The organism is Paenibacillus sp. JJ-223 (assembly GCF_927798175.1).
GTDB classification, from domain to species: domain Bacteria; phylum Bacillota; class Bacilli; order Paenibacillales; family Paenibacillaceae; genus Paenibacillus; species Paenibacillus hubeiensis.
In genome coordinates this window covers 346,028-403,698 of the sequence record NZ_CAKMMP010000003.1, presented here as the reverse complement: position 1 = coordinate 403,698, position 57,671 = coordinate 346,028, and the positions used below count along the sequence as shown (strand labels likewise).

48 protein-coding genes and 1 riboswitch (1 of these 49 cut by a window edge) are annotated in these 57,671 nt (G+C 49.3%); of the genes, 17 read left to right on the top strand and 31 right to left on the bottom strand.

Features of this window, described 5'->3' with window-relative positions; genetic code table 11:
- Positions 1–35: 35 nt before the first annotated feature.
- The 5 genes from L6H98_RS08085 to L6H98_RS08065 form a co-directional block, all read right to left on the bottom strand.
- Positions 36–1,721, bottom strand: coding sequence for a hypothetical protein (locus L6H98_RS08085; protein WP_236414197.1), 1,686 nt, complete (start codon positions 1,719–1,721; stop codon positions 36–38).
- A gap of 205 nt (positions 1,722–1,926) precedes the next feature.
- On the bottom strand, positions 1,927–2,676 hold the full coding sequence (locus tag L6H98_RS08080; protein ID WP_236414195.1) for a glucose 1-dehydrogenase: 750 nt from the start codon (positions 2,674–2,676) through the stop codon (positions 1,927–1,929).
- A 155-nt stretch (positions 2,677–2,831) separates the two neighbouring features.
- A complete protein-coding gene (locus tag L6H98_RS08075; RefSeq protein WP_236414193.1) occupies positions 2,832–3,224 on the bottom strand; it encodes a DUF2500 domain-containing protein in 393 nt (130 codons plus the stop codon).
- A 161-nt stretch (positions 3,225–3,385) separates the two neighbouring features.
- A complete protein-coding gene (locus L6H98_RS08070; RefSeq protein ID WP_236414191.1) occupies positions 3,386–3,601 on the bottom strand; it encodes a hypothetical protein in 216 nt (71 codons plus the stop codon).
- 119 nt (positions 3,602–3,720) lie between these two features.
- A complete protein-coding gene (locus L6H98_RS08065; protein ID WP_236414190.1) occupies positions 3,721–5,010 on the bottom strand; it encodes a hypothetical protein in 1,290 nt (429 codons plus the stop codon).
- A gap of 340 nt (positions 5,011–5,350) precedes the next feature.
- Here L6H98_RS08065 and L6H98_RS08060 point away from each other — a divergent pair, with 340 nt between their 5' ends.
- Entirely contained in the window at positions 5,351–6,280 is a 930-nt protein-coding gene (locus L6H98_RS08060) for an L-lactate dehydrogenase (RefSeq protein ID WP_236414188.1), read from the top strand.
- A gap of 304 nt (positions 6,281–6,584) precedes the next feature.
- Here L6H98_RS08060 and L6H98_RS08055 read toward each other — a convergent pair whose 3' ends face one another.
- The 4 genes from L6H98_RS08055 to L6H98_RS08040 form a co-directional block, all read right to left on the bottom strand.
- The gene (locus L6H98_RS08055; protein ID WP_236414186.1) at positions 6,585–7,514 is read right to left on the bottom strand and encodes a tyrosine-type recombinase/integrase; all 930 of its coding nucleotides are present in this window, start codon (positions 7,512–7,514) and stop codon (positions 6,585–6,587) included.
- Between the two features lie 299 nt (positions 7,515–7,813).
- On the bottom strand, positions 7,814–9,253 hold the full coding sequence (locus L6H98_RS08050; RefSeq protein ID WP_236414184.1) for an amino acid permease: 1,440 nt from the start codon (positions 9,251–9,253) through the stop codon (positions 7,814–7,816).
- A 463-nt stretch (positions 9,254–9,716) separates the two neighbouring features.
- Complete coding sequence (locus L6H98_RS08045) at positions 9,717–11,093, bottom strand: amidohydrolase family protein (RefSeq protein WP_236414182.1); 1,377 nt, start codon at positions 11,091–11,093, stop codon at positions 9,717–9,719.
- Between the two features lie 193 nt (positions 11,094–11,286).
- On the bottom strand, positions 11,287–11,925 hold the full coding sequence (locus L6H98_RS08040) for a hypothetical protein (RefSeq protein WP_236414180.1): 639 nt from the start codon (positions 11,923–11,925) through the stop codon (positions 11,287–11,289).
- A 220-nt stretch (positions 11,926–12,145) separates the two neighbouring features.
- Positions 12,146–12,293, top strand: a riboswitch (FMN riboswitch).
- 147 nt (positions 12,294–12,440) lie between these two features.
- Between L6H98_RS08040 and L6H98_RS08035 the strand changes: the two genes are divergently transcribed.
- Positions 12,441–13,427, top strand: a complete 987-nt coding sequence (locus L6H98_RS08035; RefSeq protein ID WP_236414178.1) for a DMT family transporter — start codon at positions 12,441–12,443, stop codon at positions 13,425–13,427.
- A gap of 192 nt (positions 13,428–13,619) precedes the next feature.
- Positions 13,620–15,116, top strand: a complete 1,497-nt coding sequence (locus L6H98_RS08030; protein WP_236414176.1) for an amidase — start codon at positions 13,620–13,622, stop codon at positions 15,114–15,116.
- Positions 15,117–15,478: 362 nt separating this feature from the next.
- Here the strand turns inward: L6H98_RS08030 and L6H98_RS08025 are convergent, their stop codons facing one another.
- From L6H98_RS08025 to L6H98_RS08015, 3 genes are all read right to left on the bottom strand, one after another.
- The gene (locus L6H98_RS08025) at positions 15,479–15,976 is read right to left on the bottom strand and encodes a DinB family protein (protein WP_236414174.1); all 498 of its coding nucleotides are present in this window, start codon (positions 15,974–15,976) and stop codon (positions 15,479–15,481) included.
- Positions 15,977–16,190: 214 nt separating this feature from the next.
- The gene (locus tag L6H98_RS08020) at positions 16,191–17,390 is read right to left on the bottom strand and encodes a PQQ-binding-like beta-propeller repeat protein (RefSeq protein ID WP_236414173.1); all 1,200 of its coding nucleotides are present in this window, start codon (positions 17,388–17,390) and stop codon (positions 16,191–16,193) included.
- Between the two features lie 110 nt (positions 17,391–17,500).
- Positions 17,501–18,295 (bottom strand): tyrosine-protein phosphatase, encoded by a 795-nt coding sequence (locus L6H98_RS08015; RefSeq protein ID WP_236414172.1) that lies wholly within the window; start codon positions 18,293–18,295, stop codon positions 17,501–17,503.
- 301 nt (positions 18,296–18,596) lie between these two features.
- On the opposite strand from L6H98_RS08015, the gene L6H98_RS08010 reads away from it, so the two are divergent.
- The 3 genes from L6H98_RS08010 to L6H98_RS08000 all read left to right on the top strand — a co-directional run bounded on the left by L6H98_RS08010 (position 18,597) and on the right by L6H98_RS08000 (position 21,363).
- The gene (locus L6H98_RS08010) at positions 18,597–20,096 is read left to right on the top strand and encodes an MDR family MFS transporter (protein WP_236414171.1); all 1,500 of its coding nucleotides are present in this window, start codon (positions 18,597–18,599) and stop codon (positions 20,094–20,096) included.
- Entirely contained in the window at positions 20,077–20,352 is a 276-nt protein-coding gene (locus L6H98_RS08005) for a DUF1648 domain-containing protein (protein ID WP_236414170.1), read from the top strand. The genes L6H98_RS08010 and L6H98_RS08005 overlap by 20 nt, the downstream gene beginning before the upstream one ends.
- Positions 20,353–20,463: 111 nt before the next feature.
- Positions 20,464–21,363, top strand: a complete 900-nt coding sequence (locus tag L6H98_RS08000) for a TetR/AcrR family transcriptional regulator (RefSeq protein ID WP_236414169.1) — start codon at positions 20,464–20,466, stop codon at positions 21,361–21,363.
- 124 nt (positions 21,364–21,487) lie between these two features.
- On the opposite strand, the gene L6H98_RS07995 is transcribed toward L6H98_RS08000, so the two are convergent.
- Complete coding sequence (locus L6H98_RS07995; RefSeq protein ID WP_236414168.1) at positions 21,488–21,964, bottom strand: MarR family transcriptional regulator; 477 nt, start codon at positions 21,962–21,964, stop codon at positions 21,488–21,490.
- Between the two features lie 267 nt (positions 21,965–22,231).
- Here L6H98_RS07995 and L6H98_RS07990 point away from each other — a divergent pair, with 267 nt between their 5' ends.
- Together L6H98_RS07990 and L6H98_RS07985 are read left to right on the top strand one after the other, a co-directional pair.
- The gene (locus tag L6H98_RS07990) at positions 22,232–22,801 is read left to right on the top strand and encodes a nitroreductase family protein (protein ID WP_236414167.1); all 570 of its coding nucleotides are present in this window, start codon (positions 22,232–22,234) and stop codon (positions 22,799–22,801) included.
- Positions 22,802–22,925: 124 nt separating this feature from the next.
- Positions 22,926–23,411: a nitroreductase family protein gene (locus tag L6H98_RS07985; RefSeq protein WP_236414166.1), complete on the top strand. Its 486-nt coding sequence runs from the start codon at positions 22,926–22,928 to the stop codon at positions 23,409–23,411.
- A gap of 145 nt (positions 23,412–23,556) precedes the next feature.
- Here L6H98_RS07985 and L6H98_RS07980 read toward each other — a convergent pair whose 3' ends face one another.
- From L6H98_RS07980 to L6H98_RS07970, 3 genes are all read right to left on the bottom strand, one after another.
- The gene (locus L6H98_RS07980) at positions 23,557–24,309 is read right to left on the bottom strand and encodes a class I SAM-dependent methyltransferase (RefSeq protein ID WP_236414164.1); all 753 of its coding nucleotides are present in this window, start codon (positions 24,307–24,309) and stop codon (positions 23,557–23,559) included.
- 62 nt (positions 24,310–24,371) lie between these two features.
- Positions 24,372–24,686, bottom strand: coding sequence for a hypothetical protein (locus L6H98_RS07975; protein ID WP_236414162.1), 315 nt, complete (start codon positions 24,684–24,686; stop codon positions 24,372–24,374).
- Complete coding sequence (locus L6H98_RS07970) at positions 24,676–24,888, bottom strand: helix-turn-helix transcriptional regulator (RefSeq protein ID WP_236414160.1); 213 nt, start codon at positions 24,886–24,888, stop codon at positions 24,676–24,678. Before L6H98_RS07970 ends, L6H98_RS07975 begins: the two co-directional genes overlap by 11 nt.
- Before the next feature lie 224 nt (positions 24,889–25,112).
- On the opposite strand from L6H98_RS07970, the gene L6H98_RS07965 reads away from it, so the two are divergent.
- The 4 genes from L6H98_RS07965 (at position 25,113) to L6H98_RS07950 (ending at position 27,229) form a co-directional block, all read left to right on the top strand.
- Positions 25,113–25,565: a CBO0543 family protein gene (locus L6H98_RS07965; protein WP_236414158.1), complete on the top strand. Its 453-nt coding sequence runs from the start codon at positions 25,113–25,115 to the stop codon at positions 25,563–25,565.
- Between the two features lie 149 nt (positions 25,566–25,714).
- A complete protein-coding gene (locus L6H98_RS07960) occupies positions 25,715–26,122 on the top strand; it encodes a MerR family transcriptional regulator (RefSeq protein WP_236414156.1) in 408 nt (135 codons plus the stop codon).
- A 3-nt stretch (positions 26,123–26,125) separates the two neighbouring features.
- Positions 26,126–26,503 carry a carboxymuconolactone decarboxylase family protein gene (locus tag L6H98_RS07955; RefSeq protein ID WP_236414154.1) on the top strand — a complete coding sequence of 126 codons (378 nt, stop codon included), beginning with the start codon at positions 26,126–26,128 and terminating at the stop codon, positions 26,501–26,503.
- A 15-nt stretch (positions 26,504–26,518) separates the two neighbouring features.
- Positions 26,519–27,229: a metal-dependent hydrolase gene (locus L6H98_RS07950; RefSeq protein ID WP_236414152.1), complete on the top strand. Its 711-nt coding sequence runs from the start codon at positions 26,519–26,521 to the stop codon at positions 27,227–27,229.
- A 314-nt stretch (positions 27,230–27,543) separates the two neighbouring features.
- On the opposite strand, the gene L6H98_RS07945 is transcribed toward L6H98_RS07950, so the two are convergent.
- Complete coding sequence (locus L6H98_RS07945; protein ID WP_236414149.1) at positions 27,544–27,852, bottom strand: hypothetical protein; 309 nt, start codon at positions 27,850–27,852, stop codon at positions 27,544–27,546.
- A 41-nt stretch (positions 27,853–27,893) separates the two neighbouring features.
- Here L6H98_RS07945 and L6H98_RS07940 point away from each other — a divergent pair, with 41 nt between their 5' ends.
- Positions 27,894–29,036, top strand: a complete 1,143-nt coding sequence (locus L6H98_RS07940; protein ID WP_236414148.1) for a glycosyl hydrolase family 8 — start codon at positions 27,894–27,896, stop codon at positions 29,034–29,036.
- A gap of 140 nt (positions 29,037–29,176) precedes the next feature.
- Here L6H98_RS07940 and L6H98_RS07935 read toward each other — a convergent pair whose 3' ends face one another.
- The 10 genes from L6H98_RS07935 to L6H98_RS07890 all read right to left on the bottom strand — a co-directional run bounded on the left by L6H98_RS07935 (position 29,177) and on the right by L6H98_RS07890 (position 43,845).
- The gene (locus L6H98_RS07935; protein WP_236414366.1) at positions 29,177–30,874 is read right to left on the bottom strand and encodes an RICIN domain-containing protein; all 1,698 of its coding nucleotides are present in this window, start codon (positions 30,872–30,874) and stop codon (positions 29,177–29,179) included.
- Between the two features lie 199 nt (positions 30,875–31,073).
- Positions 31,074–32,018, bottom strand: coding sequence for a carbohydrate ABC transporter permease (locus tag L6H98_RS07930; protein WP_236414146.1), 945 nt, complete (start codon positions 32,016–32,018; stop codon positions 31,074–31,076).
- 17 nt (positions 32,019–32,035) lie between these two features.
- Positions 32,036–32,881 carry a sugar ABC transporter permease gene (locus L6H98_RS07925; RefSeq protein WP_236414144.1) on the bottom strand — a complete coding sequence of 282 codons (846 nt, stop codon included), beginning with the start codon at positions 32,879–32,881 and terminating at the stop codon, positions 32,036–32,038.
- A 53-nt stretch (positions 32,882–32,934) separates the two neighbouring features.
- Positions 32,935–35,514 (bottom strand): DUF5696 domain-containing protein, encoded by a 2,580-nt coding sequence (locus L6H98_RS07920; protein WP_236414142.1) that lies wholly within the window; start codon positions 35,512–35,514, stop codon positions 32,935–32,937.
- 16 nt (positions 35,515–35,530) lie between these two features.
- A complete protein-coding gene (locus L6H98_RS07915; protein WP_236414140.1) occupies positions 35,531–36,166 on the bottom strand; it encodes a Yip1 family protein in 636 nt (211 codons plus the stop codon).
- Positions 36,150–37,613, bottom strand: a complete 1,464-nt coding sequence (locus L6H98_RS07910) for an NHL repeat-containing protein (RefSeq protein ID WP_236414138.1) — start codon at positions 37,611–37,613, stop codon at positions 36,150–36,152. The genes L6H98_RS07915 and L6H98_RS07910 overlap by 17 nt, the downstream gene beginning before the upstream one ends.
- A gap of 15 nt (positions 37,614–37,628) precedes the next feature.
- Positions 37,629–38,504 (bottom strand): carbohydrate ABC transporter permease, encoded by an 876-nt coding sequence (locus L6H98_RS07905; protein WP_236414136.1) that lies wholly within the window; start codon positions 38,502–38,504, stop codon positions 37,629–37,631.
- Between the two features lie 2 nt (positions 38,505–38,506).
- Positions 38,507–39,463, bottom strand: a complete 957-nt coding sequence (locus L6H98_RS07900) for a sugar ABC transporter permease (protein WP_236414134.1) — start codon at positions 39,461–39,463, stop codon at positions 38,507–38,509.
- 19 nt (positions 39,464–39,482) lie between these two features.
- Entirely contained in the window at positions 39,483–42,380 is a 2,898-nt protein-coding gene (locus L6H98_RS07895; RefSeq protein ID WP_236414132.1) for an extracellular solute-binding protein, read from the bottom strand.
- A 109-nt stretch (positions 42,381–42,489) separates the two neighbouring features.
- Positions 42,490–43,845, bottom strand: a complete 1,356-nt coding sequence (locus L6H98_RS07890) for an extracellular solute-binding protein (RefSeq protein ID WP_236414130.1) — start codon at positions 43,843–43,845, stop codon at positions 42,490–42,492.
- 272 nt (positions 43,846–44,117) lie between these two features.
- Here L6H98_RS07890 and L6H98_RS07885 point away from each other — a divergent pair, with 272 nt between their 5' ends.
- Positions 44,118–44,882: a helix-turn-helix domain-containing protein gene (locus tag L6H98_RS07885; protein ID WP_236414128.1), complete on the top strand. Its 765-nt coding sequence runs from the start codon at positions 44,118–44,120 to the stop codon at positions 44,880–44,882.
- Positions 44,883–45,018: 136 nt separating this feature from the next.
- Here the strand turns inward: L6H98_RS07885 and L6H98_RS07880 are convergent, their stop codons facing one another.
- From L6H98_RS07880 to L6H98_RS07870, 3 genes are read right to left on the bottom strand one after another with little or no spacing between them, the layout of a single operon-like run.
- Positions 45,019–46,644, bottom strand: coding sequence for a response regulator (locus L6H98_RS07880; protein WP_236414126.1), 1,626 nt, complete (start codon positions 46,642–46,644; stop codon positions 45,019–45,021).
- Positions 46,629–48,395 (bottom strand): histidine kinase, encoded by a 1,767-nt coding sequence (locus L6H98_RS07875; protein WP_356722657.1) that lies wholly within the window; start codon positions 48,393–48,395, stop codon positions 46,629–46,631. The genes L6H98_RS07880 and L6H98_RS07875 overlap by 16 nt, the downstream gene beginning before the upstream one ends.
- A 34-nt stretch (positions 48,396–48,429) precedes the next feature.
- On the bottom strand, positions 48,430–50,130 hold the full coding sequence (locus L6H98_RS07870) for an extracellular solute-binding protein (protein ID WP_236414122.1): 1,701 nt from the start codon (positions 50,128–50,130) through the stop codon (positions 48,430–48,432).
- Between the two features lie 211 nt (positions 50,131–50,341).
- Here L6H98_RS07870 and L6H98_RS07865 point away from each other — a divergent pair, with 211 nt between their 5' ends.
- The 3 genes from L6H98_RS07865 to L6H98_RS07855 all read left to right on the top strand — a co-directional run bounded on the left by L6H98_RS07865 (position 50,342) and on the right by L6H98_RS07855 (position 53,811).
- On the top strand, positions 50,342–51,199 hold the full coding sequence (locus L6H98_RS07865) for an AraC family transcriptional regulator (protein ID WP_236414120.1): 858 nt from the start codon (positions 50,342–50,344) through the stop codon (positions 51,197–51,199).
- 123 nt (positions 51,200–51,322) lie between these two features.
- Positions 51,323–52,432, top strand: a complete 1,110-nt coding sequence (locus L6H98_RS07860; RefSeq protein ID WP_236414118.1) for a glycosyltransferase family 4 protein — start codon at positions 51,323–51,325, stop codon at positions 52,430–52,432.
- A gap of 38 nt (positions 52,433–52,470) precedes the next feature.
- Positions 52,471–53,811 (top strand): sugar phosphate nucleotidyltransferase, encoded by a 1,341-nt coding sequence (locus tag L6H98_RS07855; RefSeq protein ID WP_236414115.1) that lies wholly within the window; start codon positions 52,471–52,473, stop codon positions 53,809–53,811.
- A 308-nt stretch (positions 53,812–54,119) separates the two neighbouring features.
- Here L6H98_RS07855 and L6H98_RS07850 read toward each other — a convergent pair whose 3' ends face one another.
- Positions 54,120–57,671: the 3' portion of a carbohydrate binding domain-containing protein gene (locus tag L6H98_RS07850; RefSeq protein WP_236414114.1), read on the bottom strand. The gene runs 912 nt beyond the window's last position; only the last 3,552 of its 4,464 coding nucleotides appear in the window; its start codon lies off the right edge, out of view; the stop codon is at positions 54,120–54,122.

Sequence of the window (57,671 nt, the reverse complement as noted above, 5' to 3'; positions counted from 1 at the left end):
CCCGAGATTTCGCGTTTCCTATATAAGCTTTTCATTCAGGGCTTGGCTCCGACCCAATAGTCGTATGCATGGACCACATTGCCGTAATAGGCAGCATGCTCGCCAATCAGATCAGGAAGCAAAGCCAATTGACGTTCCATTTCGACCGCGCCAACGTCATGGAACGAGATGTGCGCTCCTTCATGATTTTCTTTCATTTCCACGGAGACAAGCAGCTTTTTGCCCAGACGATCCGCGATTTCCATTTCCTGCTTCACCACTGCCGCAATTCCGTTCGAGCCCTCTGCCTTATTGCGGAATGCCATTAACGATACATGGTCGAGGGTACGAATCATGAACTCCGATACCGACATATCTTTGCCCGGCAACTCATAGATATCCAGCCAAACCGCCAAGTCCACGCTTGTTTCCAAATGGCTGTCCTTCTTTGTCTCCTCCTGAAAATAAGCAACATTGCTCGCCCATTCGGTCAAAAGTCGATCCCGGTTCGCTTCCCACTCGGGAAGTGTATACGGTTCGATATCCAGATGGATGCCCTCAAATCGCTCCTCTGGTTGCGCTTCGGCGTTATAGTTTTTGACGTAATCGACTAAACGTTGAATGCGGGGCCTGTTTTCTTCCTTTGCCCAGATGGGATGGCCACCCATGGCATGAACCTGAATCCCCTGAGCGTGAGCCCGTTTCACAAACGAACGGTAGCTGGAATACGGCTGCTCCAGATCTAGGCGAACGTACAACCAGTTTATTCGCTGCGCTTTGGCAAACTCGAGGATATGCTCACCGCCGTCATCCGTCACCTCCGAAGCCTCCCAAATATAGGTCCCTCGAATGCCTGTTTCGTTGCCTGGCGTTTCCGGTTTGCTTGGTTCGCTTGAATCAAGCTGCCCCCAATATACAATGTCATGGACCGCCGTTCCGGCGTAGGAGGCATGATTCGCAAACGAATTCGCGACTTCCGACAGCACTTGCTCCAATCGGGCCGTTCCCTTTCCTGCAAAACTGGTGAATTCTTCGCCAGGCATCGGTTTGGTATTTACGCCGACCGTAATTGACACATTCCTGTCTTGCGCCCAATTCATTTCCTGCTCAATCAGTCGAATAATTCCATTGCTGCCCTCTGCATTATCGCGGTAAACTAATAAAGTGATTTGGTCGAAACGATCCATGAACCAACGCGATAACGGTTCGTTATCCGTATCCTCCGATGTTTTATGACCTGCAACGGTGTACGAATCCAGCCAAAACGGCAAGTCTACGTTCACCTGAAGCGAACCTTCTTGTTCCACTCGTTCATGGAGCAATTCCATATTGTTCATCCAAGATTCGATCAACGGGACAGGATTGTCCTTCCATGCCGGCAGTACATAGGGCTTAACGTCCAGATGAAGGGCTGCAAACCGTTCTTCCGGTCCAACCGAGGCGTTATATTCGCTTACCCAGGAAGCTAGCGCAAGCATGGGACCCTCGCGGCCTTTGACCCCCCAAGACGGATCGCCGCCGAGTGCTTCTACCGCAATACCCGCATTGCTTGCTTTCGCAATGAAAGATTGATAGACCTCATGCTTCAAATTCATATCCACGCTGACATACAGTCGATTCACGTTATGTTTGGCCGACTGGGCAAGCAAGGCCTCACCTCCGTCGTATATGGATGAAGCCTGCCATACCCACGCGGCCCTTATATTGGCGTCATCTTCCTCAGATGAATCAAAACCCGTCATGATGATCCCTCCAATCAACAAAAGAAGCCACAGCCCTCTTCGGGATGGATTCCCGAGCATATTCTCCCTCCATTTCTCTGTATTGTTCTGAAATCACACCTATTATAGCAACGGGAGTACCAAAAACAAATAAGCCCAAGTGCTTAACTTGGGCTTGGCCGCTTCATTTCATAGCAAAACGCATCAGCGGGAGAACATCCCGGTTCTAGTCCTCATATATCATTTTCCGGGTCATTCCTCCATCCACCGTCAGGTTGGTACCCGTGACAAAGGTATTGTCCGGATCAGTCAGATATAAACAAGCGCGGGCAATATCCGAAGGGACTCCAACCCGACCTGAAGGGTGCTGCTCATGGTCTTCCGGCTTCAACTCGTCTATATTTCCTGTTTCGACCCATCCCGGACTGATACAATTGACCCGAATTCGATCCTTGCCAAGCGATATGGCGAGCGCATGAGTGAGAGCCACGATGGCACCTTTGGATGCTGCATACGCTTCCGTGTCAGGCTCGGACATCAAAGCACGCGTGGATGCCATGTTGACGATGGACCCGCCCCGTTCATTGTTTCTCATATATTTGGCCGCCTCACGGCTCGCAAGAAAACAGCTTCTAGCATTGGTGTTAAGCACATCGTCCCATTCGTCTACCGTAAGATCATAAGGGGATTTCCAGCGTGCCACGCCGGCATTGTTGATGAGAATGTCCACGCGCCCGAATTCCTTCACCGCCGTACCCACCAGCCGAATGATATCTTCTTCCTTTCGGACGTCGCAGTGAACAAAAACAGCTTCTCCGCCTTCATGGCGGATCGAAGCTGCGGCGGCAGCTCCCTCGGCTTCCTGATGGTCGGCAAGCACCACCTTGGCACCCGCCAGCGCATAGGCCTCCGCCACGTTTCTTCCGATTCCTTGCGCGGCTCCCGTAACGATGACAACTTGATCTGTAAATGACATGCCTCTGTCCTCCCTGAATTGCAATGATTCATTTATCATAAACGTTATTACTCATTTATACACCATCAAGAAACGCATTCCGATCTAAATCATGAAATACTTTCTTACAGGAGAACGCAAAAAAAACTTGCACCTTTAAGGCACAAGCTGAACGATTACCCGCGCACGCGCTCCGTATACAGTCGGTTGTTCCGTTCAAATCCCACATAACGGGTTCCCTTGAAAGAGAGACGCCCTTCGTCTCCTTCAGAGCAAAGGCCGTATTCTTCGCCGCTAACCCTGAACTCCATTCGGTCCCCGCTCTCGACTTCAAACGTGACATAGTATAATGTACGGGCAGAGCTTCCGGGTTCGGCGTGCGATTGCTGGACTTGCATTCTTCTTCCGGTAATTCGCGAGGAAACCGTAAGCAGCGGTTCGGCGTTGTTTTTCCCCCACCTCCATATCTCTTTTCCCATCGACAGAAGAACGATACCGATAATCAGGACAAATACGACCGGAAAGACGGTTCCAAAAAAATCAAACATCCAGGATGATTCAATTCCCAAGTCTCCCCCTCCGTTCTGGGACAGCCGTAGTCTTGGCCCTTCTTTCAGTAATGTATATGCACTTCGGCGCAGAACTTGTTAGCCGGATTCAAATTCAGGCCGGGTTCTCCAACATCAAAAAGCCCCTGAAAGGGGCCATGAGATTACTATTACTTTATAGTCTATGCATACATCTCATCCATGAATCCGCGAGTGATTCCCGCGCCGTCAGCTTGTTCGGGATCAGCCTGTTGCGCATGTTTGGCCATGCATTCCCTCACTTCTTCCTCCGTTGTACAGAAGCATGCATCCTCACAGGTGTAGCATAATTGAAGCATGTATCGAGTTAAATCGTCCGCCTGTGTGAGTTGAACTTGTTCGTTGGTTCTCATCATCATCACTCCCATCTCTTCTTGATCTCAATATAACATCATTTCAGAATTGTTTTTGTGATTATTTTCACAAAGTAAGCGAAAGAAAAAGAACCCAACGGTTCTTCTCTTTAACGTTTTGCTGGCTATAACACTTTCCAGTGCACGCCTCCATCCACGGTTTGCAGCAGCAGCGAACGTTTATTATCCGTATTCTCCACCAGGACCCAGCCCAATTTTCGGGAGATCATCTGCAGTTTATTGATTTCGGGATATTCATCCAATATTTTCTGCAATACCCTGCTTTCGGGAAGCGGTTCCCACGTTTTCCCTGCATTCTTCGTATGATACGTCACATCTCCTTGGATGGCCCAACCTTCCTTTTCATTCAAGAAAGCTGGGGCCAGGTTCCGGTTCAGGCCAGCTTGCTGATTCAAACCAAATGTGGACAATGTCCAGCTCTTTCCGCCATCGGCTGTGAAAAAACCGCTGAATTTTGTCGTTTCCCCGGACGAACAAGCTAACGACATCCAAGCGCTCTTTGCTTCCCGTCCGAAAAACTGCGGAGAACCGAGATTAAAGTTGCCGCATGCGTTGAATTTGCTGCGGTCGAAGAAGGAAGGTCCGGATTTCCATTCCTTTCCTCCGTTAGTGGTTACATACAGCTTCGGCAAGCCAAACTCCACGGCAGTCAGAAATCCGTGATGCGAATCCGAAAAAGTCATGCCTGTCGCATAACCGCGCTTCGAAATCTCTCCAGCGGACGTATTTTCGGCTTCATCACCGGATTCCATGAGCTTCCAGCTGATGCCTCCGTCTTCGGTGATGTACAGCTTTTTCTCCTGTTTTCCGATGGTCGAGTCCACCGTGGTCAAAATCCAGCCCTTTTCGGGAGAGACAAAAGAAACCGCGGCGACTTTATCCGTTTTGGATAACGAAGACAAGCTCCAACTGGCCCCCCCGTTATTCGTGCGCAGCACGATCGTATCCGTTCCGCCCATTCCTTCCCGGACGATCCAGCCATGCATGCTATCCACAAAATAAATGTTCTGTCCATATACTGGGTTGGACGGAAACTGCACATTCTCCGATGGAGAAATGTTGCTCCAGGTTGCCCCCTGATCCTGCGTATAGTACAAACGCAATGCGTTGCGCGTCACGCCCCATGCCAAGCCACCGTTTTCGTTGAGCATTTGAAAATCGGTCAGCCGGGTTTGAATTTGATATTTGGTTGTTTCCGCAGCCGGTGTATTCGTGCTTACTGGGGGAACGACAGTTAAAGTCTGTCCGGCATTGCCGCCATCCAGATCCTCATCCTGTGCCTGCGGCGGCTGTGCTGCAGGAGTCTGACCCGAGTCCGTGCAAGCAGCAAGCAACGTTGCGATCCCCAGAGACAGAAGCGCTGCCTGGGTTAGCTTGATCCATCGCGAACGCAAGTGGTCTCCACCTTTCTTGTCCAATCGACAGGCAAACAAGCCTGTTCTACCTGGTGTTTTCATAATTTGCATTCATCGTTAACTATAAAGCCAAACCGTTCATGCAAATCCATCTCTCCCATTCTACCATAAACCTCTTGGAAAGGCCCATCGACAAACCTGGACAGAAAGGGAGACTGAAGTTGAATGCCATGAAACGTTTGATTCGGCCGGATCAGGACGTTAGACACTAATTCCGGTTTTGCGACCTAAAATATGACAAATAACATAGACAGTCTCGCTTTTTGGTTAAATATCCCTTAATATGGATGAAGGCACACCCAAAAGGAGAGGATCTGATATGGTAGATCATGCAATGCTTAAGCCAAGCCGTGTCGTTATTGTAGGCATGGGTGCGGTAGGAACAACGACCGGGTACACGCTCATGTTGCGGCAGCGTTCTTCCGAGCTGGTGTTCGTGGACGTAAATCATGACAAAGCAGTCGGTGAAATGCTGGATATGAACCACGGCCTACCGTTTACAGGAGGCGTCAAGGTATGGGCAGGCGATTATTCGGATTGCAAGGATGCAGATATCATCATTATTACGGCGGGGGCATCCCAGAAGCCGGGCGAAACCCGGATTGATCTGTTGAAAAGAAATGCGAGCATTTTCAAAGACATTATCGAGCGCATTACGGCAGTCAATTCCCATGGAATTCTGCTCATTGCGACGAATCCTGTAGATATTTTATCCTATACGTCCTGGAAGCAAAGCGGTTGGCCGGCTTCGCGGGTCATCGGTTCCGGCACACTGCTTGACAGTGCGCGTTTCCGCTACCTTATCGGCAAAAACAAAGGCATCGATCCGCGCAGCATCCATGCCCATATTATCGGCGAGCACGGTGATTCCGAAGTCCCGGTATGGAGCCTGGCCAACGTGGCCGGCACGGATCTTGAGCTAAGCGATGAAGAACAACAAGACATTTTTGACCGCACCAAAAACGCGGCTTATGAGATTATTAATGCCAAAGGAGCCACATCCTATGCTATTGCGCTTGCTCTCGATCGCATCGTCGCCGCCATTCTGGGCAACGAAGGCTCCGTGCTGAACGTATCCACCTTGCTTGAGGATTACAATGGTGTATCGGATGTATATCTTGGCGTACCTTGCATCGTTGACCGAAACGGCGTTCGCGAAATTTTGCCTCTGCCGTTGAACGAAACGGAAAAGCTTGCTTTCCAGGCTTCGGCCAACAAACTAAAGGAGCAAATTTCCGGGCTGGAATAGCCAGCAGGCTATCCACTGACGTCATAGCTCACCAAAACGGATAAAAATAGACCAGCCAGTCTGCCGTTAGGCTAAAATGGTTGGTCTATTGCCTCTTGTGCAGCATCACCGACTAAACCGGCAGTGCCCATGGAGTCAAATACAAATAATTAAGTTTACATAATAATAATTTCGTCGACCTAGTTCTTGTGGTTTCAGCTTTTTTCCAAAAATAAACCAAAAAAACAAGTTCCATCCGTTCAGATAGAACTTGTTTTAATGATTCATTTTGAACAAAGGCCGGATCTTATCCCATTTCGCCCGGCTACTCGCCGACAAATGAAGGAAGCTTGACGTCAAGCAGCGCCATCGCTTCCTCCTTCTCGCGACTGGTGACGTGGGTATATACCGTCGTCGTCTGGATCGAGGCATGACCCAACAACTCCTGAACTGTTCGCAGATCGGCTCCACGCCGCAGCATCATCGTTGCAAACGAATGCCGCAGCTTATGGCTGGAGTAATGCAGACGCTGATTCGATGGGGATTCCTGCTGGAAACGGTCGAACGTTTCGGTTGAAATCAACTGAATGCTCCGAATGGATAATCTTTTCCCTTTTTGCGAAACAAACATCGCCTCTTCCTTTTCACGCCAAGGAGCCAATCGTTCCTTCACCGCTTGGGACAGTATATCCGCGACCATTTCGGGCACGGGTAACGTCCGCCACTTCCTTCCCTTCCCGAATACGTCGAGCGTCCGCCGCTCGGCATTGTAATCTTGGCAGTTCAATGCATGAACTTCGCCTACACGCAGCCCCATATATCCCATCAGCAGGAAAATGGCCAGATTGCGCGTCCGGTATTTACCTGCGACGGATTGCAAAAAACGTTCCAAACCATGCTCGTCCAGAAAAACGGGGGCACGGTTTTTTTCAGTCTTCGACTTTTTGATGCCAGACGCCGGGTTGTTGGTCAGCACTTCCAGTTCGATCAGAGACTTGAAGAAACAGTTCACCGCCGCATGCTTGCGATTACGCGTGGCGTCACTGACCCCGCGTTCGCGGGCACGGGACAGAAAGGATAGCACATGCAGCTTTTTAACCTGCTCCAACGATTTTCCTTGGATGGACATGAGAAATTCAGCAACGTCGCCTGTGTAAGATTTTACCGTGTACCGAGTATATCCGGCATCCTTCATCCAGATGTGAAAAGCCTCCAACTCGTCGGCATATTGCTCCTGAATCTCCTCGCTGATCATTCGTTTCGTTCACCACACATCCGTTAGTTTTGCGAATTTATGCGTTCTCTCGCTCCCTTGATGGCGCATCGCCTGTTCTCCCAAATATATGTCATATTTCTTAAGGGTGCAACCCCGGAAGCTTTGGCCGGGTCCCATCTTATTTCATTTTATCGCCTGTTTTCTCAGCTTCGGCGGATCACATTTTATGATTTGCGCATGAAAAAAAGCCCATAACCAACACGAACTCGCGTCAGATATGAACTTTGCTTCGCATGTCGATCATGGTTCAGCTGCAGCTAATAGATGGAATGGATGCCTCATCGTCTGCCCTTGTTTTCGCTCTGCTTCGAAACGAGGCGCAGTGGATTCAAGTGGCTGTAATGCCTGCCATACGTGAAGTAGATCAACAATCCGATGAACAGCCATACAAAAAACACGATCCAGGTCAACATTTCCAGCCGAGTCATCAAATATACGCAGCCTATGGCACTAAGAATCGGAATGTACGGCACCAATGGCACTTTAAATCCTCGTTTCAAGTCCGGATGGTTTTTGCGCAATACGATGATCCCGAGACTCACTACGGCAAAAGCAAACAACGTGCCGATGTTCGTCAGTTCCGCCAAGCGCCCCAGGGAAATGAATCCGGAGAACAGCGCAATGATGATGCCTGCGAGCCAAGTGCCCGCAGCCGGAGTCTGGCTTTTGCCGCTGATTTTGGAAAAGACGGGAGACAACAGGCCATCGCGCGACATCGAATAAAGCAAACGTGTCTGTCCGTACATCATGACAAGCAGCACCGTCGTTATTCCCGTAATGGCACCCAGAGCGACAATCCAGGATAATCCGTTCAAATGAACGAACTCAAACGCAAAGGCTACGGGATCCGCAACGTTTAACATATGGAAAGGAACGATGCCGGTCAGAATCAGCGACACGACAATATAAAGGAGCGTACAAATGGCTAACGATGCAATGATGCCGATCGGCAGGTCGCGCTGCGGTCGTTTGACCTCTTCGGCTGCCGTGGACACCGCATCGAATCCGATATAGGCGAAAAACACGGTAGCCGCACCGGCGGTTACGCCCGAAAGGCCAAACGGCAGAAACGGCTGCCAATTCGCCGGCTGCACATAAAATACCCCAACGCCGATGAAGATCAGCACCACGATGATTTTGATCCCGACCATAATGCCATTGGCGCGTGCCGCTTCCTTGACGCCGCGCGTAAGCAGAAACGTAATGATTAACGTAATCACAGCGGCCGTAACGTCAAAGTAGGTTCCTTTTTCCGGATCAAAGGCGCTTGTCCATGCGTGCGGCAATTGAATGCCGAAACCCGAAAGCAATGTCTGAAAATACCCCGACCAACCACTCGCGACCGCCGCGCTGGCAAATCCATATTCCAGAATAAGGTCCCATCCCAAAACCCAGGCGATGACCTCGCCAAAAGCCGTGTAGCTGTAAGTATATGCACTGCCCGAAGCAGGCACGGTTGAAGCGAATTCGGAATAACATAACGCGGCAAAGGAACAAATAATGCCTGCCAACAAAAAGGACAGCACCAGTCCAGGTCCGGCATGTTCGGCAGCGGCTACACCGGTGAGGACAAAAATTCCTGTTCCAATGATGGCCCCTACTCCAAGGGTCGTCAGATCCAAAGCTCCAAGCGCCCGTTTCAAACCACTGCCTGAATCACCTTCAACCGAGATTTGCTTTTTTCTGAATAATGCAGCTCTTGCTTCGTTTTTGCTCATGGACATATTCCTCTCGTAACAAGGTGTGGTCGTTGGTACATCTGTTCTATGAAAAATCCGTTTGTTCTATCTTAACCAGCATCTATAAAAAACTACCGTTTTCTACACTTTGCCGCTTTGCTCTAATAAAATATTTTTTTGCAAAGCACTCAAGCGGCTTATTTTGTGTTTTTCACCCGAAATTTATCATTTCATATCACGAACTGTTGGACACCAACGAAAGAAAAAATCGTTTTAAAACAAAACTGCGTATAATTTATATTATGCGCAGTTTTTAATCTCCATTTTCCGCGTGGAGATGCAGCATTATGCTGTTGTTATCTGTAGTTTGATGAAACAAACGAAAAATGCGTCAAAAAAGCCGCATGTTCCCATGCGGCCTCCTTCACAATATAGATTTGAATAAACCTGTCCTATATGGATATATGGATCCTTCCACCAAAACCAGGCGGTTGCTCCCTCATCAGGAATATACGATTCGTTCTGCGTCGCTAAACCGATATTGCTGAAGCAAGTACACTTTGCTTTCCATGGCCTGGCGTCGAATCTTGTCCAAATCCACGCCGATGAGTTTGCCCCCCTGCTTCACAAGCCGTCCTGCGACAAATACGGTATCCACGTTGGAAGGATTCGCAAATTGCACGACGGCGCCTATCGGATCATGCACCGGGAACAGATTGAGATCCGTGGTGCGGATCATGATCAGGTCAGCTTCCTTGCCTGGGGCAAGCGTACCCACTTTGCTTCCAAGTCCCAGCGCCTGCGCACCTGCCGATGTTGCAAACCGCAACACTTGCCTGGACTGCAAATTCAGCTCGCCGGGCATCTCTCCGTTTTCCAGCGCGAGCTCGTTCATTTTGGCCCGTTCGGCTTGCAACGCAAATTTCATCTGGGAGAACATGTCTCCACCCGTTGATGTCACGACATCGACGCCAAGCGTCGGCGTGCCTCCTTGCTCCAGAAAAGCACCCGTTGCAGGATAGCCATGTCCCATCATCATTTCCACTTCCGGCGTCACCGATAACGAAGCACCGCTATCGGCGAGCAGCTTATATTCGTCGATGCCCATGGTATTGCCGTGCACCAAATTGACGTCCGGGCCGAGCAAACCGTGTTCAGCCATCCTGGCCACCGAGCGGTCCACCGAGCCCCAGCTGCCAAACCCTGCATGCATGGAGCAGATCGCATCCAGCTCGCGGGCAAGACGAATTTCGTCCACCGCTGTATCCCAGTGACTGAATTCGGGTCCCCGTATAGCGAGTCCAAACGTTAATAATTGGTCGTTCGAAGAAAAATGCTGCAGCTTTACCCTTCTCACATCGGCTGAATATGTCAAACGGCTTTCCCGATTCCAATATTCGGTCTCCCCGGGAACACCATACGCAAACACAGCCCGAATGCCGGCATCGCGCAACCCCCGAACAAGCTCATCCGTATGGTCCGGCGTATAGGGCATGCTCCAATCGAGGATCGTGGTCACGCCTGCATTAAGCGCTTCCAATGAACCGAGCAAATTGGCGATATAACTGTCTTGCGGTCGCAGCTTGCTGCCCATCGCCCCATAATAAAGATTTTGCAAATAAACGGGCAAGGACCAGTTCGTTCCCGCGGTACGCAGCAGCGATTCCCATACATGGCGGTGGGTATCCACCAACCCGGGCAGAATAATCATGTCGGAAGCATCGATCACGATCGCTTCCTCACATTCCAGATCAGGCCTTATTGCCGTAATGATTGAACCTTCAATCAGTACATCCGCCCGGGCATACTGACCTACCGAAGGATCCATGGACAATACGCAGCCATTTTTGAGCAAATAACCTTTTTCCACAAGACACATCTCCAATCCTCATGTTATGGGTACGTTCAGGTACTTACACAAGTTGTTGATGAAAGGTTGTCTGTTCATGGATGCAAGATTATGAGTGTATTATTTCAAGGATATAACGATTATATAGCACTTGTTAATGACGCACAATCATGGAATGAATACCCATCCAATAATAAGATCAGTTCAATCCATGGGATAACCATTATTTCAATGGATAGATAAGCTGTATATGATTCAACGGCATGAGTCCCTCATACAAAGCATGATTATGATCGGCACCCACAATACACAACATACGTGCATCCGCATTGTCTTTGATTGCGTTTATGATTCGTTGAAGCATGATATCATGCCGACATTCCCATCGTATGGCATGCGCTTTTGGATCCAACCTTTTCAGCCACTGATATTTCAGTCGGGTCACATGGTCGAATGCTTCCGTATTAAATGGAATAGCACCCTTACCGGAAGCCGCAAGCTGTTTGTGCCACCAATGATCCAATTCATTCTCCAACCGTTCTTTTTCGGGCCCGGTATAGCTTCGCAAAGGATCGAAATCGTTCCAAACATCAAGTTCCACCCAATCCACGGGAACAAACTTGATCTTTTTTTCTTCGCATAACGGAAAGATCAGGTCGTAATATTCGCTTGGGGGTTCGCCCCAGTACCCTCTATTTGCAGGCTCCTTTTTGTATTTCTCGAAACTGGATGGCAAAACCTCGCCGCAGATTACATCCGGATCAAAATCAACAATTAACCTTTCTATGGTTTTAAGTGTTAAATGGTGCTGCACTCGCAGCTCTTCATCATGTACGACTCCCAAAATACCTACGACTTCCATTTCAGCAACCCCTTAAGCTCCGAATTATTTCTTAAACGAACGTTTATGCTCGTCTAAAGCACCTTTCAACGATTTGACGATATTCCAGCGTATTATTCCGATTATTCTTATGGAAATTAAATATTTATTTCGCAAAAACTCTTGCACTGCTAGCGCTTTCACATTTAAGATGAATCTATTGATGTTACAGCTTGTGTAACGAACCTATAAACCAATCGAATAGGATCTTCGGGGTAGGGTGCAATTCCCAACCGGCGGTGATGTTCTTCGGAACCAGCCCGCGACTCGCTGTTTGACCAGTTTTGGACAGCGACTGACCTGGTGCGACTCCAGGGCCGACGGTATAGTCCGGATGAGAGAAGATCAACACATGAATACGGCCGTTCTCGGGAACGCCTTTTTCCCGACGCCATATTCATGCGTGTGAGCCCCCGTTATTTGGCGTACGCCGAAACGGGGGCTTTTGTCGAATCTGCCAACTGAAGATTCCGTGTTCTGACGAAGGAGTCCTGAATATGGAAAACCATCAAACTGCATCAAACGTTCCGACCAAGCAACGAGGCAACACCGGATTCTGGCTGGTTGTGCTTGGCGCTGCCCTCTGGGGCGTCGACCCTCTTTTCCGCATTCTTTTGCTCGAAACGATGACCTCCACCCAGATCGTCCTGGTGGAACATATCATTGTAAGCCTGATCGCCCTTCCCGTACTTTGGAAATTCAGGGCCGACCTGAAAGATCTGCGCGCACGCCATTGGATTGCCGTCATTTTCATTTCCTGGGGCGGTTCTGCGCTTGCCACGGTGTTATTCACGCTGGCCCTCACTCATAATGATCCAAACACGGTACTGCTGCTGCAAAAAATGCAGCCCTTGTTCGCGATCGTGATGGCAAAGCTGCTGTTAAAAGAATCGCTGCCGCGCCGCTTTGGCGGGTTGTTCATCATTGCGCTGGCAGGAACCTACTTGCTGACCTTTGGATTGACGCTCCCCTCGGCCGGATGGGACAGCTGGGTCCATGCAGGCAGCTTGTTGTCCCTGGGCGCTGCCGCGCTATGGGGAGGCTCCACGGTTATGGGCCGGCTGATGCTGGGACAAACGCGGTATGAAACGGTAACCTCCCTTCGTTTCGTCGTTGCCCTGCCGCTGCTCATCTTCATGACCTGGAATGAAGGCGCACCATGGTCCTTCCCTTCAGGTACGGGTGCCCAGGCTGCGGTCATCCTGAACATTTTGGGCCAAGCGCTGCTGCCTGGATTGTTGAGTCTTTTGCTGTATTACAAAGGTCTCTCTTCGACCAAGGCATCGGTGGCTACTTTGGCTGAATTGAGCTTTCCGATGGCAGGCGTGCTGGTGAACTGGATCGCTTTCCGTACGCTGATTACTTGGGAGCAGCTCATCGGTTTCGTCCTGATCTGGATCGCCCTGTTCGCCATCTCCAGACAGCAAGATCGCTCGCCATCCAACACCAACCTTGAAGCTGCGCGAAGATTGCGCACAGAGTGAATCAACATAGCATATCATTAATGGCATGATTTGTATATCCACACTGTTTGTTCCTTCTGGGCAAACAGTGTTTTTTTTTATGGTTGAACGTGCAGCATCACATTACATTGCGCTTTTGTCTTTTCGTCCACCTGATGGTACGATGACTATGGAACATGCTCAGCCCAATACATATTGAGAGGAACGATACACATGTCTTCATTTCCATATACATCCTATGACGCCGTCGGTTTGGCAGAGCTTGTGCGTGCGCGGCAAGTATCGCCAAACGAGCTATTGGATGCGGCATTTGCCCGACTGAACGAGTTCAATCCCCGGTTAAACGCCGTGATCCGCACGTATGAGACACGCGCAAGGCAGGAGGCCAACCAGACAAGGCCGGGGGAACAACCTTTTGCCGGCGTACCGCTCTTGTTGAAGGACATTTCGCAATCCTTGGAAAACGAGCTTCTCACTTCCGGTTCGCGTTTGTTCAGCGAGCACCGCGCTGTGCGCAGCTCCAATTTCGTCCAACGCCTGCGTGAGGCCGGTTTTATTATTATCGGGCATACCAATACGCCGGAGTTCGGCTTGAAAAACATCACAGAACCCAGCCTGCATGGCCCGACGCGCAATCCATGGAACACGGAGCACTCGCCAGGCGGTTCCAGCGGCGGAGCGGCAGCAGCCGTTGCCTCGGGAATGGTTCCACTGGCAGGTGCAAGCGACGGCGGCGGCTCGATCCGAATACCTGCAGCGTTTAGCGGACTGTTCGGTCTGAAGCCTACGCGCGGCCGGACGCCGGTTGGTCCAGGCGCAGGCCGTCAATGGCAGGGCGCCTCCATCGATTTTGCCTTGTCCCGCACCGTGCGCGACAGTGCGGCACTGTTGGATGTGCTGCAAGTCGTCCAGCCGGAAGCGGCGTTCCACGCCCCTCTTTTTCCGGGAAGTTACCAGGCAGACATGAACTATCCACACCAACGAAAACTGAAAATCGCATATACTACGGCTTCGCCTGTAGGAACACCTGTCAGCGAAGAAGCCAAACAAGCGGTGTACAAGCTCGTTCGCTGGCTCGAAGAGCAAGGCCACGACGTTGAAGAAAAACTCAGTCCCGTCAACGGCGTTCGTCTGATCGAAAATTACTACATGATGAACAGTGGAGAAATGGCCGCCATGGTTTCCTCCATTGAACGCTCCATCGGACGTGAGCTGACCGCAAGAGATATGGAAATCGAAGCCTGGGTCATTGCCGAGGCAGGCAAAAAAGTATCTGCCGCCGAGTTCGTTCACAGTTTGGCTGAGTGGGATGTTGCCGCTGCGCAGATGTCCAAGCTGTTCGAACGATATGATTTTTACGTAACGCCCACGAACGCTTTTCCAGCACCACGAATCGGGGAATTAACGGCCGATGCCAAACGGATCGACGAATTGATGATGGTCAGCGAATTGGACAAGGATCGGCAGCAGCAGCTTATTTATGAAATGTTTGAGCCGAGCTTGACCTATACTCCATTTACCCAGCTTGCCAATTTGACGGGTCAGCCTGCCATGAGCGTACCTATACACATGACCCCGGACGGCCTGCCTATGGGAGCTCAGATCATGGCGACTAAAGGCCGTGAGGACTGGCTGTTTCATTTGGCCGGACAGCTTGAAGCATCCGAGCTCTGGATTGGCTTGAAAGGCAACCCGATGTTCCCCGCCTAAAGCGGAAGAGGGATTATGGGGATGGGATCTATGGGATCTTTGATGTCGGGTTATATATAAGCGATACGAAGTCGATGGATACCCCCGCATAACCATCATGTCATGCGGGGTGTATACCTCATCTGAATTTCACCTTATTCAATGCCTTGTAATGCAAAGTAGTTTCTTTTCTATTTAGGTTTACATAATATTTATGTTGTATACTTTTAAAGTTAGGCACATGACTTAACCTCACACTTTCCGTTGAATGCCTTAAAGCCTGCTCCTCCCTTTCTCTTTAGCAACTAACGTCAATCGCCAAAAAGTCGCAGCACACCGGTCATCGAACCGATATACTGCGACTGTTCTGTTCAAATTTTCTTTTAATTCACGCTGTCGTCGGCCGAGGGGCCATACAATCCTGGAACGGGAATGTCCAGGAGTCTGAAGTAAACTCCAAGCTGTGCACGGTGATGGATCATATGGCTAAGACCGAAGGTGCGCAATGCGATTGCCCGCGGGCGCTGCAAAATGACATAATCCCCGCTTCGCAAGGTCCACTCCTCGCCCAGCATTTCCTCGCTGCATTCGGATAACAGCTTTTCCAGTTTTGCGGCGTTCTCGTCGAATTCGTTCAACACATCCGCTCGACTTGTCAAAGCTTCCCGTCTGGGCGGCACAGTCGCCAGATCCAGTTCAGGTCCAACAAAAATCGCGACTTGCCAGTTTACCAGGTTGATTAAGTGCGTGGTCAGCCCGCCGAGCGTCATCGATTTAGCGTGTGGACGCCATTCCATATGCTCATCGGGCAAGCGTTCCAGGATGCGGCGGGTAGAAGCCAGCTCGTGTTTGGCATCGCCAATAATCAGATCTATTGCCACAGTTTACCATCCTCCCTTATATGTACAGAATACTATAAACTTGGACTCGTGGAAAGATCATTTTTGTGCCGCATCAACTCTGTCAGCAAGCATTTCACCGCAAAAAGCAGCCCCTGAGGGCTGCCGGCACATCATAAGGAATTTACTCCAAATGAACCGATCATGATTAAACTTAAGGACGACATGTTCAAATAGAGCATTGGTTTTCAATCGGTCAGCGACCGGTCTTTACTCCGCTGATTTTCGAGCCATATTGGACTATCATTACGTCTTGGCCAACGAGGGTTGGCAATGGGGTCCCTTTGTACAATACGGAGGCCAACGTTTTTCCACTGTTCGTATCTATGGCCACCAGATTGCCGTTCCCTAAACGGGCATAGGCAATGCCATCACGGCCCGGAATTGACCAATCCACGACCGACACCGGGAAAACGTAAGTTTTATCGGGCTTGGTGATGGAAGGATCGTTCACGGGAAAGCGTGAAACGACCGCTTGTTTTTGACGTTCATCGTATTTGCCGATGACATAGAAGTAACTTCCATCGGATACGACATCGACCGCGCTAAGTTCTTCCACAAAGTCTACAGGGACATAAGAACGGGTAGCCTTAATCTTTCCGCTGCTTAATTCAATTTCATCAATATTTGCCGCATAACCGGCATCGATGCCTTCGGTTACGTCACGGGAGTAAAACGTTTTTCCGTTTGAATACAGGATGTCCTGATGGTCCCCATCGTTTAGCGTCCATTTCACTTTACCGGTCGCGGCATCGATCCCTTTCAAACTGCTCGTTGTTAAACCTCCCGAGATGGTCGTAGATGCGACAAGCATTTTCCCGGTAAGAAGAACGTTATACCCATGTTCGCCGCCTTTTAATTTCCATTTCACTTTACCGTTTGAGGCGTTGTATGCGGTTAGACCATATTCGTCCCCGACATAAATCACCCCATCCGCCAGATGCAAACTGAAATTGGAGTAACTCTCCCCTTTTCCTGGGCGTAATTGCGTTTTAACTTTCCATTGCAATTTACCTGTTTTTGCATTCAGTTTCAGCAGCTGCCCCGTTGTATCCGTAATCCACACCGATTGGCCATCCGTAACTGTTTGTGAAGACGCAGCAGCCCGATAAGTCCAGCGAGTTTTGCCGGACAAAGCATCAAAGGCAATGTATTTACCACCAACCGTGTAGTATAAATCATTCTTGATTAGTGTGGCCTTTATGTCCATTTGATTCAGGTCACCAACTGCTTTGGTCCAAAAGGGTTTAAGGTTCGTGGACGCAACGTTGTCTGCAGACTGGGCCGATACCTGGTTGGTATCCACCCAAAACGATGAGACTGGCGATAAGAGAAAAGTTATGGCTAATCCTGTTTTGACGAATCTGGACAATGTTTGTTTTCCAATCGAATTCATTGTTTCTGTTCCTCCTGTTATTCCGGATTTAGTGTCAATTGTAATCCTACTCACTAGTTTTTTCAAGAACCTATCGTTTCTAGAAGTACTACGTATGCTGCCGTTATGCCTCATTCGAGTACGAGTTCCTTGAAGGTTTCAAGATGCTTTTCGGGAATATCGCATTCGTTTATCAAATAGTTTTCTATGGTGCCATGGCGAGCCAGAATGGGTTGAAGCACATCCTCCAGATAGTCGCGCCTTACCTCCAATATAGGTTTGATCCGTTCTGCCGGCACGCGGTAAAAACTCATGAAACGAATCATGTTCTCCGCTTTTTTCATGCGAGGTCCAATGCGTACATTGGAATACAGGTAATCCTTCAGGACGTGATCATACGGAACGTTGAGAAAAAGCTGGATGATCGCCACGATAAATCCGGTTCGGTCTTTGCCTCCGGTGCAATGAATCAGAACGGGCAATTTTTCTTTCCTGGATAACAAACTGAAAATGTTTTTGATCGTGGATTGGGATCCGTTCCCCATATGAAAATACATGTCCTTCATCTGTTGTTCAAAGTTAATCTCGCTCCCATGCCGGATCAAATATTTCATGAATTCAAGCCTGGTAAACGCTTGGCTTTTGTCCTGCATAGGCAGATTAGCGACCTCGATCCCCCGATTCAGCATGCGGCTCTTTTTGGACTGTTGTTCGGTCTCCGTCCTCAAATCACAAATCAATTGCATGCCGGTCTGTTCCAGCCGCGCAATGTCCCTTCTCGAAAGCTTGGATAAATCGTCCGAGCGGAACAAATGCCCTCTCTTCACTCTCTTGCCGTCGGTCGTGTTATAACCCCCAAAGTCCCTGAAGTTGCCCAACCCGTCAAAAGAAGATATGATGCCGTGCTCTTTGTTGTTCTTGTCCATGTTCGCTTCCTACTTTCTGATCTCACATTCATGTAAAGTATTTACACCGATACTCGTTCTTGAAAACTAATAACCATCATAATTTGACTAACTGGTTTTGTAAAGAACCATATGTTCAAAAATGTGTTTTATCGCTTCGTCTAATGATTGACACAACGTCATGTGAAGGATATGATGTATCGTGACTTATTGGTTTTATATAAAACTAATAGGTTAAGAAAGGCGAAAATATGCCTTGCGGAACGGGCTGAAGCCGGCCAGCCTTGTCCCGTCAAATCCTCATGAAAGCAGGTATTCATGCATGTCTCAACATTCATTACTTCAGGAACAGCCCAAAGAAAGTTCATTTTCCATTCGACCGTATCTACCGCCGCTGATCGCGATCGTCATCGGAACGTTTATGGTTATTCTGGATAGTACGGCGGTGAACGTCGCCCTTCCGACTTGGGTGCGGGATTTCGGCGTTACGCTCCAAACGATGCAGTGGGCGGTCACCGCTTATACGTTAGCTCTCTCTGCAGTCATTCCACTGGCAGGGTGGCTTTCGGACAAATTTGGCGCTAAGCGAGTGTTCCTGAGTTCCATCGGATTTTTCACGCTTGGTTCTCTGCTGTGCGCATTTGCTCAAACGTCCGGACAGCTCATTCTTTTTCGGGTCATTCAAGGTTTAGGAGGAGGAATGGTTTCTCCGGTCGGAATGGCGATGGTGTATCGCCTGGCGCCTCCTGACAAACGTGGGTCAATTATCGGCATGCTGGGCATACCGATGCTTCTCGCTCCTGCTCTCGGGCCGGTTATATCCGGATGGTTGGTTGAATACGTGAGCTGGCATTGGATTTTCTGGATTAACCTTCCGATCGGGTTGGCAGGAATATGGATCGGCATGAAGCACCTGCCCTCCTTCCAATCCCAAGCAAACCCTCGTTTGGATGTGTTGGGCTTATTTCTCGGCCCTGCTGCTTTTGCTTGTCTGACGTTCGGCTTCAGCGAAGCAGGGAGCGGCTTGGCCTCTTCATACGCTCTTTGGGGCTTGTCGGCGGGTACCGTTTTGCTGGCACTCTTCGTCATCTCCTGTTTAGTGCAGCGAGAACCGCTTCTTGAATTGAGCGTTATGAAGTCCGGGCCGTTTACGATCGGAATAATAACCTCCTGGATCATGCAAACGGCTCTGTTCGGTACCGTGCTTTTATTTCCGCTGCTCCTTCAGCAGGTCAAGCAATTGGGACCACTGGCAACAGGCCTTCACCTTTTGCCTCAGGCGATCGGTTCGATGATCTTCATGCCATTGGCCGGAAAATGGTTTGACAAAATGGGGGCGCGTCCTCCATTGACTGTGGGCATGCTGCTGATCTCAGGCGGGCTTTTTGCCATGTCGATTGTGGGAACGGATTACGGTCCTTCCTTCATCATGCTCATTTTGTTTGCGCTCGGTTCAGGGATGGGTCTGTCAATGATGTCGCTTAACACTTACGTATTGAACGCCACGCCGCCCCAGATGGTTAGCCGGGTTACTCCGCTAACGAGCGCTTCCCAACAAGTGGTGTCATCCTTTGCGATTGCCGGTTTTACGGGTTATCTCTCGTCACGCATCACGAATAACGCAGGCAAAGAGCTGTCTGCCATGGATGCTCACACCGCTGCTTTTAGTGACACATTTTGGCTGGCCGCTTGCATCGCGACGGTGGGATTGGTATGCAGCTTTTTGTTGAAGAAAAAAACGCCTTCCGCAAAGAAAGGCTCCTCTTCCTCTGTGAATGACTCAAACGAAAGGATACATGAACATGATCAATTTCCTCTTTAATCCCAAAACGCCTATTCTCGTCACAGTGCTGGCATTGCTAGCGGCCATCATTGCGGTATGGTTTGCTCCATCGGAGCTCCCCATTCACTTTACGAATGGTCAAGCCGACAGGTTTGTCAGTCGATGGGGCGGCTTGTTTGCTCTTCCTGTCTTGATGATTGTTCTGCTCTATCGCCGATGGAGGGAAGGTGCCGGCTGGCTTATTTATGTACTGGCTCTATTGCAAATTTGCATGTTATGGCTCGCTTTGATCTAGGCGTCCCCGAAGCAATCCTTCTTTTTTGCTCTTCGAATATTGGTTATACTTGACTAAGGAGCTGGAGAGGCATTAAACCTGATCCGTAACGAGTGATAAGGAGAACTGAACATGAGTTTATTGAAGGACAAAATCATCCAATCCGCCGTCCGCCTTTTTATGGAAAAAGGCTATCGGGCAACGTCGATTCAAGACATCGCAGACGATTGCAGCATCGCGAAAGGATCTCTGTACAAATTTTTCGAATCCAAAGAAGACTTGTTCGTCAGCATTTTGAAACAACGTCAGCAATCGATGATGGATGGGGTGGAGCGAATTCGTAAATTGGCACTGCCACGCCGGGAAACGTACTTATCCGAAATTACGTGTTTGTTTCAATTCTTTGGCCGCCATGGCTACTATATTTCCCGGGATTATAATGAATTTCCTCCGGGAGGCAGCGACAATATTTCCTCTCTCATTCATCAGATTCAGGTTCAAATGTTCAACTACTACGAGAATCTGTTGTCGAGGCAATACGGTTCGGCCATCTCGAATTGGAAGTGGGACGTGACAGCCCTGTTCAGCGGTCTTGTTCGGGAGTATACTTTTCATTTGTTGTTTGCATACAAACCGATCCCGGCCGAAAAACTGGCGGTATTTATTGCGGAACGGATGGATGATTTGGTGGATGGCCTGCGCAAAGCTTCTCCCCTGCCCTTATTAACACCCGAGCTTATGAAAGAATACGAGGAAGTGGATTTGGGTTCAGCGGTACCCACAAATTCAGGCAGAATCTCTACCTTGTTTCGAACCATACAATCGACCATTCCTGATCTGTATGTTCCGAATGCCCGAAAGAAGGAGCTTCAAGAAGTGGCAATGCTGCTTGAGGAGGAGTTGGCCGGGGACAAGCCGCGGACTTTTCTGATTCAAGCATTGCTTCGGGATTTGGCTGCGGAGCCCGAATTGTCTTTCTATGCCAACCAGCTGCAGCAGCGCTTGGGAGTAATCCGACAAGAGAGGCAGTAGCCGGCTCAAAAAAAATATCCTGCAGCAAAGAGGGCTCCGAACCCGCTTTTCGCTGCAGGATATTCTGCTTTATGGGAAACGTTATTCACGGGCATAAGCCCCAAAAGACATGCGTTTCCTATTCTCATTGGTAAAAGGCAGCCATATCATCGAACAATTTTTTGATAAATTCAAGTTCGGCATTGCTGTATTGACCCAAAAAATCGTACATGCGCTGCTTTTCTTTCGCATGAAGCTCGTCGTGGGCAGCAAACAGCTTTTTCCCGACAGGCGTCAATCGAAAGTATACTTCTTTTTTGTTATCGTTAAGCTGAGCTTTTCGTACCCAACCAGCCTTAAGCAATTTATTGGCGATCTTGGAGGTATTGCCTTTGCTTACATGAATCCGTTCCGCGATGGACGTGATATTGATCGGCTCTTGCTCTCCGATGCATGCAATGGTATGCAGTTCCGTCATGTTCAAGCTGAAGCTGGCATCGATGTGCTTTCGGAGATCCTCAAGGTATGACGCGGATATCCGAGATTCGTATTGTTCTTTGTGTTGAAGAAATTGAATGAAGCTTTCATGAATTGCGTTTTTGTTTTTATTTAAAGTCTCCATGATCTGCTTGGCTCCTTGACTTATTTCTTTTATTATATCACTGCATGTTTTCCTAAGAAACAAAGAGGACCTGTACCTGCTTGCCTTCTCAACGCAATGCTCCAAGCTTGCCTCACGTCGCAATCCCGGGTTGACACTACAGGTAGCACACTGTACAATAATATTGTTTCATATGAAACAATATTATTGTCGTAATTAAAAGTATGTACTTATTCATCTAAATTATTATGTTTTCTTCGGAAACAATAAGAAAGAGAGTGATTCCAAATGAAGGTTGAATCCATCATTAGGGAACGCCGGAGCATACGGAAGTTCTCCGATCAGCCTGTGCCCGATCACCTTATTCAGGATGTATTGAATCAAGCGTCTAATTTGTGCGACTCACAAATGCTGAATGCCATGACGCTTATGTTGGCCCTGTCGCACGAATCCAAAACTCGTCTTTCCCGGTATATGATGGATTCTTTTGCGGTTACCCGGTTTGGCAAGCTCACCCCCAAGCCCCTAAAGGAAACGATGGTGAAGTACTTTTCCGAGGTTCCCGGCCTCGTGGCCGTTGTTGTGGAAGATCATGGTTCGCCGGAGCAACGAGACCGGCAGTATGCAAATGTTTGTTTTTACCTGCAAAACCTGCAGCTGTTAGCTTGGGAAAACGGGATCGGCATGTTTTGGCGCACAGATGAAATGTTGTATACCAGGCCTTTTTTTGAACAACTGGGCATGTCAGAACGTGAACGATTGGTCGGTATTTTGATCTTTGGTTTCATTGACAAAACACCCCGTCCCCGCAAGCGGACGCCTGCCGCAAAAAAATGGAGTCGCTGGCCGCAAACCTGAACGATTTGATGCACTCGTTCCCATCTCTGATTTATTCGTATAACAACGAATATAAACCAATTATATACCAATCTTGATTTAACTTCCCCGGCTTATATCACTTAAAGAAAAGGAGCAGAAGATCATGTTAATTTCGGATGTATTGCACAAAAACGATCGATTTCCTTCCTTCGAACCAAAACCGGTCGACCCTGAAGTGATTCTGCGTCTATTGGATGCAGCGGTATGGGCACCGAATGATGGTCTGCGGGAACCCTGGCGTTTTCTGTTCGTGGAAGGCAAACACTGTGAAGAAGCACTGCCTCTCCACCGTCGCGAAGCCCCGGCGCATCTTGTCGTCATTGCGAATGCCGAAGGCGCCATGCACAAACAAGCGGAAGATTTGGCCGCCGTTTACTGCTTGATTCAAAACTTAAAGCTGCTCGGGATGGACAACGGCATAGGCATTGAGGTTTGCATCGAGGGCTGGATCTATGACGAGACGGTACGCCAAAGATTGGGGATACGGGATCATGAGCGAATAGCGGCAATTCTGAATATAGGGTACGCGGATATCGGAAGCCTATCCCAAAAAGATCAACCCACCCGTCTCCGGATTCGCGAATGTTAATGACGGAACCACGATCTTGACCTGAGCTCGGGACTAGATCGTGGTTCCATTCTTTAAAGAGACAATCGCTATTTTTAGCGACTTTGCATCGTCTGTTTCTTTGTCCACGATAATATGCATCAGCTGCTTCCTCAGCATACCGGAACTATTCACCTTGTTTTTTTCGACAAACACTGATGATGGAAGAAGACGAAGGCGTGAACGGTGTTTTATCCCAGTCTGAATATTGGCTTTCAATCGTAAAGCCGTGGCTGGTCAATAAATGCTTAAGCGTATCATTATCCGTAAAACGACATGCAATTCGCGAAGTTGTTTTCCTGAATCCCCAATCGCGGAAAGTGACCCAGTGCATGATTTGGTTCCTTGCATCATAGGATTGCGTTCCGGATACCTTGACTTTAATTCCATCCTGATCCGTAAATTCTCCCCAGGTCGTCTCCTCTTCGTCAGATAAATCGGTCCCCCAGGGGTTCCGTGTTTCAAAAACAAACATTCCATTGGGCTTTAAGTGTTTGTACACTGTTCCGAGTAAGGCCACTTGATCTTCTTCGCTCAAAAATGCTTGAAATGCATTTCCGGTTAAATAAATCAAAGAAAAACGTTTATCGGAATCGAAGGTAAGAGCATCCGCTTCAATAAACTCCACAGGCAAGCCTTGAGCCTTAAACCGCGCATACGCAAGCATCGCTGCAGAAATATCAACGCCGGTTATATTAATCCCCGATTTTGCTAAATGAATGGTTGCCAATCCTGTACCGCACGCAAGCTCTAACACTTCGCCCGGGCTCGATCTGGCAGCTTCAAGATAGAAATTGTATTTTGTTGTATCCCCGCCGAATTCAAGATCATAATTGATCGGGTCTCGATACTCTTCAAGATTGTTGTGGTTGATCAACATGAATCCGTATCCCTTCTCCCCTTTGATCCCTGTCATTACAGAGATCCAACTTATGCATAACGTCAGTTTTTTGCTGAATAATACAGATTCGCGCCGATCGAGGACAGACAATGAACGACGAATATACCCGTAATGATAAAGAACGATAGAGAGACTCCTTCCATAACCATGGCGACAATCCAAGCAACGGCAAGCGTGACTGTTGTAGCATTCCATGAAAAAGCCTTTGATTTGGTAATACAATACGTGTACCTTTCATCGAGTTCGTACCGCTTTTTGAGCCTGCTCCGGGATACGATGACCGTGATTATGGCTGCAAGCATCCCTGCTATGATCCCTCCGACGCCTACAATCTGGTTCATGACTTCAGGATTCAATGTTTTCGTCCCCCTCGAAAATGAATAATTCCTCAATGCTGCACCTGAAGGTTTGGGCTAACTTGTGTGCCAACACAAGCGAAGGTTTATACTTCCCTGCTTCCAGGGAAACGACCGTTTGCCTGGACACTTTGAGCAGACGAGACAATTCTTCCTGCGTCAATGACGCATCCATGCGCTTAGCGCGGATATGGTTTTGCACGTTAGTCCTCCAAAAACCAAAATGTAAAGTCAGCTTTACATAGCCCACTATACTTTACGTGTAATAATATGTCAATTATGGTTTTTTAACTCTAACCTCCTGCTCTTCGCTGCAGACTCTGAATCAACTGTTTTTTCTGCATTTTTGCCTTGATTCATTATGAAACGGTTCGATGAAGCCAATAATAAGAAATTGATTCGAATGAAACTTCGGGGAGTGATTGCATGCTGAGTAATGTCATTATCGCTTTTGTGATTCCCGTGCTCGTTGGCGGATGGATTCTGCGCAGGAACCTCAACATCCTACTTGCTTTTTATCCATTGGGAGTGGCTACCTCCAGCTGCGTCAACAATGTGGGTTTTAATTTCTTCTGGAATATCCTCCCGAACACCAACAATCAATCGTATGCAGCCCTCCCTATGGATTTAGGTTTATATCCCATGTTCGGATGTCTTATGATATATGCCATTCTTGAAAAAGGGATGAAGCCTTGGCCGACAATACTGGCATCATCCTTCATTTTAACGATTCTGGAGTGGATCGCTAAACAAATGGGCAGGGTAATCTATTTCAATGATTGGAACATTTATTGGACGTTTTTATCCTACGTTCTGCCTTTCGTTTTAGCCTACGGGTATAGCCTTGCTTTCAGAAAAATGTTTAAAGATTTTAAGTAAAACCGTAATGAGCCTCAACGGAACTTCTCCATAATTTTCGGTGCCAGAGGAGTTTGAAAGTCTACAAATTTTCAAAAGAGATAGCTTGACTTAGAGTAAACTCAAAGGTGTAAGATGGGACCAAGTCGACAACAAAAGGAGCTCCTTGAATGAATATTAAAGAAGTTGCGGAAAGAACCGGACTTTCTGCACATACCATTCGATTTTATGAAAGAAGTGGGTTGATTCCGAAAATTAAGAGAAACGATAGCGGAATACGAGAATTTACGGATTCTGAAGTAAACTTTCTTATATTTATGGTAACTCTCAAAAAAACAGGGATGTCCCTTGAAGATATTTCCGAGTTTACAAAAGAAGGGTGCATACTGGAACGTTTGGAATCCGGAGAAATGCCCAAAGAGTCAGTTAGCAATCGACTTTCGATTCTTATGGATCATCAGAATAAGTTACTTGAACAACAACAAAATATTGAATTACTTATTAATGCCGTGGCTCAAAAAATTTCATTCTACGAAAAATACATTGAGGGCACGGGTAAGATAGAGACGGAGGAGTAAAAGATGACAGAAAAAAGATATGAAGTCGGTATACAATTAATGAATGAGGTAGTCGGGGAATCTGGAGGTCATACTCGTGATTTTTTGAAAGGCATTGCCCCTGATTTTGAACGTTTCTTAGTTGAATTCCCATTTGGTGACATCTATAGTCGACCTGGATTGGATCTGAAATCTCGTGAAATTGCGACGATCGCTGCTTTAACCGCTCTTGGTTACGCAATTCCTCAACTGAAAGTTCATATTAATGGTGCCTTAAATGTTGGATGCACAAAAGAAGAGATTGTAGAGATCATGATGCAAATGGCAGTTTATGCTGGTTTCCCCGCCGCTTTAAATGGACTGAATGCGGCTAAGGAAGTTTTTACAACTAGACATCTATAAGAGGGGAATATCAACATGTTAAACCGGAATATTTCTTTTACTTGGCTTGGTTTTGGCGGATTTTATATAAAAACACCCGGAAATAAAGAAATACTTATTGATCCATGGATTAGAAACAATCCCTCCTGCCCCGAAACGATTAAAAACATTGAAAAAGTAGATTACATTTTATTCACACATGCACATCGAGATCATGCTGAAGATGCCGTTTGGCTTGCGCAAACGACAGGTGCCATAGTATTGGCGGGTTGGGAATTGGCATTTATTCTCCAGAAAAAGGGTGTCCAAAATGTTGTTTCGATAAATAAAGGTGGAACTCGAAAATTAGGAGACATTGCGGTTACTGCTGTACATGCAGACCATTCCTCGGCTTTCGTTGATGATGATCAGATTATTTATGGTGGGGAGCCCATGGGCTACGTAATCAAATTCGAAAATGGATACACGGTCTATCATGCTGGGGATACAAACGTATTTGGCGATATGGCTCTAATTGCGGAATTATACGAGCCAGAGCTGGCACTATTGCCAATTGGCGATGCTTATACGATGTCCCCTCGAGAGGCAGCTAAGGCAGTCCGCCTTCTAAATATAAAAAATGTAATCCCGACACATTTTGGCGTATTTGATTTTTTAATCGGTCGACCAAGCGAACTTTCTGCTCTGCTTTCTGATATTGAAGATTTAACGGTTTATGATATATGTCCTGGTGATACGATCCAGTAAAACCAGGTTGGTTTGTGATGAAAATTCCCCTGGCGCTGGAAGATAGGAACTATAATTGAATAACATCCCATCTACTTTGCGGGTGGTGCAGCTTCACTTGTACTATCTGCAAGAGGAAAACTTAAAATAGTGAGTCATTCCGAAAAGTTCGACCCGATATATTCCCATATGTTGATTAAAAATAGTAAGTGGATATCTCCTGCAGTGCGAGCTTCTCCAAACTCGTCATCGATTCGATCCGTGAACCGGTCACCGGGGTCGTAAGTCGTCGCCAAATGTTTAGAAAGCCTATGGAGCTGAAATCACTATTCGATCTATATTCGATCTATATTCGGTCCTTCCGTTCCGGTGGTTATTAATTTCAACGTATTGATCCCTTGGTTCATCGGCACGGAGACCATTTTCTCTCCCCAGGCTCCCCAGTCTCCGGTTGCCGTAAAAGGGGCATTACTGATGACTTTCGTCCCGTTTACAGTTCCATATTTGGAACCGTTCGAACGCCCTACATTGCCTGCACTTACCCTGCAGAGATTGTTAAACGGCATGATCATGCCGTACAAGATCAGGATGCAATGATCCGTGCTTTTCAAAGAAAACGCTTTAATTTGGGTACTGCCTGTCATGCTATAATTTGGCTAAACGTGACCAACGAAGGAGGATATCCATGGCTACCAACGAAAATGGGGCGTTCCATACAGGAGCATACAGGAATTTGTTCCTGGAACTGGGCTATGACGAGAAGGAAATTGAGGCAAAACTGGAGCAGACATGGAACGAGCTGTTCTATGGAGACGAGAATACACGAATTTATTACCCGATGGGTGAGGACAAAGGGTACTTCCTCGACACCGGTAACCACGATGTACGCTCGGAAGGCATGTCTTACGGCATGATGATGGCCGTGCAAATGGATAAGAAAGAAGAATTTGATCGACTCTGGAATTTTTCCCGTACGTATATGCAGCATACCGAAGGCCGATACAAGGATTATTTTGCTTGGCATTGCAAGCCTGACGGTACCCGCCTGTCGCAAGGTCCTGCCCCTGACGGCGAGGAGTTTTTCGCCATGGCCCTGTTCTTTGCCTCCAACCGCTGGGGTGATGGTGCTGCGCCTTACGATTACAAGGAACAAGCCCGAAAAATCCTCCGCGCCTGCATCCATCAAGGTGAAAATGGCGAGGGAGATCCGATGTGGGACCCGGATACCCGGCTGATCAAGTTTGTTCCGGAATCACCATTCAGCGACCCCTCCTACCATCTCCCCCACTTTTACGAACTGTTCGCAATATATGCGGATGAGGGGGATCAAGCCTTCTGGAAGGAAGCAGCGGCGGCAAGTCGGGCTTATCTGCATACCGCCTGTCATCCTGTAACCGGGCTTTCGCCTGAATATGCGAATTACGACGGCTCACCCGCTCCGGTTCAGCCGCATGGTGATTTTAGACATTTTTACAGCGATGCTTACCGGGTTGCGGCAAATATTGCTCTGGATTGGGAATGGTTCCACAAAGATCCGTGGCAGGTCGAACAATCCAATCGGATTCAGTCCTTCTTCAGCGGCATTGACGTATCCGAATATCGTCGATATACCATCGAAGGTGAACCCTTCGACGAACCTTCCCTGCATCCTGTAGGCTTGCTCGCCACGAACGCGATGGCTTCGCTGGCTGCGGACGGTCCGGATGTCGAACCATTCGTTCGCCGGTTCTGGAACACGCCGCTGCGACAAGGAGAACGCCGATACTACGACAATTGCCTATATTTCTTCAGTCTGCTGGCTTTAAGCGGCAGATATCGCATATATTGATTATCCGACAATGATCATCCAACAATGAATCATCGCAAATGGAAATCACACGCATCACATTGCACCACGCAGGCCGAAATTTCAACGAAAAGAGGACCTTTCAGGCATTACGGCCGGAAAGGTCCTCTTTTACATGGATGTTAATTGCTGACGGCAACAAATTTCCATTGTTGATGGAGCCCGCCGGTATAATCGTTTTGCTGCAGCTTTGCTCCGTCTGACGACGAAGCATTCGCCACTTCGATCGCTTTGTTGCTGTTTACGTTGATGATACTCCAGTACCCATTGCCCAGATCGTTAATTTTAAAATGCTGTGCGGTCGTGTTCAGATTGCTCATAAGCTGCACCGCTTCGCCGTTTGTGAGGGTACCGTTGCGAATATCAATCACTTTATCGGGAGAGTTCACGCTGGTCAGCGTGTAGCTTCCGCCACCGATCGAAGTCAGAACCCATTTCTGCGGATTGCCGCCCAGATCGCTCCATTGCTGGAGCTGCAGATTGTTCTGGTTTTGCCCGCCGGGAACATCGATGACCTTATTCGAATGTCTGGCTACAATTTTGTACGTTGCGCCTGATACAAGCCCGGTTGTCGGTCCACCACCATTTCCGCCGCCGGGATACGTTTGTGCACGTTCATGATACCAGTTGAACAGGAAACGGCCCATCGCGCTCCGCGAAGCATCCCCATCCCATTTCAGTCCTGCCGTAGGGTCAGCAAAAGAGCTGCGTTGACCCGGCTCCAGAATGAAGCCGTTCATATGGGCAGCGATGCTGACATTACCTGCCGCATTGAAGATCGTTTTCGTATTGGTGCCGAAACCTTCGTTGCTGCCATTAAACAAGTTCCAGTATGCTGAGTCGCCGGGTTTATTCTTAAACCAGGTTACTTCGGTAATGTTGATCGGATATTTGTCTGCGGCCGCCTTGACGTTCGTATTCCATTGATCCTGCAAGATCGAAAAGTTATCATATGCGCCGTAACCAGGATACCAGTGCACGGCATATCCGTAGTTGTTCAGCGGGTCAGTCAAAGGATGGCTTGCCGTCAGACTATAGAATTGGTTGTAGCCCAGACCTGCCGCCCAGATCACATTGTCCGCGCCTTGGCTGCGAATCGTCGAGATGATGGAATTCTGAAAGTTACGCAGATCATTCCAGTGATCGACAAAGTCGTTTTCCCCGTTGTAGCCGCCCCAATGTCCATTGGCGTATGACTTCACCGGCTCGTTAATCAGCTCGAAGTGGACATTGTCCGCACTTTTAATCTCTGGACGGGAAGCGAGATAACCCCAGATTTGATTGAACTTTTGCAGATTGGCAGCGGTCGTTGCCTGATCATCCTTCAACGTGAAGTCAAGACCCAGGACAACGTATACACCTTTTGTCTTGGCATACTGAATATACGGAATAATGACGTTCTGCGTAACGGTCTGCACACCGGCAAAATTGTATGTACCCGCCGCCACATCACCCATGTCCTGACGATCAATGAACAGACGAACCTGATTCATATTCCAGCCATGATTGCTGCCGTATTTCGGACTTGTGTCCGCAAACGTATCGGTAATGTCTTTCAGGTAGGCCAGTGTAGCCGCATGACGGTTGTTGCCGTGCAGATTAAGATAGTAATTGCTGTCCTGATACGTCCAATAGGCACCAGACGGTTGATGCCAGCCGTTCAGAAGCACAGGCTGATTGTTGCTGTTCACCAGATGTTTGCCGCTGACGTGAAGCTTGCCCATAGGCATGCCCACCCATGCCTCGGCACTGCCGCCTCCCCATGGAGCAATCGTGATCAGTAAAGCCATAACGAGTAAAAGTTTACAAGACATCCACATCTTCTTCACTTTGGATCCTCCTCTCATGATCGATGGCTTTCCCTTATTCGATATGTGTTGAATTCAAGCACAGCTTTCACGAGCCGTTCATATCCGTTGGTGCCCGCTCCCGCACCCCGTTCCATCCGTGCAGCTGCATGAATTTCCCTCCTTCCACGGTTTATTTTTAAGTCTCCAGTTTTACTGTACCGGCCAAACGTTAGCCAACGATCCCCGTACGTTCCACACTTTCCACGAAATAACGCTGCACGAACAGATAGATGACGATCAAAGGCAGAATGGCAAGCAATATCCCCGTATCCTGGATCATGCTGAGATAGAAAGGGTCTGCCTTGGAGGCTCCATCACTCACTTGCTGCGCCAGATTGTATGGAAGCGATGACAGTTGGGTCGACATGACTTTGCTTGATGTCAGATACGTGGTCGTGTAGAAACTGTCATTCCACTGCCATACAAAGGAAAACAGCATCACGGTCACCATGGACGGAATCGCATTCGGCAGCATGATTCGGGCAAAGGTTCGCCCGATGCCTGCACCGTCCACGTAGGCAGCCTCCTCCACTTCCTTCGGGATGCCGCGGAAGAACTGCCGGAAGATGAAAATATACAATCCGGCTTTAAGCGAATTGGCCGTAATGGCGGTCAGAATGAACGGCCAGTAGGTGTTCAGCAGATTCACCGGTTTGCCGGCAATAAGTGTCATCAGGCCCATCAGGTCAAAGCTTTTCAGATTCAGATACACCGGAATCAGGATGGTCGTTGGCGGAACGAGAATCGTGAGAATGACGCCCGCGAACAGCAAGTTGCTCCCCTTGAACTTCAATCGTGCGAAACCATATCCGGCAAGAGCACAGGACGCTGTCGTCAAGAGCGTTGTCGTAGCTGACAGCGCGAAGGTATTGAACAGCGTCGCCCAGTAATCCATCACCCGAATGGCCTGCTGGAAGTTATCCAGCGAGAAATTTTGGGGAATCCATACCACCACCGCGGAATACAGATCACCCTTGTCTTTGATGGACGTAGAGATTTTCTGGAATATCGGGAAGAGGATAACAAAGGAAAGTCCGGTAATCAGTACGAACCGAATGACAGACCAGAGCCAGCCTTTCCAATGTTCCAGCGATAATAATCGTGAAGTGGTCACGCTGAACGTCCTCCTTTCTAATCTTGATAGAAGACTCGTTTCGAGAAAATGATGGATACAATCACGAGAATGATGGCAATGGCCAGGAAATACACCCATGCCATAGCAGAGCTTAGACCGAAGTCGAACTTCACGAATCCGGTATCCCGGATCAGTTCAGTCATGGCATTATTGGCGAATGAGTCGATAATCGTATAGATGGCGTTGACAAAGATCAGCGGGCTGACCATCGGGAACGTAATTTTCCAGAAGGCTTCGTATCCGGTGGCCCCCTCCATTTTGGATGCCTCGTAGAGCTGAGGCGAGATCGTCTGAATGCCTGCCAAAAAGATCAAAATTTGCACGCCTGACTGGCTGACAATCTGATAGATCCGATCGACGGCACTGCTCAGATACGTCACGATCCATTCGCTTACCCCGGCATCCAGCATCAGATATTCCAGCTCAAATGTACCTAGTGCGCTTCCGCCGGTGCTGTTTTGATTAACGGCATCAATCAAGCTGGTGCTCTCCAGCGACATGATGACTCCCGAAGCCAGAATAACGGGCAGGAAAAAGATGGAGCGTGCCACGGCCCGGCCTCTGAACTTCTGGTTCAGGATGACGGCGAGAAACAGGCTGAATATGACGATGAGAGGCACATTGACGAGCACATCGGTAACGGACTCGATCAGCGCGCGGTTAAAGCTTGTATTGACGGTGAGTGCCTGAATATAGTTGGCGACACCAGTGAATTGAATGGCAATGCCTTCCGCATTGGCCTGAATCGCACTCATGCTGTAACGCAGAGACGCCAGCAGCGGGATAAAGAAAAACAAAACAAATCCGACCAGCCACGGAAGCACGTAGATGACGCCCCACATGGCTTTCTGTTGAGCATACGTACGACTTCCCCATTTCCATTTCAGGAGCGTCTTCAGAGCTGCTCACCACCAGTCATATAGCTTTGAGCTTCCACGGTTTGGTTCTCAACCTTTACAGGAAAGTCATTATAATTCACGATCACGAAGCCACCGCCGTCATAAGTTGTTCGATACACACCTTCCGCCAATGATTCATGCGATTTCATGGAACGCCCGGCAAATGGCTGATTGATCTGATTGACCTCGTTATACATCTCGGCAGCCAGATCTACCCATTGCTCGTAGTTTGCCGCGTACAGATCGTCATAGTCGGTCTGTTTGACCACATGGTTCGGCGCATTAAACCAGGCGAAGTACGGGCTCGCACCATATTCAATCAGCTTCAATACATACTGTCTCGGGTTCGTATAGGTCGAGAGATTGTATGGAGAGCCGGTGTAACTGATATTTCCGTGAACGACCAATTGGAAGAACGGAACCTCTTCATCCTCCAGTTTGAATTGGCTGCTGCTCATCGGAGCATCCGTCAACCCAGTAACATAAGGCAGTGCGTAGCCATTGCCGCCTTCGGCCACAACGGAGCCTGCCTGCTGTTTGATCCGTTCCAGCGCTTTGGTGACCACGCCCAACGCTTCCGTTCGATCCAGCAGCTTCTTCGGGTTCATGTCGCTATTCAGCTGCTCAGCCAGATCTTTCAGGCTCAGTGATTGCGAGTGCTCCTCTTTTTGAATAGACTTCATCTCTTCCAGCATCTCTTCCGTCAGCTGATTCAGCTTGTTGGGCGAGAGTACATAGGATGGAGATCGGTCCCGATCCCGTTGCTGCAAAGCCTGATTCATCGGATATACCACAGCCGGTTCTTGGGTTAACGTTCGAGATGCCTCTCTGGACGGTTTGAACCCTTTCTTGGATTGCACATTCAGCAGAGCCACATCCGGATAAAACCCGATTCCCGCTTCCCTTGCATAATCGCTAAAATCGCGCATGCCCTTCTTCCCGCCAATCGCGCCGTCCACCGAGATGGAATCCGGCAGACGGTGATGCAGCCCATCGTTGAACCATCCGGCGTAGCGAACCTGAATGTTCGACACGTTCTTCTCCTTCAGCGTGGACAGGATCTGCTTGGCTTCCTCAAAGGTCGTAAGTGCCTCCGTAGAATCGTAAGGAATCCCCAGCATATGCTGCCGGGTTGTCATGCCTCCAATCAATTTCAGATAAAATGGAATGCCCGGCTGCTCTTCGCCTGCTTGCTGTTCGGGAAGTCCGCCGGTTTGCAGCAGATAATTCCGATACAATGCGGCGAGTCCCGAGTACGAAGCCTTCTCCGCACCAACGAAAGCGTATCTGACAACAAAGTCCGAGGCTGTCGGCCTCTTCTGAAATTTCGGAAGCGTACGCACCATATCGCTGGCCTGAAGCGTCACATCGCTCTTGTTCACGACATAGAAGCTGGGATAAACGTTGTTGTAGCTGTTCAGCTTGCCGCTGATATCCGCATTCACCACGGCCACAGCGTCACCTTCCTCGATGATTCCCAAAAAAGCTCCCTCTTCCCGAATCAGTCCAAAGACCGGCAATCTCGCTTTGGTTTCATTCGAGCCGGCTTCCCGGAGCTTCATCGTCAAGTCCTGACCGTAAATATCTTGCTGATAACCGGGATACTGGATTTTGCCATTATTAAAATGGATCAAGGCTCCCGAGCCGTCCGGTACAAATATGGAGCCTTTTTCATTCGTCCCTCCGGCTCCGAAATATTCCAGTACGGATATGGTGTTGATCGGGTATTCCTCCGGAAAATGAATGCCGGATGCAGGTACACGCACCAGCAGATTCTCGCCATCCAGTTCATATTCCAAAGTCATCATGAAGAGCCGCGGTCCGCTGCGCTCCTGATCAATCCCATGTTCGGCATTGTCCTGTGCCAGGTCTTCTTCCGTGTATCCGGCCGCGTCAAAAGCCTTAAGGGCACGGGACAGCTGAAGTCCCTGCAGTGCCTTGTCAATTCGAACGTAGACACCTTCGTCCTTATCCTCCGTATAACCGATCTTCAAGGCGCGTTCCCCGGCCTTGTCGAGCTGTGCCAACAGCTTCTGCTCAAATCGTTCCTTGCTGATTTTGACCGGCAAGTCTTCAATCGAGCGCTCGGTGCTCCCGAACTGATAGTGAACCCGAACCCCGTTTGGCATCGCCTCATAGCTAACCTGCTTATGTCCGATGCTATCTGTAAACGAGTTCACCGTGCTGCTTTGGCCCTGGCTGTTGAAGAAGCTGAGCCTTGCTTGTGACGACAGGAGGTCTTTGTTGATGCCTGCCGCAACTCCGTCCTGCTCCCGGTCTGCAGGATTGCTGCGCCAGATTTGTCCGCTCTCTCTGTGCAGGACAGCAATCTCTGCAGTCTCTTCATTTATAAACAACCGTAAGGCTTCATTCCCGGCAATGCCAATCATGCCTTGAAGACGAGCATCGCTAAAGGAAGATTTCAGTTTTTCTCCGAGAGGCAGGGAGGGAAGATCGGTCTGTTCTACAGCGGCCGCCTCGCGAGCTTGCGGTGATGGCGAGAACTGGCAACCGCTTAGAAGCAGACTGCCAATGAGCAGCATTCCGGTTATTTTTTTCGCTACAGCATATTTCACTGGATGTCCTCCTTCCTTAGCCCCGAAGCACGAATTCCTGATAGATGGTGAAGACAAACGATACGATCTGCTGCACGAGACTGAAAAATAGCAGGCACAGAAAGGCCATAAAAGCCATGGCAGCCAGTGTAAGCAGCATCGTAAGCACCGTCTTCGCCGGCGTGTACTGGTGAACGGTCATGTTGCCCACGAATAACAGATACACCGTCCAGGCAACGGCAAGCGCATTGGAGAAATAATAAAAGGCTGCTTCCTGCGCGGAAATGACGAGACTCAGCCAGATCCACGGAAAATGAATCAGGAGCAGCGGCACCAGTGCAAAACACGTCGACATAAAAATTTCCGAAAACTTACCTTCTCCGTCCATCAGGGTGGTTAACGACCAGTTGGCCACACACCAGAACAGGATCGGGATCACGACATACAACACTTCAAGCAGACTATTCAAATACTTGGGATTGTTAAAATTAATGAGAAAGCCGCTGTACTGGGCATGCAAAATTTTGGTAACCACCAGCAGCAGCATGATCATGCAGGCTATCAGCAATGTCGTTCGTTGATTGCGTTCATATTTCAGTTCCCAATATCCGTCGAAAGGGTGAAAGATGAGATGCAGCGGATACTGGTAAAGCTGCTTACTTGGCGCTTGCATTCGTTATCCTCCTTTTATGCCTGCGAACGATGACGACGGTGACAAACGCAGCTGCAGCCAGGAATAAACCGGACATCATCCACGAGAAATGCTCGCGCATCAGTTCTTTGCGGAACAGAAGAAATGCTTTCGAATACCCCTGCCGCTCCATGCTCCGTTTAAAATATTGCGCTGATTCGGCATACTCCTTCTGGCGAAGCAGCGATTTGCCAATGCCCGCATAGGCATACTCCAGATTCGCATTCATTTCGGCAGCCTTGGCGAAGAGCATCGAGGATTGGTCCTCGTCGCCGTTGTAATAACTGCGTACCGCTTCATGCAACGTGCGACCGTACTCCGTTGTCTGGAATACCGTAATCTCACCGAGCGCCTTATCCAGCACAAGCATCCGGTCTCCTGCACGTTCCAATGCGACCGGCGTGTTAAACTGTCCCAACCGATTGCCAATGCCGCCAAAAATATGGAGCAGGTATCCGTCGCCGTTATAAGTGAAAATTCGTCCTCTGCTGGAGTCGAGCACGGAATACATGTCGCTGTCTCCTACATCTACATCAACCAGGCGCGAAGGCCCTGCTTCGTTCGTGTACATCAGATCGCCTTGGGGGTAATGATACCCTTGTCTGCGCAAAATATCGGTGCCCTGGGCGTTCAGCTTCTTGATCGGATCTTTGCCGCGGTCGCCGCTTGTGGCGTAGATGAACCCCTCTTCATCCAGATCCAGGTTGGTGAACTCCGTCGGCGTAAACATCACCATCTGACTGCGCTGCTCGCGCGTGGCCAACCGTTTCCACAAATACTCCACCGGATCAACCTGAACCCTGTTCGCTCCGATAAAGGAGGAAAATGTGCCGTCCGCACTGAACTCCATGAATCCGTCGAATACACCCGCCGCCATGACGTAAATCCGTTCTCCCTGATCCATGACAACCCGCACGGGTTTGAATTGAAAATCCGCTTGTAACAGATCCGATTTCGGTTCAGCCACAATTTTGACCAGATGGCCTTGTTCATCCAGATGAACGACCCGGTGATTGTCGGTGTCCGCAACGAGGAGATCTCCTTTTTTACTGACATAGATCCCTTGCGGATTGTTGAACTGCTCCTCCTTGCCCGCCCGTTCAAAGGAATCAATCGTCCGCACCAGCTTCAGATCGCGATCCAGCTCCACGATGCGGCCATTGCCGGAATCCAGTACGAACACACGCTGATCCGCTGTGACATGCATGTCGCTCGGTTCTTTGAACGCACCGGTGTCCAGTTTATTGCCCGTGATGATGGACGTGGCCTCATACGCCGCCGGCGCCGGAACGGAATCGCCCCAGTAGGAGTATTGGTAAGCATCCTGCTTGCCGTCTGCACTTGCCGGTTCAGCCGCTTGGCTGAACAACAGGAGGCAGACCATGCCCATCATGATCCAGCTGCGCTTGTTCCATGTGCTTTTCCGCACCTCGCTGCCTCCTCTCTACTCTTTCATGCCCGATGTAGCCATCGTCTGCATAACGCTGCTCTGGGAGATGATGAACAGGGTGATCGGCACGATCATGAGCAGCAGCGCAACCGCAGCACCCACCCCTGCTCTCGCAATCCCTCCCTGAACAATCTGGCTGAGCGCATAATGCAATGTTTTGAGGTTTTCACTGTAAATAAAACTTCCGCCGTCCGTTCCCCAGAGGGCCGGAAACTGCAAAATCATCAGTGTGAGCCAGGCCGGCTTTACATTAGGCATCACGATGCTCCAAAATATCCGGTATTCATTGGCCCCGTCGATTTTGGCTGCCTCCAGCAGCGCATCGGGAATTTGCTCCATGAACTGCTTCATCAGGAAGAGCCCCAGCGAGAACGCAAGCGACGGCACGATAATGGAGGCATGCGTATTGATCCAGCCGAGCCAGGACATGACCATGTAGTTCGGGATCGCTGTGACATGGGGCGAGAACATGAGCGACAAAATGATAATGGTGAACAACACTCTGGAGCCGGGAAAGCGATATTTCGCCAGCGGATAAGCGGCCGCTGAGGCCAGAAGAATATGCCCCACCGTTCCCAATATCGTAATAAGCAATGTATTCGCGATATAGCGGGATAACGGTACCCACGAATTGCCCATCAGATTGATCAGATCTGCGAAATTCTCCGTTGTCGGATTGTTCACCCAGAAGCGCGGCGGAAAAATAAACAGCTCATCCAATGGCTTGAATGCATTGTTAACGGCATAGATGAGCGGCAGCACCATAAATGATCCAAACACGGCCAGCAGGGCAAACAGCATCAGGCTGACGGCAAATGACCGATTCAGTCTTTTTGGCATGCCTAACGCGGCACGTACTTTGCTGGTCATCGTCATTCACCTATCTTTCTCAGCATTTTTTGCGTCAGAACGTTCGTGCCAAGCATCAGTGCAAACAGCACCGTTGCGATGGCCGAGGCATATCCCATCTCGAAGCGAATGGTGCCGAAGTCCATCAAGTGGGTAACGACCGTATGCGCCGCATAGTTGACGCTTGGGAAGCCGGCCAGGGCGATCGAAATTTCGGCTACGGCGAACGAAGCCGTAATCTGCATCACGGCACCGAACATGAGCTGGGGTCTCATCGATGGCAGCGTAATGTACCAGAGCTCCTGCCAGCGGTTTTTGATCCCGTCTACCGTACCGGCTTCCACCAGAGATCGGTCAATCGTCTGCAGACCTGCGATAAACGCCAGAAAGCTGGTTCCCAGACTAAGCCACAGCTGAACAATAATGACGATGGCCAGCACGTATTTCTCGTTTGCGAGCCATTGCACGGGTTCCAGGATGACGCCCAGCCGCATCAGGAAACCATTCATGTACCCGTAGCTGTCACCGGAGAAGATGATCAGCCAGATGAAGAACACGTTGCCTGATATGGACGGCGCGTAGAAAACCAGCGTCATGACCGCCCGGATTTTGGGCGACAGTTCGTTGATGATCCATGCAAACAAAAAACAGGCAATATAACTGACAGGGCCAGTGATAACGGCGAACAGGAGCGTATTTTTCAGCGCAATCAAAAAGACGTCGTCGCCCAGAAAAAGACGTGAATAGTTCTGCCAGCCGATAAAACGCGGCACCTCCAGCATATTGAAGTGGAAAAAGCTGAGGCCTAGCGAAATGCCGACTGGAATGACAGTGAACAGGAAAAAGATCAACATAAACGGCGCCATCAATACGTAATAGTGCCTGCTGAGGTACAGATCCCGTTTCAAAAGGGACCACCAGCCCGCCGGACGCGTATGGACGGCAGGAGCGGCTGCTGTCTTGGTTGTTTTGGCTTGCAACCGTTACCCTCCCTTCCTTCTACTTCAGATTGAATTCCTTGCGCTTCAACTCAATTTCATCATCGATATACAGGACATAGTCCGATAGGGCCTCACGCGGATTTTCGTTGGCGTTGACGACCTTGCGGAACGCATTATCCAGATGCCTGCCTGTGAAATAACCTCCCGGAAGCTGCGGGATACCTTGTACCCATTCCCATTGCTTCTCCAAATTCCGATAATCTTTCACAGGCCAAGGCAGCTGCTCCAGCGCCTTGATATTGGCTGTCGGGTAGCGGGCCGCCGCGCCCATGAGACCTTCCATTTCTCTTCCGTATTCCATCTGGGTCTGCTCATCGGTCCACCATTTCATAAACTTCCAGGCGGCTTCCTTGTTGGCCGCGTTTTCGAGCATCATCACAGCGCTGGTCGCACTGGCTACCTCATGCCTTACAGAGCCGTCGGGGAGCTGAGTGCCTGGTACAATGGTAAAATCCCAGAGGTTGCGAATTTCCGGAGCCATGACCGTAAGCATGTTGTACGTAGTGTAATCGGCGATGCCGATCGGCATCTCCCCGGTGCGGAAACGGTTTGGAAAGTCGGCCTTGAGCGGAAATTTGTAATTGGTATAGAACTGGGTCCAGCGTTTGAACGCATCCATCGAAATTTCCGAATCCAGCGCGCTCTTCTTCTGATCTTCCGTATAGAAGGTGCCGTCATTCTGATACAACAGCATCGCAAAAGTCGAGTTCGGAACCAGATTGGCATTGTTCAGCGTATCCTCGATGGGCAGATAGAACTCCATGTTGTGCTTTTGCAGGACAGCGATAGCGTTATAGACGTCCTCCCACGTCTTCGGCGGTTCGAGACCCAGCTCGTTCAGAATATCTTTGCGGTAAAAAAGCATCGGAAAATGCTGCTGCTCCGGCAGCGCATAGACTCCTCCGTTATAACGGTAGGGCGTCAGCCCGCTTTCGCGGAATCTGCCCGAGATTTCCTCAAAATCCGGGAATTTGCTCAGATCGGCTGCCGCATTTCTCATCGCATAGTTCACGGGGATATCTTCGCCCATTTGCATCGCTACGTCCGGACCTTCCCCAGCGAGCGTGGCAGGCAGCAAAATATTAGGTGGAACGAGCCGCAATTGCACGGACACATCCGTATCCGGGGTAAACGAATCGTCGATCAAACCCTTGAGCACCTGGGCCTGATCCCGTCCGGTCGTAATCCAGACGGTAATCGCGTCCTTCTTTTGCTCCACATTGCCGATGCTGTCGTAATCTTCGGTATAGGATGCGACATATGCACCCAGTTCGTGCTTCACCTGCTGGATCGCCGTCGCTTCCGCCTTCGGCAATGGCTCGCCCGGCGGGGATACGAGAAGGTAATCCAGCGTAATCGGCTGTTCGCGTACGGACAAAATCCAGGTACCGAGGCCGCCTACGTTAATCTTGAACGTATCGAGCCGTTTCGGAACCGTCTCCGGTCTGGCTGCCATATCTTTAAGCTGGACCACCATCGCATTCAGAACGGCGACTTTATCGCTCTGCTCTCCGGTTGCTTGTTCCAGATACGCGGCTACAGAGCTAAGCGTTGCCGCCTGCCGTTCAAAGACCTCCGTCATCTCCGGAATGCGGCGTTCCAGCTGGTAATCCCGGAGCGGATCGGGCTTATTGGAGGTGATCATCAATATTTTGCGATACATCCCATTCAGTTCCAGTACGCTGGATTCCACGGTGCGCAGAAGCGGAGCGATGTCGCCGAGCGTGACCGTCATCCGTATGCGATGTGTTCCTTTTTCGAGATGGAATTGATAGGGCTGGTCTTCTCCGGCTCCCAGTACTTGCGTTTGCCAGGATGGACTGTAATTAAAACGAATGCGTTTCATTTCCTTGAACGGCACTTTGCCGTCAATCGTCAGACTGCGGGTCGCATAGATGCCGCGAAGTTGATCCTGCTTTACTTTTAGCGCGATTTGATACAATCCGTCCTCCGGCACGTCGATCTCCCATTCGATCCATTCACCGGGCAGCTTCCAGTTGATGCCGCCGATGGCGTTGATGCGAATTTTGGATACGTCATACGGCTCCAGCGAAGGGCTGGAACGATCCGAGATCGGTGCAAGCGTAGGCGAGGATTTGCTTGCAGCCTGTTCTGCCTGGACCTTCAGCATGACCGGACCGGCCGGTTTCAAGCCGCGCGTTTCATAACTCGCCCGCAAGTCTGCATAGGACGGAACATCCTCCTCCTGATACAGCTCGATATAATCGATCGCCATGCTCTCCCGGAGCGAAGTGAGCGATAGCTGCTGTTTGCCCTTTTCAAAATAAAACTGGAACGGTTCCTCGAAGTAACCTGCGCTGTCCCTGAAGGAAGCGAGCTGCCACTCCGGCTGTTCCACTTGCCTCGGTCTGAGATCGTTGCCGCGATCGTCCCGGCGAACGTTATCTTCGCGATTGCCCCACACCCTGTCGAACAGCAGGACGTCAGCCCCCCTGAACGGAACCTGTCCGTTTATCTCCAGTCTGCGTTCGATGCCGGAACTCTTGCCCTCTACCGGATAATAATGGATGCGAACATGGTACAAACCACTCCATTGAACGGGAACATCCCAGCGAATGGTTCCGGTTTCGGGTGTAATGACGGCACTGCCGTCCAATCCGGCATATCCCTGCACCACTTCAAACGTTCCACCCTCCGTCCGAACATAAGACTCGCCTTCAATCCGCACCACGTTATCCGGTTTGGGAGTGTTCTGATGACCCGCCAGATAATGTTCATAGCTGCTTTCATCGTCCGTATTGGAGATCGCTTCAAAATCTTCAAGCGCATGAGCCGTGCCCGGAGTACGATCCCGCGATGGATAGATGGTCCATATCGAGAACACCAAGGCCAGGACAAGCAACAGGATTAGTCCCTTTTTCTTACGTGACCGCATGTCTGAATGTATCCCCTTTCCTCTAGGCGTAGCGACAATGGGACGATGGACTGATCCGGACAGACCGCGCCATGACTGGTGCGTTCTGCCCGTGATTTAGTAAAATGGTTTATTTATATACCTCATCAATCGCGGCCTGGAAAGGAGCCTTGTATTTCTCGATCAGAGTGGATACGGATACCCCTTCTTTGAGCTCCGCATCAAAATCCCAGTAAGGCAAGGACGGGAAGGTGTTATGGTCGAGAACAAGCATGCCCTCAGCGACCTTTCTGGCGTTGTTGATGTCCGCCTCGTCGGTCAGATGCGTCTCCAGCGTGGACTGACCGGGATACTCGTAGATCGAATCGATCTCGTTGATTTTTTCCCAGATGTACATCAGTTGTTCCGGATTCTCCACCGCTTTAGGGATGGTGATCGCTTGGTAACGCGATTCGCCGGAGTGATACGCCGATGCGCTTGGTCCTTTTGGAAACGGCACAAAACCGATATCATAATCCTTCATGTCCGTCATAATGCCTTCGACTTCGTACATCGCACCTGCATACATCAAGGTATTGCCTTGACGGAAGAAGGTGGAAGGTTCTGTCCAGTCGCCACCCTCAGTTGGTCTGCCAACCTTTTCTGTTGCCAGCTTGGACAGGAAGTTCAGTGCTTCTTTCGTCTTGGGATCCTCCAGGTTCTGCTTATCCTCTTTGGTCAGAGAAGCTTCGTTGGAGTACAGGATCGGTTCAAGCAGACCCGTTTGAGCGAGTCCCCACGTGTCCAGCTTGCCATCATTGTTACGATCCTTGTTCGCTTGTTTCGCAACGCTGAGGAACGTATCCCAGTTCCATTCATCGGCATCCACATATTCCTGCAGCGGCTTCAAACCAAGTTCCTGCATAAGCGTTCGGTTATAGAAAATCCCGTTGATAAAGGAGGATTGATCTTCGGTAAAACCGTAGCCTCTGCCTTCATATTGCATATACTCGTTGGTCGTTTTTTGATTGAACACCTTATCGTTCTTGGTATACTCATCCACCGGCCATAACAGATCCTGTTTGGTCAATGCCGGAATGGCATAGTTTTTGCCCAGTCTCACCAAATCGCCCAGCGGTTCCCCTGCCATCAGCGAAGCAACCACTTTTTCCTGGTATTCTCCGAAATCGATGGAGATGTATTCAATATTGAAGTTATGTTTTTTCTTCAGTGCTTCAAGGTTCTCCAGGCGCTGAATGTTATCCGGGTTGTTACCCTGGATCTCCATATCCCACCAAGCAACAACCTTGATGGTTCTGCCACCCATGTCAAAGTCCATCTCCGGCGTTGAATTTTCATTTTTGGGCTCGGTTTCCGCGGTGTTTTGTTCCTCCTGCGGTGCCGGCTTTTCCGGCTCCGGTTGTGCGGTCGGAGCAGAACTGCATGCAGCAATCATCAGCATGACCGCAAATACAAGGCTCAGCAGCATAAACTTGTTGTTTCTCATCGTCTTCCCCCCTGATTGTCGTTTGCTCCCACAGTGTATCCCTCATATGAAAACGCAAACAACCCGCCGAAATGCAGGTATTCACCCGGTCAAATTATAGAAAGGCATGCTATTGAAGGATTACGAACTCATTTCAATAGAAATTGGTAAAGAAATGCATTGTCTGCAAAAAAATGCACATTGTATGCGCTTTCTTTTATTCTCATAATGAAAGTAAGCCTTATGGATTGGAATCCGGACCGGAAATTCAGAAGAAGGTGAGGTTATGCTTTATGTACAACATATTACTTGTTGATTACAGCCGGCGTTTGTGCAAAGAACTTGGACCGTTGCTGAGTCGTTCTACCTCTCCATTTACAATTGGGGAATCGGCCTTCTCTTCCTCCGATGCACTGATCGCCCTGTCGAAACAGGAATTCGCGGTAGTGCTCATCCATACTGAGCGATGTGATACGGCCGGTTTATGGTTATGCCATCGCATTCGCCAAATAAGCGACATTCCGATTCTGCTGGTGGGTGGAAGAGACCATTTCAGACTTGTGCGCAAAGCGTTAACTTATCAAGTGAATGATTATCTGCCCTCTCCTGTCAGCGCTTCAGCTTTACTGCAAAGTTTGCAGGCACTTCAGACGCGACTGGGACCGGAACCTGTTAAAGAAAGATTGCCTGTGAAACCACTCGTTCAGCTCAATGGCAAAGCGATGGAGTCCAGTCATGTCATCCGAATTGTCAAAGCTTACGTGAGAGATCATCTAAGCGACGAAATTACGCTCCGGAAAATTTCCGACATGCTCCATTTTAACTGTGCATATCTTGGACAAAAATTTAAACTGGAGGAGAAAGTATCCTTCAACGATTACATGCTGCAGCAGCGAATGGAAAAAGCGAAGCATCTGCTGTTAACTACCGATATGAGGATATATGAAATCGCTTTGGAGGTAGGTTATAAAGACATCGATTGGTTTTACAAAAAATTCAAGGCCTATGCAGGCTCAAGTCCTAACGCCTATCGCAGACAAAAGAATCACTCTGCCTAGGCATGACTGATCAGCTGCCTCCTCGGCAGCCTTTCTGGCGGGTGATCAAACCATAAAACGCAGGCCAGCAGCGCCTGCGTTTTTACGTGTTATCCTTTTCCATTTACTTCTGATGAAGGTGTCCATAACAACGGTTCTAACGCACGAGCACAGATTCCCGATATTCCTGGGGCGTCATGCCCGTCAGCTTCTTGAACAGGCGGGTAAACGAATGTGCCGACTCATATCCGACTTGAAGCGCTACTTCTCGCACCATCAGATCGCTGTTGCTCAGCAGCTCCTTGGCTCTTCGGATACGGGTGTCGTCGATAAACTCCGACAAGTTGATCCCCGTCTCCTGCTTGAAGAAGCGGGATAGATAGGACGGGTTGAAATGATTCAACTCGGCGAGTCTGACCAGCGAAAGGTCCTTTTCCAGATTGTCCCTGATATAGCCGCATAGAGTATGGATGACCTGGTTCACACGTTCCTCTTCATTGGAACGCTTGAAATGAACCAGTTCATCCGCAGCGCGGTACAGGTGGTGCACTGCTTCCTTCATGCATGTAAAGTCACTCAGTTGAAGCAAACTTGGCTGATCAGGGACGTTCTGCCGGAGCCCCCAGCGATTACATGTGGAATACAGCATCAGAGCCAGATAATAGTAGGTTTCCATAGCCCGCTCCATGGTCAGGTCCTGCTGCTGCAGTTCCGTTACAAGCTCTTCAAAAACATCGTAAAAGGGCTGAAAGCGTCCGGTTTCCAAGAAACCAGACATCACGTCAATCCGGCTTGAGATCCGAACGGATTCCTTGAATGTTCCTCCTGCAGTGCCTTCGGTTTTATCCGTCAATACCATGGAGACCCCATCGCCAATTTTCATCCACTGTAACAACCGAAGCCGTTCATACTGCCTTGGAATTCGGGACCAAGGGCAACCGCGTCCGCTTAATGTAAAGGCAATGGACACGTCCAACGACGCCATGCAGGCTTCCTGAACCAGCTCCAATGTGCCTTCGATATAAGTGGAAAAGTGCTCTTCTGCATTGTTTTTCCCTGTTTTAGGCTGAAGCAGCCAGACCACATCGCCATAGTGATCTGTAACACTGATATATATCGCATGTTCACTCAATAGTGAAGATCCGATAATCCGGACCGACTCCTGCAAACGATTCGGTCCTTCTTCGATTCCAGGCGGCGTATTGAATCGTCCAAGGACCAGATACACCGGGGAGTCCGCTTGCAAGCCTATGTTTCTTGACACCAGTTCGGCTTGAAGCTCCATCGAAGAGGAGTGAGCGGACGGGCTATCCTGAAGAAGCTTGCGCACATATTCCTCCTGGTGCAGCGCAGCCAGCCGGGAAGTCATTTGGCGGGACTTTTCCAACACTTCATGCATGCTGTGACTTTGCCGAATCTCTTCCATGACCTGCTCAATGACCGTCATCACCTTGTCGTAACCTTCCGTTTTGAGCAAATAACGCACATTGGGCATCTGGAGGGCTCGGTATGCATAATCAAAATCACTGTGTCCCGTGAGAAAAATAACGCGGCATTGAGGCCAGCGTGTCTGGATCTCCTCGGTCAGTTCGAGACCACTTATGCCAGGCATGCGAATATCCGTCAGAACGATGTCAATTCTGGATCGCCGCATCCAGTCCAGGGCCTCTGCAGCGGAATAGGCTTTGCAAACATCAAGCCGGTCCGGCATATGTCCGGCAAACGTCTCATACAGGCTGTCCGTTATAATTTCCTCGTCATCCACAATCAGAAGTCGGTACATGCGCTCTCCCCTCTCTTCCATCGGATTCGAATCGCGACTTTCAATCCCTGCAGATCGCTCCGAGAGAGAGAAAGCCCGCTTCCTTCCCCATAGGTCAACACCAGACGTCGATGAATATTCATTAAACCGGTCACTTCATCCGTATCGGCATCATTGTGCAGACGTGCCTGAAGCATATCGATCTCCTCCGTCTGCAACCCCTCCCCATTGTCCTCCACCGTAATTTCAATGTAGGTTGACTTCATATGGAATTGAACCCGCAGGAGTCCCGTACCCGTGTTCTTCTCCAGACTATGTTCATAAGCATTCTCTATGATCGGCTGAATGATCAATCTGGGGACCTGAAGCTGCTCCATTCCGGATGGCAGCTGCCCGAAGTCTACTTTGATCCGCCGTGAAAAGCGTAATTGCTGAATCTCCATATAGATTCGCGAATGCTCCACTTCGTCTTTCAAAGGCACATGATCCGTTCCGTTTCGGGTGATAAAACGAAAATATTCGCCAAGCATGTTCGTAAACTGTTCAATGCGCTCCGTTTCTCCAGTTCTGGCAAGCGAGTTCAGAATGAAAAAGCTATTATACAAAAAATGTGGATTAATCTGGGACTGAAGCTGCTTCAATTCAGCCCGCTGCATCATCATCGTCTGTTTGAAATCCCGATCGATCAGTTGCTGCAGATTTTCAATCATATGATTGAAGCGTGCATATAGAAAACCGAACTCGTCCTTGCGATGGTGTACGATCGGAATATCGAGCACGCCTCCCTCCATTTTTTTAAACCTTTTGACAAGCAGCAGCAGCGGAATATGAATCAGCTTGTAGCTGGAATAGAGATAGGCCGTAATGGCAATGAAAGACGTGATGGCAAATATCCAGGCCCATGTATAAAATTTGCTGAGCGGTTTGGTTACCATTTTCTCCGGCAGATACGTTGCAGCCGATAAGCCCAGAGCATCCATGTGCAGCTGATTGACGTGATAATTAACGCCCTCAACCTTGACCTGAAAGCTGTCATGCGGATTTTTCCGACGATGCTCGCGGTAACTGGACAGAATGACATCTCGCTGCTGGTGATCCGAGATTACATTCCCGGTCTTCTCTTCGATCAGGAGTGTGGCACTTTCAGGGTACAGGTTTAGCTGCGATAATTCATTCTGAAACTGAGCGTTATCCAGTTCTACCTGTACAACAAACAGAGGACCTTCCCCTTTTTTTCCCGTGAGCCGGACAGCGCTCAGGTTCAGCGTGTCTCCTTTTACAGTAAAACGGATATCCTTTCCTTCCATAGCTGAACTGAAATAGTCAAAGGACGCCTGATCATAATCATCGATGCCTTGCATTGCCGATATGCTCTTGTTGACTGCAGGGATATGTACATAAACGTTCTTGATATAAGCACTGCTGTTCTTAAAGGCGGCCAGTCGCTCAGATAAATAATTCAGCGTTTCACGCCTTTCCACCTGGTCCATGATGTTCCAGAGGATCGCAAGCCGATTCAGTTTGCGGTCCTCGGCAATATCAAACTGCTGCAGCTCCATCCATTCAATCTCCCTGTTCAGTTCCATCGCAAATTGGTTCAATCGCCTTTCCGTCGACAGGGAAATTTCCTGGCTTGCCGTGTCGTAACTCCAGTGATATAAATACACACCCAGAAGAATCAGAGGAATCACAAAGATCAGATAGGTCATGATTAGCCGTGCAAATATGCTGTTAAGCCAGGACTGCGCAGGAATCTTCAACAATGCATTCACCTCCCGTCTCCCTGGTTGAATCGGGACACCTGTGTTAATAGGATAAGGCGAACGATTGGTGACCCCGTGCGGCATTGGTTCTGAACCACGCATTCACCTCCGATGTGATCTCATCTCCACCCAATTTGCGCCAATTCTCGACGAACTGATCGAACTCTTCTATCGGCGATCCAAGAATGATATTCATGTATGCCTCGAGCTGAAGATCCCGCAGAATGATCTGCCGATCGATCATCGTTTCGGTGATGCCGCCGGTGAATTCGTCGTATAGAAGCTGGCCGTTCCGCTCATAGGCATCCGCAATGCTGAAGGCTCCTGTCGGTCCATAGGTTTGTTTCCAACCCCATCCGCTCTTCAAGCCTTCTGTTTCATACGCAGCAATCCGCTTGTGAATCGCAAGCGCCTCGTTCTCCAGGGTAGAGAAATCCCCTGTCTTTCTGGCGTCGCGGATGTCTCTGTAGGCATCCATGTTTTTCATGCCGGGAAAAGGCGTTACCGGCGAGAGCATCCATACGGCACGCGAATCGTCATTGTAGTACGTTTCATACTCGGCTTGTTCTCCCCAGTTTTTGTCCAGATGCAGGTTCATGAGCTTTACGACAACCTCCGGACTCGCAAATCCCTTCCTTACTGCAAAATAATGTCCTGTATTGGAACGAAGAGGGACAAACACGCTTCGGCCAGATTCAGCTACCAAGGGGTACGCTTGCCATTCCGCATCCGGATCCGTGTCCCGGGTAGTCTGAATCATGAAAGGAGTCCACTGTTCACCATAGAGCATGCCTATTTTACCGTCCTGAATCAGGCGGTACTCCTTGCTTCCGTTTTTGTAGGCGAACTCGGGATCAAGCTGGCCTTCAAGGTATAAGGTCTGCAACGCTTCCAGCGCTTTTCGCACCTCGGGTTGTATGCCGCCGTATGCAAGATTGCCCTCCTTGTCCTTGATCCATATATTCGGAAAAGCTCCGTAACCGGCCATGAATCCTGACGCGCTCATGACGGGGTCCCACAGATAACTCGTTAACGCAAGTCCATAGGTGTCTTGTTTTCCGTTTCCATCGGGGTCTTCTTCTGTAAACGCTTTCGATATTTGAAGCACGTCTTCCATCGTTTCAGGCGGATGCAGGCCCAGGTTATTCAGCCAATCGCTTCTGATCCACAGATACTGCGCCGTTTCGATGGAAGAGGATGATTCGGGGATCGCCATGAGTTTACCGTCAATCGTGGCGGCGTCGAACGCTCCTTTTCCCTCGGCCTCCAATATATTTTTCGTAAGCGGAGAGGCATGGGTCTGGTATACTTTGGTCAGATCTTCAATCCATCCGGCATTGCTTAATTGCCTGAGTTGATATGGATTGACTTTGACCACGTCCGGGAAACGGCCTGCTGCAAGAGACACTCCCAGTTTCTGATTATATACGTCACCGTTCGCGATCCAGTCATAGTGTATCCGAATGCCCAATTCTTCTTCATACAAACGGGTCCAGCGATTATCTACCAAACTCTCGCCCGGCAACTGATCAAGCATTCGCTGCAGGTCTTCACCAGTCTCTCGGACAAAGGTAACCCGTATAGGAGGATCGTATCTCCCTGCACTTCCGGAAGGTTGTACCTGCTGCCCGGCAGACGTCGAAGGCGGCTGCCCTGAATTTCCTTGCGTATGGCCGGCAGGTATGCTCACCGCAAGGAGGATAATGAAGGCCCATCTTGATCTGTACATCCATCTCTTGTGCATGGCGACATGCCCCCCGGTTCAATTGGAATGAATATAGTCGTAAGATCATATTGCTCTGGCGCGTTTACGATATTGTAAAGATAGGTTTAGATAGTAAGCGTTTGCAAAATAAACCACTTCATGGTAGGATGATTACATTTTAAGGTAATCTGAACACAATTTCATTGCGTTATTTGTTCCATTTATTGCGCGAAATGACGGGAGGTGCTGTATGAGCGGATCCTCTGACTTTTTCTATGACCCCATTCAGCCGGAGCTTTTGTACCTGCATCGAATCACGACTTACAAGCTGGAAACGAGCTATCATCGGCATAATGCCTACGAGATCTATCTGTTCCTTCGCGGTCATGTGCACTTTTATGTAGAAAATCGGTGTTATCATATGCAGCGGGGCGATTTGCTCGTGATGTCCCCCAAAGAAATGCATCGTGCGTTTATATTGGATGAAACGGAGTATGAACGGATTACGATCAATCTCAAAAAAACATACCTGTACCAATTGTCCACGGCCTCAACGAACCTATCTTCCTGTTTTGATTGCCGCCGCAAAGGCGAAGGCAACATGATACACCTGGACGACGATCGTTTGGACCAGATCACATATTGGACGAACCGGATCGAAGAATCGCTCTCTTCGGATGCTTATGGGGCAGACGTCAAAACCAATGCTGCAATCGCGCAATTATTGGTGTTGATCAACGTATGGTTTCGCAACAATTCTTTTGAGCCTCATGATATCATGCCCGATCTGGTGCGAAAGACAATGGATTACATCGACGAACATATCACGCAAGATATTACGCTTGGCAAACTTGCCGAAGCGTTCTACATGAACAGCACTTCGATCAGCCGCCAGTTCAAAAAGCATACCGGGCTGACCCTTCGTTCCTATATTCTCAGTCGTCGTATCGAACTTGCCAAATTTCTTCTGTCTGACGGGATGAGCATCACCGATGCTTGCTTTCAATCGGGCTTTGGCGATTACGCCAATTTTATACGAAGCTTCACCAAGATGGTTGGCATTTCTCCAGGAAAGTATATTAAACAGCGACGTGAAGCCATTGAGTGATCACTGATTGTGTGTTCTTTACACACTCCCTACACCCATACCTTTTTATTCTTCCGTCATATGATAATCCATATATTAAAAGTATAGAGATGAGCAAAGTAATTATCCGAGGGATGTTGTCATATGAAACCTTATCACGTCGTTTGGAAGGGCCCTGTACACAAAGCAAGCGGGCTTGGCCGTGCCAGCAGAGCGTATGCCCAGTCACTAAAGCGGCAAGGCGTAGCCGTTAGTATAGGACCGGCAAAACAGCGCAAAAACGGCAGCCGATACACACGGGTGCTGATTTATCACCACCTCCCCAATAGCATTCAATGGAAAAAAGAGCGCCGTCTGTATGATCTTATTATTTTGAATACAGTTTGGGAAACAAGCAAGCTCCCCAAGGCTTGGCTTCCCCATATGAATCAGTTTGATGCCGTTTGTGTGCCCTCCCAGCATAATAAAAGAACACTAAGGAACAGCGGCGTGAATGTCCCGATTTTTGTCGTTCCTCATGGTGTAAATGCAAAGGAGTTTCATCCGAATAACAAGAAAATGTCCGTGCCGGGTGCGGCCGGCAAGTTTACGTTCGTGTCCGTCTTCGGCTTCCAGCACCGTAAAAATCCGGAGGGCCTGCTGCGGGCATATTGGGAAGAGTTTTCCTCTAAAGATAACGTCGTGCTTGTGATCAAAACAAACGGATATGCGCCGCATGAGAACGAAAAATGGATCCAGGCCAAAATAACGCAATACAAAAAAAAGCTGGGTATCCAAAAAGATACGGCACCCGTTGTCGTGATCGGCCGTCATCTTCGTGAAAGCAGATTAAAAGGTTTGTATACGCTCGGCGATGCTTTCGTCCTCCCGACTCGCGGCGAGGGGGTTGGACTGCCCTTTCTAGAATCGCTTGCGAGCGGCGTACCGGTCATCACTACAAGTTGGGGCGGGCAAATGGATTTTCTGACGCACAGCAACTCGTTCCTGATTCCGTACCAGCTGCGCAGCCCGTCAAGCAGTATGAACAGAGCCATTTCTAAAAAATTCAGCAACCTGTTTGCGCAAAAGGGACAACGATGGGCGGAACCGAATCTGGGCTATTTAAAAAAACGGATGAGGGAAGCGTACCAAAACCCCGGACTATGCAAACAAAAAGGACAACAAGGCAGAAAGGATATACTTCGCTTATCCTGGGACCGGTCCGGGGTATTCATGAAGCATGCGATTGAAGAAATCATTCGATCGAAGAAATAAGAATGGAGGGCGATATCCCCAAGAAAGGAGGAATCGGCTTGCGTATCATCCTGTTATGCGGGGGATCCGGAAAAAGGCTGTGGCCTTTGTCCAATGAGATTCGCTCCAAGGTGTTCCTTAAGCTTTTGAAATCCGATGCCGGGGCCAGAGAATCGATGATTGAGCGAATATGCCGGCAATTAAATGAGGCGGGGCTGCTTCAATCCACATGCATCGTTACCCATCACAGTCAAGTGGAAATTACCCGTTCCTATGTTGGCGAGCATATCCCGATCCTGGCCGAACCCTTTAAAAGAGGAACCTTCACAGCCATTGCTTATGCGGTAAGTTATCTTCATGAAAAGCTGCAAATGGATCCAAATGAAACCATCTGCGTTCTTCCAGTCGACACATACGCAGATACCGCTTTTTTTCGACTGCTCCTTCGCGTTCCTGATGTTCTGATGCATTCTAAAGCAGATCTCGCTCTCCTCGGAACCAAACCTACCCATCCTTCCGATCAGTTCGGCTATATCGTTCCTGCTCAGCCCAATGGAAATGACGACTTTTCTTTCATTCACCAATTCATCGAAAAGCCCGATGAGCCGACAGCCTGTCGCCTCATCGAACATCAAGCGATGTGGAATTGCGGCGTATTCGCATTCTCCTTGAAGTTCATGCTGACATTTTTGAAAGACAAGGGGCATCCGATCCAAGTTGAGCATTGGCTGGAAAATTACGAACAGCTTGCAAACACCAGTTTCGACCGGGAAGTCGCGGAACACGCATTGTCTGCTGTTGTCATGAGATATGACGGCTATTGGAATGATCTCGGGAGTTGGATGGCGTTAAGCGATCATTTCGAGAGCCATGTCATCGGGTCAGGGCGAATATCGGACGACTCCTCTAACAGCCATATCATTAACGAGCTTTCCTATCCGATCGAAATGATCGGCGTTTCTGATCTCATCGTAGCGGCCAGTTCCGATGGCATCCTCATTGCTAACAAGGGCAAAGCAAATCAAATCAAGGATAAGCTCGAACATATGCCGCGATTTGCGAAGTATGAAGAGAAAAGATGGGGCTCCTACCGGGTTCTGAACGATTGGAACGATGAAACGGGAAATGGAGTGATGATCAGGCAGGTGAAGCTGATCCACGGAAAATATACGAGCTACCATCAGCATCTCGAGCGGCAAGAAATCGTGACGATTGTGACGGGCAGCGCGGAAATCCTTATGGAGGGTAAACGACGCCAGCTAAAGGCGGGCGATGTTCTGCAAATTCCGGCTGGAACCAGGCATGGAATTAAGGCACTTACCGATCTTGAACTAATGGAAGTTGTGCTGGGTAAGGACCTGGCGAAAGAAGATGTTATTCGTATTGAGATGGTGTGGTAAACGTTGCGGGCTATCTATATAGGCTGAACCAATCATTTTTACACAGAGTCACTACGTGGTCAGAACCATCTTCCGATCGCTATTATCCCCAGATTTTTTTTGGTCCCCTTTTTCAAAGGGAAAATCCGGTGATAAACACGAAGCGTATGCTTTCGATGGAGCTTTCTTACAGAAAGCTTTTAGCTCCGCTTCTGCAGATTCTTTCTGCCCCCTCCGTTTTCGTGTAAATTTCTTGTTCAACCTATATAGAGGTTTTTTAACATAAGAATGAAAGGAACCAGGCCGCGAAGGACTTGGTTCCTTACGTTCTATTGGACTGGTCCCATGTTGATGAGCCTCACATCGGACAACGTAATGCTTGTATTCCCGTCTTCGGCACCGCTGATGCTGCCCATATCAAATACAATACGGCTGTTCGCATAGCTTTGCTCGGTTGTGTCGAACGTGAAGGTGTATTCTTGCTCATCGGTGGACAAGTCCACTCGCTCACCGAAAAATCCATGCCATGCGTATCCTGCGGGAACGTCAACCCAGCCGACGCCAAGGCCCATTTTGCGTGCTTTATCCGCTTTGGCCTTGAACGTTAGTTTGTATTTGTAACCCTGCTGCATCGCGAAAGCTTCATTAATCACTTGCCGATCCCACGGATTATTCCCCGCCTGACCAATACGAGCCTGCAGCTTCCGATTCTCGACGGTAAATACCAGTTCCGAGTTATTCCCGTCAGAATGACTAAACCAGCCGTCGCTTCCTTTGGCAAAGTCACCGTTCGATATCAGATTGACGTGTACCGGCTGTCCGCCCTGATCCGCATCGGGATTCACTTCGAACAGCATCACATTGTGAATGGATACGCTGTGCTCACCCGCTGGAGCAGTACCAAAACCAAAGTTCAACAAGGCAGCCGCACCCGCAGTGTCCCCCGTTGTAAATGTATAAGTGTATCGCTGTTTGGTTTCAGTCAGGTTTACCGTTTCATCCATATACCTGTCTCCGCTTCCCTCCTGCGAGACTACCGCTTGCACGGATGTTGGAGCGGATGCAGAGGCATCAAAACTCAAGCGATACGTCTTGCCCGACTCCAAGGAAAGCTGACCTTGCTGCAATAACGCTTCCCGTCCATTTTCACTTGCACCCGACAAAGTAATGCGAATGCCCTCATCTTCCCTATGTGAAGCCACGAGATCATCAGGAATCAGTTCCCAACCGCTTCGATCATGCGTCAACTCGCCGTTCTGCAGCTTATTCTGAGAAACGTCCAGCCAGCGTGTATTATATTCGTTCCCTTCAAAATTAACATAATACGAGTTTCCCGCTTTCAGGGAAACCGCTGGCAGATACACGGTTTTGTAGGTTTGCCACCCGCCCGTATCTCCAAGCAGAAGCTCCGAGCTTGCAACCCTATTGCCTTGTTCATCTTTGACGCTGAATCGGATTTTTGAATCCGCTTTGGCACTCGCCATCCGGGTGGAAAAGGCATATGCCCCATCGTTTGCTGCATCGATTTTAAATTGCAGCAGATCGCCTTCGTCCATGTAGCTGACATGTTGGCCGCCTTCATCGGAATTTTCGAGCTGCAAACCTTGCATCATCCATGCCTCAGTTGCAGGAATATGGGCATAGCCCTGAACCGAAACCGGTTTTCCGCGCTTGGTCAGCCTTACATTATCGACGTAGGCCTTGCCTGAAGTACTGCCGAATAAAAGCTTCAATTCGGCTGTTGCTGTTGTTGCTGTCGTTCCGCTCTGTCCGATCACGATTTCACCGGTGTAGTTTCTCATCTCTTGCCCGAGCTGGATCTGCTGTCCTTGATGGATTTGCACGTCATGTCCCTCTGCGGTTGACAAGCCGATGTCCATCGTACGAGGCGCATCCGCCTTTGCATCAAAAGAGAATCCATAGGTGGTGCCAGCTTCCAGCTTCATATCCGGCTGTACCACAGCTACTTGATCAGGCTGACCATCGGTTTGCTTCACATCAACCACGAGCTGCCGTTCCATGATCGGGAACTTCAGGAAGTTATTCACGGAAATATGGGCTTCGGCACCGGATTCAATCCGATTGGACCAAAAACCAAGCCGCCCCTTGCCTTGATCAAATGTACCGTTATACACCAAATTTCCATCCGGCAGTGCTTTTCTTTCCACAGGTACAGCGTCAGCCTCACCGATATCGATCAGTCTGACATTGGATACCATGACTGCAGCGTCATCCAGCCCCAGATTGAATTCAAATCGGGCATTATTGTCTGAGCCATTCCGCATGTTAAAGGTGTATTCATAGGGCTGCCAATCCGTAGTCAACGAAAAGCTGTGTTCCTCCGAGTAATTCGTCCAGCTTTTCTCGAATTGCGTCACTTTCGAACGAATGACACGGTGAGCAGATGCTTTGGCATCAAACTGCACTCTGTATTTTCTGTTTTTCTTCACGTACATCGGCATTTGTGTCAGCTGTATGGAATAACCCTCGGTTCCGGGCTGTGAGACGGTCACCTTCGCCGCTTTGCCCTTCTGTTCATCGTCAACAACCTCCACTTTACCAGCTCCGCCTGCATTCGTAATGAACTTCCATTCATTCGGTACACCGGCTGCATCGACGCCTTCGGTAAAGCGTTCATTATATATCTGGTTGCCATCTGCTTGCGGATCCCGCTTCCGTTCAGGCTCGATTGGATTCGAAGTGACGTCGGGCCATTCGTTCATTTTTTTATAGGAATATACCCGAACAAAATCCACATTCATCTTCTCGGACACAAATCCGTTTTCAGGTGATCCCGGCCAGTCTCCGCCTACCGCAAGGTTAAGAATCAGATAGAACGGCCGGTCGAACGGTGCAGGGAAAGTGTAGCTCTCCGGCTGTCCTGCCGCGGTTGTTTGCCAGTTATTCACTTGATGATGCAGCTTGCCATCCACGTAGAAACGAATCATGCCAGGCAGCCATTCCACCTGAAAATCATGATATTCATCTGCAAAGGACTCTCCGGCGGGCAATGTAAACTTGCCTTGGTCATGCCCGTGCGAGCCATCAGGCTTCACGGCATCATAGTGGATCGTGCTGTACACTTCGTGGTCTTTGTTTTTGCCGCCGATCAGCTCCATAATATCGATTTCGCCGGAAGCCGGCCATCCACCGTAATGCGATTCATCCGTAGGCATCATCCAGATGGCCGGCCACATGCCCTGCTGCACCGGAAGCTTCGCCCGAACGACAACTTTGCCGTAGGTCCAGTCTCCTTTCCCCATCGTGATCAGTTTGCCTGAAGTATAGGATTTGCCACTTTTTTGCTCCCGCTTCGCCTCAATTTGAAGTACACTCCGAGCGCCATCTTTGACGATGCGTGTATTATCCGGACTGTAATATTGCAATTCATTGTTATAGACAAGTCCGGTATCCTGAACCGTCCATTTGGAATCATCCACGCCAGCACCGTCGAATTCGTCATTCCAGATCATTTCCCAATCCTCGTCCGGGATCGTTGTTGCCGGAATCGGCTTCTCCCCCGCCGGATTACCTGGAACGGAAGGTGTCTCTCCAGCCGGAGAGGACGGTGATGAAACGGTTGAACCGCTGCCAGGCGTGGAAGGTTTCGGTTGTGCAGACTGCTCGTTGTCTGACGTCATATTAACGCTGTGCCGCCCCTTTGTAACCGTTTTCTCATTGACAAGCACGCTGCCAGCCTCCACATCGAGCAGCTTGATCTTGCCTTTGGCATCAATACGGGTATGTCGAGCTTTGCTGTTCACGCTCAACGTATCAATCACGCTCTCGTCAGACAGTTCAACCGTTGCTTTGCGTATGACGGTCATTGCTTCCACCACGCTGTTTCCAGCGATGTTCACATGCACCAAGCCGGAACCGGA

Bases quoted from the DNA above. Each gene is read 5' to 3' on its own strand.
- L6H98_RS07915 (WP_236414140.1), bottom strand. From the start codon at position 36,166: ATGCAAGCGCCAAGTAAGCAGCTTTACCAGTATCCGCTGCATCTCATC.
- L6H98_RS07890 (WP_236414130.1), bottom strand. From the start codon at position 43,845: ATGAGAAACAACAAGTTTATGCTGCTGAGCCTTGTATTTGCGGTCATG.
- L6H98_RS08005 (WP_236414170.1), top strand. From the start codon at position 20,077: ATGATCAATTTCCTCTTTAATCCCAAAACGCCTATTCTCGTCACAGTG.
- L6H98_RS07995 (WP_236414168.1), bottom strand. From the start codon at position 21,964: ATGGAGACTTTAAATAAAAACAAAAACGCAATTCATGAAAGCTTCATT.
- L6H98_RS07905 (WP_236414136.1), bottom strand. From the start codon at position 38,504: ATGACCAGCAAAGTACGTGCCGCGTTAGGCATGCCAAAAAGACTGAAT.
- L6H98_RS08040 (WP_236414180.1), bottom strand. From the start codon at position 11,925: ATGGAAGTCGTAGGTATTTTGGGAGTCGTACATGATGAAGAGCTGCGA.
- L6H98_RS07880 (WP_236414126.1), bottom strand. From the start codon at position 46,644: ATGTACCGACTTCTGATTGTGGATGACGAGGAAATTATAACGGACAGC.
- L6H98_RS08055 (WP_236414186.1), bottom strand. From the start codon at position 7,514: ATGATCAGCGAGGAGATTCAGGAGCAATATGCCGACGAGTTGGAGGCT.
- L6H98_RS08015 (WP_236414172.1), bottom strand. From the start codon at position 18,295: ATGGACAAGAACAACAAAGAGCACGGCATCATATCTTCTTTTGACGGG.
- L6H98_RS08020 (WP_236414173.1), bottom strand. From the start codon at position 17,390: ATGAATTCGATTGGAAAACAAACATTGTCCAGATTCGTCAAAACAGGA.
- L6H98_RS08030 (WP_236414176.1), top strand. From the start codon at position 13,620: ATGTCTTCATTTCCATATACATCCTATGACGCCGTCGGTTTGGCAGAG.
- L6H98_RS08045 (WP_236414182.1), bottom strand. From the start codon at position 11,093: ATGTGTCTTGTGGAAAAAGGTTATTTGCTCAAAAATGGCTGCGTATTG.
- L6H98_RS07960 (WP_236414156.1), top strand. From the start codon at position 25,715: ATGAATATTAAAGAAGTTGCGGAAAGAACCGGACTTTCTGCACATACC.
- L6H98_RS07870 (WP_236414122.1), bottom strand. From the start codon at position 50,130: ATGCACAAGAGATGGATGTACAGATCAAGATGGGCCTTCATTATCCTC.
- L6H98_RS08060 (WP_236414188.1), top strand. From the start codon at position 5,351: ATGGTAGATCATGCAATGCTTAAGCCAAGCCGTGTCGTTATTGTAGGC.
- L6H98_RS08050 (WP_236414184.1), bottom strand. From the start codon at position 9,253: ATGAGCAAAAACGAAGCAAGAGCTGCATTATTCAGAAAAAAGCAAATC.
- L6H98_RS07860 (WP_236414118.1), top strand. From the start codon at position 51,323: ATGAAACCTTATCACGTCGTTTGGAAGGGCCCTGTACACAAAGCAAGC.
- L6H98_RS08035 (WP_236414178.1), top strand. From the start codon at position 12,441: ATGGAAAACCATCAAACTGCATCAAACGTTCCGACCAAGCAACGAGGC.
- L6H98_RS07940 (WP_236414148.1), top strand. From the start codon at position 27,894: ATGGCTACCAACGAAAATGGGGCGTTCCATACAGGAGCATACAGGAAT.
- L6H98_RS07965 (WP_236414158.1), top strand. From the start codon at position 25,113: ATGCTGAGTAATGTCATTATCGCTTTTGTGATTCCCGTGCTCGTTGGC.
- L6H98_RS07895 (WP_236414132.1), bottom strand. From the start codon at position 42,380: ATGCGGTCACGTAAGAAAAAGGGACTAATCCTGTTGCTTGTCCTGGCC.
- L6H98_RS07980 (WP_236414164.1), bottom strand. From the start codon at position 24,309: ATGTTGATCAACCACAACAATCTTGAAGAGTATCGAGACCCGATCAAT.
- L6H98_RS07865 (WP_236414120.1), top strand. From the start codon at position 50,342: ATGAGCGGATCCTCTGACTTTTTCTATGACCCCATTCAGCCGGAGCTT.
- L6H98_RS07955 (WP_236414154.1), top strand. From the start codon at position 26,126: ATGACAGAAAAAAGATATGAAGTCGGTATACAATTAATGAATGAGGTA.
- L6H98_RS07925 (WP_236414144.1), bottom strand. From the start codon at position 32,881: ATGTGGGGCGTCATCTACGTGCTTCCGTGGCTGGTCGGATTTGTTTTG.
- L6H98_RS07935 (WP_236414366.1), bottom strand. From the start codon at position 30,874: ATGTGGATGTCTTGTAAACTTTTACTCGTTATGGCTTTACTGATCACG.
- L6H98_RS08010 (WP_236414171.1), top strand. From the start codon at position 18,597: ATGTCTCAACATTCATTACTTCAGGAACAGCCCAAAGAAAGTTCATTT.
- L6H98_RS08000 (WP_236414169.1), top strand. From the start codon at position 20,464: ATGAGTTTATTGAAGGACAAAATCATCCAATCCGCCGTCCGCCTTTTT.
- L6H98_RS08070 (WP_236414191.1), bottom strand. From the start codon at position 3,601: ATGATGATGAGAACCAACGAACAAGTTCAACTCACACAGGCGGACGAT.
- L6H98_RS07990 (WP_236414167.1), top strand. From the start codon at position 22,232: ATGAAGGTTGAATCCATCATTAGGGAACGCCGGAGCATACGGAAGTTC.
- L6H98_RS07950 (WP_236414152.1), top strand. From the start codon at position 26,519: ATGTTAAACCGGAATATTTCTTTTACTTGGCTTGGTTTTGGCGGATTT.
- L6H98_RS07945 (WP_236414149.1), bottom strand. From the start codon at position 27,852: ATGACAGGCAGTACCCAAATTAAAGCGTTTTCTTTGAAAAGCACGGAT.
- L6H98_RS07885 (WP_236414128.1), top strand. From the start codon at position 44,118: ATGTACAACATATTACTTGTTGATTACAGCCGGCGTTTGTGCAAAGAA.
- L6H98_RS08080 (WP_236414195.1), bottom strand. From the start codon at position 2,676: ATGTCATTTACAGATCAAGTTGTCATCGTTACGGGAGCCGCGCAAGGA.
- L6H98_RS08085 (WP_236414197.1), bottom strand. From the start codon at position 1,721: ATGACGGGTTTTGATTCATCTGAGGAAGATGACGCCAATATAAGGGCC.
- L6H98_RS07985 (WP_236414166.1), top strand. From the start codon at position 22,926: ATGTTAATTTCGGATGTATTGCACAAAAACGATCGATTTCCTTCCTTC.